This is a genomic window from Roseburia sp. MSJ-14, assembly GCF_018918225.1.
In the GTDB taxonomy this organism is placed as follows: Bacteria; Bacillota; Clostridia; order Lachnospirales; family Lachnospiraceae; genus Petralouisia.
Map to the genome: position 1 here is coordinate 1 of NZ_JAHLQD010000052.1, position 41,475 is coordinate 41,475.

Annotated in this window: 35 protein-coding genes, 1 tRNA gene, 1 pseudogene and 1 CRISPR repeat array; of the genes and pseudogenes, 9 read left to right on the forward strand and 28 right to left on the reverse strand. The window is 37.2% G+C overall.

Going from position 1 to position 41,475, the window contains the following annotated elements; translation table 11 throughout:
• The first annotated feature begins 191 nt into the window (after window positions 1–191).
• Window positions 192–1,811: direct repeats of the CRISPR family, unit length 36 nt; unit sequence GTTTTACTACCATATGAAATTACACTACTCTCAAAC.
• A gap of 65 nt (window positions 1,812–1,876) precedes the next feature.
• The 10 genes from csn2 to KQI83_RS15355 form a co-directional block, all read right to left on the reverse strand.
• The gene (csn2, locus tag KQI83_RS15310) at window positions 1,877–2,563 is read right to left on the reverse strand and encodes a type II-A CRISPR-associated protein Csn2 (RefSeq protein WP_216559842.1); all 687 of its coding nucleotides are present in this window, start codon (window positions 2,561–2,563) and stop codon (window positions 1,877–1,879) included.
• A complete protein-coding gene (gene cas2 / locus KQI83_RS15315) occupies window positions 2,560–2,865 on the reverse strand; it encodes a CRISPR-associated endonuclease Cas2 (RefSeq protein ID WP_216559845.1) in 306 nt (101 codons plus the stop codon). Before cas2 ends, csn2 begins: the two co-directional genes overlap by 4 nt.
• Window positions 2,866–2,869: 4 nt before the next feature.
• Window positions 2,870–3,742 (reverse strand): type II CRISPR-associated endonuclease Cas1, encoded by an 873-nt coding sequence (cas1, locus tag KQI83_RS15320; protein WP_216559849.1) that lies wholly within the window; start codon window positions 3,740–3,742, stop codon window positions 2,870–2,872.
• Window positions 3,739–7,782, reverse strand: coding sequence for a type II CRISPR RNA-guided endonuclease Cas9 (gene cas9 / locus KQI83_RS15325; RefSeq protein ID WP_216559851.1), 4,044 nt, complete (start codon window positions 7,780–7,782; stop codon window positions 3,739–3,741). Before cas9 ends, cas1 begins: the two co-directional genes overlap by 4 nt.
• Before the next feature lie 307 nt (window positions 7,783–8,089).
• On the reverse strand, window positions 8,090–9,985 hold the full coding sequence (locus KQI83_RS15330) for a DUF262 domain-containing protein (protein WP_216559853.1): 1,896 nt from the start codon (window positions 9,983–9,985) through the stop codon (window positions 8,090–8,092).
• Between the two features lie 15 nt (window positions 9,986–10,000).
• On the reverse strand, window positions 10,001–11,311 hold the full coding sequence (locus KQI83_RS16900) for an aminotransferase class V-fold PLP-dependent enzyme (protein ID WP_253295669.1): 1,311 nt from the start codon (window positions 11,309–11,311) through the stop codon (window positions 10,001–10,003).
• 11 nt (window positions 11,312–11,322) lie between these two features.
• Window positions 11,323–14,880 carry a hypothetical protein gene (locus tag KQI83_RS15340; protein ID WP_216559855.1) on the reverse strand — a complete coding sequence of 1,186 codons (3,558 nt, stop codon included), beginning with the start codon at window positions 14,878–14,880 and terminating at the stop codon, window positions 11,323–11,325.
• A gap of 18 nt (window positions 14,881–14,898) precedes the next feature.
• Window positions 14,899–15,759 carry a DUF4007 family protein gene (locus KQI83_RS15345; protein WP_216559857.1) on the reverse strand — a complete coding sequence of 287 codons (861 nt, stop codon included), beginning with the start codon at window positions 15,757–15,759 and terminating at the stop codon, window positions 14,899–14,901.
• A gap of 14 nt (window positions 15,760–15,773) precedes the next feature.
• Window positions 15,774–17,516, reverse strand: coding sequence for a phosphoadenosine phosphosulfate reductase domain-containing protein (locus KQI83_RS15350; protein WP_216559860.1), 1,743 nt, complete (start codon window positions 17,514–17,516; stop codon window positions 15,774–15,776).
• A 3-nt stretch (window positions 17,517–17,519) separates the two neighbouring features.
• The gene (locus tag KQI83_RS15355) at window positions 17,520–17,720 is read right to left on the reverse strand and encodes a helix-turn-helix domain-containing protein (protein ID WP_216559862.1); all 201 of its coding nucleotides are present in this window, start codon (window positions 17,718–17,720) and stop codon (window positions 17,520–17,522) included.
• Window positions 17,721–17,886: 166 nt separating this feature from the next.
• On the opposite strand from KQI83_RS15355, the gene KQI83_RS15360 reads away from it, so the two are divergent.
• Window positions 17,887–18,219, forward strand: coding sequence for a helix-turn-helix domain-containing protein (locus KQI83_RS15360; protein WP_216559864.1), 333 nt, complete (start codon window positions 17,887–17,889; stop codon window positions 18,217–18,219).
• A 153-nt stretch (window positions 18,220–18,372) separates the two neighbouring features.
• Window positions 18,373–18,852 carry a hypothetical protein gene (locus KQI83_RS15365; protein WP_216559866.1) on the forward strand — a complete coding sequence of 160 codons (480 nt, stop codon included), beginning with the start codon at window positions 18,373–18,375 and terminating at the stop codon, window positions 18,850–18,852.
• Between the two features lie 49 nt (window positions 18,853–18,901).
• On the opposite strand, the gene KQI83_RS15370 is transcribed toward KQI83_RS15365, so the two are convergent.
• The 8 genes from KQI83_RS15370 to KQI83_RS15405 all read right to left on the reverse strand — a co-directional run bounded on the left by KQI83_RS15370 (window position 18,902) and on the right by KQI83_RS15405 (window position 22,783).
• Window positions 18,902–19,447, reverse strand: coding sequence for a hypothetical protein (locus KQI83_RS15370; protein WP_216559868.1), 546 nt, complete (start codon window positions 19,445–19,447; stop codon window positions 18,902–18,904).
• A 10-nt stretch (window positions 19,448–19,457) separates the two neighbouring features.
• Window positions 19,458–19,982 (reverse strand): hypothetical protein, encoded by a 525-nt coding sequence (locus KQI83_RS15375; RefSeq protein WP_216559870.1) that lies wholly within the window; start codon window positions 19,980–19,982, stop codon window positions 19,458–19,460.
• A gap of 12 nt (window positions 19,983–19,994) precedes the next feature.
• Window positions 19,995–20,510 carry a hypothetical protein gene (locus tag KQI83_RS15380; protein ID WP_216559872.1) on the reverse strand — a complete coding sequence of 172 codons (516 nt, stop codon included), beginning with the start codon at window positions 20,508–20,510 and terminating at the stop codon, window positions 19,995–19,997.
• 17 nt (window positions 20,511–20,527) lie between these two features.
• Entirely contained in the window at window positions 20,528–20,902 is a 375-nt protein-coding gene (locus KQI83_RS15385) for a hypothetical protein (protein ID WP_216559874.1), read from the reverse strand.
• Between the two features lie 10 nt (window positions 20,903–20,912).
• Window positions 20,913–21,221 (reverse strand): TIGR04197 family type VII secretion effector, encoded by a 309-nt coding sequence (locus KQI83_RS15390; RefSeq protein ID WP_216559876.1) that lies wholly within the window; start codon window positions 21,219–21,221, stop codon window positions 20,913–20,915.
• A 27-nt stretch (window positions 21,222–21,248) separates the two neighbouring features.
• The gene (locus KQI83_RS15395) at window positions 21,249–21,509 is read right to left on the reverse strand and encodes a hypothetical protein (RefSeq protein WP_216559878.1); all 261 of its coding nucleotides are present in this window, start codon (window positions 21,507–21,509) and stop codon (window positions 21,249–21,251) included.
• Between the two features lie 80 nt (window positions 21,510–21,589).
• A tRNA-Pro gene (locus KQI83_RS15400) sits at window positions 21,590–21,663 on the reverse strand.
• A gap of 175 nt (window positions 21,664–21,838) precedes the next feature.
• Window positions 21,839–22,783 (reverse strand): ROK family glucokinase, encoded by a 945-nt coding sequence (locus KQI83_RS15405; RefSeq protein ID WP_216559880.1) that lies wholly within the window; start codon window positions 22,781–22,783, stop codon window positions 21,839–21,841.
• Between the two features lie 157 nt (window positions 22,784–22,940).
• Between KQI83_RS15405 and KQI83_RS15410 the strand changes: the two genes are divergently transcribed.
• The 4 genes from KQI83_RS15410 to KQI83_RS15425 all read left to right on the forward strand — a co-directional run bounded on the left by KQI83_RS15410 (window position 22,941) and on the right by KQI83_RS15425 (window position 28,191).
• Window positions 22,941–23,618, forward strand: coding sequence for a response regulator transcription factor (locus KQI83_RS15410; protein WP_216559883.1), 678 nt, complete (start codon window positions 22,941–22,943; stop codon window positions 23,616–23,618).
• Between the two features lie 2 nt (window positions 23,619–23,620).
• A complete protein-coding gene (locus KQI83_RS15415) occupies window positions 23,621–24,625 on the forward strand; it encodes a sensor histidine kinase (protein ID WP_253295670.1) in 1,005 nt (334 codons plus the stop codon).
• 135 nt (window positions 24,626–24,760) lie between these two features.
• Window positions 24,761–25,444, forward strand: a complete 684-nt coding sequence (locus KQI83_RS15420) for an ABC transporter ATP-binding protein (protein ID WP_216559885.1) — start codon at window positions 24,761–24,763, stop codon at window positions 25,442–25,444.
• Window positions 25,441–28,191 carry an ABC transporter permease gene (locus KQI83_RS15425; RefSeq protein WP_216559887.1) on the forward strand — a complete coding sequence of 917 codons (2,751 nt, stop codon included), beginning with the start codon at window positions 25,441–25,443 and terminating at the stop codon, window positions 28,189–28,191. The genes KQI83_RS15420 and KQI83_RS15425 overlap by 4 nt, the downstream gene beginning before the upstream one ends.
• Before the next feature lie 55 nt (window positions 28,192–28,246).
• On the opposite strand, the gene KQI83_RS15430 is transcribed toward KQI83_RS15425, so the two are convergent.
• The 3 genes from KQI83_RS15430 to KQI83_RS15440 are packed head-to-tail and all read right to left on the reverse strand — an operon-like array spanning window position 28,247 to window position 33,021.
• A complete protein-coding gene (locus KQI83_RS15430; RefSeq protein WP_216559889.1) occupies window positions 28,247–30,304 on the reverse strand; it encodes a transglycosylase domain-containing protein in 2,058 nt (685 codons plus the stop codon).
• Between the two features lie 14 nt (window positions 30,305–30,318).
• A complete protein-coding gene (locus tag KQI83_RS15435) occupies window positions 30,319–31,953 on the reverse strand; it encodes an ATP-binding protein (protein WP_216559891.1) in 1,635 nt (544 codons plus the stop codon).
• Window positions 31,954–31,974: 21 nt separating this feature from the next.
• Window positions 31,975–33,021, reverse strand: a complete 1,047-nt coding sequence (locus KQI83_RS15440; protein WP_216559893.1) for a metallophosphoesterase family protein — start codon at window positions 33,019–33,021, stop codon at window positions 31,975–31,977.
• Between the two features lie 132 nt (window positions 33,022–33,153).
• On the opposite strand from KQI83_RS15440, the gene KQI83_RS15445 reads away from it, so the two are divergent.
• The gene (locus KQI83_RS15445; RefSeq protein ID WP_216559895.1) at window positions 33,154–34,122 is read left to right on the forward strand and encodes a polysaccharide deacetylase family protein; all 969 of its coding nucleotides are present in this window, start codon (window positions 33,154–33,156) and stop codon (window positions 34,120–34,122) included.
• 44 nt (window positions 34,123–34,166) lie between these two features.
• On the forward strand, window positions 34,167–34,400 hold the full coding sequence (locus tag KQI83_RS15450) for a hypothetical protein (protein ID WP_330622459.1): 234 nt from the start codon (window positions 34,167–34,169) through the stop codon (window positions 34,398–34,400).
• On the opposite strand, the gene KQI83_RS16905 is transcribed toward KQI83_RS15450, so the two are convergent.
• The 4 genes from KQI83_RS16905 to gdhA all read right to left on the reverse strand — a co-directional run bounded on the left by KQI83_RS16905 (window position 34,397) and on the right by gdhA (window position 39,286).
• Complete coding sequence (locus KQI83_RS16905) at window positions 34,397–35,335, reverse strand: hypothetical protein (RefSeq protein WP_253295671.1); 939 nt, start codon at window positions 35,333–35,335, stop codon at window positions 34,397–34,399. The two genes, KQI83_RS15450 and KQI83_RS16905, sit on opposite strands and share 4 nt — an antisense overlap.
• A 6-nt stretch (window positions 35,336–35,341) precedes the next feature.
• Window positions 35,342–36,748, reverse strand: coding sequence for a sugar-binding domain-containing protein (locus KQI83_RS16910; protein WP_253295672.1), 1,407 nt, complete (start codon window positions 36,746–36,748; stop codon window positions 35,342–35,344).
• Between the two features lie 111 nt (window positions 36,749–36,859).
• The gene (locus KQI83_RS15460) at window positions 36,860–37,798 is read right to left on the reverse strand and encodes a DMT family transporter (RefSeq protein WP_216559898.1); all 939 of its coding nucleotides are present in this window, start codon (window positions 37,796–37,798) and stop codon (window positions 36,860–36,862) included.
• 153 nt (window positions 37,799–37,951) lie between these two features.
• Window positions 37,952–39,286 carry an NADP-specific glutamate dehydrogenase gene (gene gdhA, locus KQI83_RS15465; RefSeq protein ID WP_216559901.1) on the reverse strand — a complete coding sequence of 445 codons (1,335 nt, stop codon included), beginning with the start codon at window positions 39,284–39,286 and terminating at the stop codon, window positions 37,952–37,954.
• Window positions 39,287–39,470: 184 nt separating this feature from the next.
• On the opposite strand from gdhA, the gene KQI83_RS15470 reads away from it, so the two are divergent.
• Complete coding sequence (locus tag KQI83_RS15470; protein WP_216559903.1) at window positions 39,471–40,025, forward strand: energy-coupled thiamine transporter ThiT; 555 nt, start codon at window positions 39,471–39,473, stop codon at window positions 40,023–40,025.
• A 235-nt stretch (window positions 40,026–40,260) separates the two neighbouring features.
• Here the strand turns inward: KQI83_RS15470 and KQI83_RS15475 are convergent, their stop codons facing one another.
• The 3 genes and pseudogenes from KQI83_RS15475 to KQI83_RS15485 all read right to left on the reverse strand — a co-directional run.
• Window positions 40,261–40,695 (reverse strand): Hsp20/alpha crystallin family protein, encoded by a 435-nt coding sequence (locus tag KQI83_RS15475; RefSeq protein ID WP_216559905.1) that lies wholly within the window; start codon window positions 40,693–40,695, stop codon window positions 40,261–40,263.
• A 205-nt stretch (window positions 40,696–40,900) separates the two neighbouring features.
• Window positions 40,901–41,233 carry an FtsX-like permease family protein gene (locus tag KQI83_RS15480; protein ID WP_216559907.1) on the reverse strand — a complete coding sequence of 111 codons (333 nt, stop codon included), beginning with the start codon at window positions 41,231–41,233 and terminating at the stop codon, window positions 40,901–40,903.
• A 26-nt stretch (window positions 41,234–41,259) separates the two neighbouring features.
• Window positions 41,260–41,475 (reverse strand): annotated as a pseudogene (locus tag KQI83_RS15485) (hypothetical protein); the annotation flags it as partial.

Below are 41,475 nucleotides of genomic sequence, written 5' to 3' on the forward strand. Positions count from 1 at the left end.
TCCACGTACTCCGAGATCTTTGTGATCCTGATAGTACTGGATTGCATCAAGTTTAAATTGTTTGTCATGTTGCTTTGCCATATGAGATCCTCCTTCAGCATGTTTCTATTGTAACATGCCTATGTGTATTTGGAATTTCTCATTTTGGCTTGTACTATTTATATTCTAGCACCAATTCGCAAAGGATTTAAGTTTTACTACCATATGAAATTACACTACTCTCAAACATGTCGCAGTCCTGTGCATTTACAATAACAGTTTTACTACCATATGAAATTACACTACTCTCAAACCTTATCCTGTGTTAATAAATATGCTACATAGTTTTACTACCATATGAAATTACACTACTCTCAAACACTAGGAAAAGCGTCTAATGATAATTGTGGGTTTTACTACCATATGAAATTACACTACTCTCAAACATAACCATTTCTTTATCTGATAATTACACTGTTTTACTACCATATGAAATTACACTACTCTCAAACATAACCACGGTTGTTTTATAAAGAACGGTCGTTTTACTACCATATGAAATTACACTACTCTCAAACTGTTCTTCCGAGACGGCATATGTTTTATTTGTTTTACTACCATATGAAATTACACTACTCTCAAACCGGACATTGAACTACGATATTTCTCAGGCTGTTTTACTACCATATGAAATTACACTACTCTCAAACTAACATTATCCAAAATTGTGCAGAATTGGAGTTTTACTACCATATGAAATTACACTACTCTCAAACCCACTTGTAAGAGGTGTGCTAAGTGTGCTAGTTTTACTACCATATGAAATTACACTACTCTCAAACTCCAATAACGCCCAAAAACAACGGTATCATGTTTTACTACCATATGAAATTACACTACTCTCAAACCCCGTAGTATAGTTAAGCGTTTTCTGTATTGTTTTACTACCATATGAAATTACACTACTCTCAAACTGCTTGAATTGATTTGTAATATAATCATAAGTTTTACTACCATATGAAATTACACTACTCTCAAACCTATCTATACTCCTTTCCTGTATCTTTATCGTTTTACTACCATATGAAATTACACTACTCTCAAACCTAATAAAGAATGTTGATAAGATAATACCAGTTTTACTACCATATGAAATTACACTACTCTCAAACTATTTGGATAATGGCTATGCGGATATGCATGTTTTACTACCATATGAAATTACACTACTCTCAAACTTTACCTACAAAATCACTTAATTTTTTAGTGTTTTACTACCATATGAAATTACACTACTCTCAAACCTGCCTTCAGTTGTTTTATAGAGAACCGTTGTTTTACTACCATATGAAATTACACTACTCTCAAACAATATGAATAGTTTCCTATTTCTAATACTTGTTTTACTACCATATGAAATTACACTACTCTCAAACGTCTATCGTACAAAGCGGAGTTCAAGCAATGTTTTACTACCATATGAAATTACACTACTCTCAAACAGTCATACCAAATCCTATCAACATATGCATGTTTTACTACCATATGAAATTACACTACTCTCAAACATTCAGTCTGAAGGAGAGATGCAAAAGTTTGTTTTACTACCATATGAAATTACACTACTCTCAAACACAGAGATAGGTAGACCGTAAAGCGGTTTCGTTTTACTACCATATGAAATTACACTACTCTCAAACTTCTTGTGTCCGTGAGGAATATCATTTATAGTTTTACTACCATATGAAATTACACTACTCTCAAACGTGCTCACCTACTTTCTATTGGGAGGAACGGTTTTACTACCATATGAAATTACACTACTCTCAAACCTCAAATTCTAAATTATGGAGTATTTATGCCACTACAACACTGTAATTCCACATGATATTGTATATTATCTCATATCTATATCAATTTCACAACCATCCTTATCTATAATAACTACTGGTGAAAATTCCTTAACATTCGATGGTTCCTCGCTCTCCAATAGCAGTATATTTACCTTTTGATACTCTGCAAACTCGTATAATTTCTTTACTTCATATCCATTTAAATATGCCAATAAATGAACAAATACAAAACATTTTATTCCTAATAATTCATTTGCGCCCTTTATATAATCTACTATTTTCTCTATTAACTCTGTCTGATTCTCAGAAAATCTTATATCTAAAAACTTTAACAGATTAGATATTTCCGTTTTTTCAGAATATATAAGTTCCCAATCTGCCACTTGGATAACTTTCAATGCATACTGTTCAAGTTCTGCATATACTTGATTATTTTCCAATAATAACTCAGATACTCCAATTTCCTTCTTCAAGTACTCATACAACTTATTTAATATCTTTTTCTCATTCAAAGATATGTTAAATGGATTTATGACACAACACATCTTTTCCTTCAACTTCAAAGGTTGATTATCCTCTGACAATATAAATTTTCCATCTTCTATTTCCTCTTCACACACCAGCTCTTTAACCATTTCTCGAAATAATTTTGGTTGTTCTACCACCAGTAATGCTCTACTATTTTCTGACAACTCAAACATAAACTGATATTCCTTATGTAAAAATCTCATAAAATAATCAACCTTTCATCACTATCTAACACGTTTGAATTATATTCTCCCGTAATTAATTCCATTTTCGAAAACTGTTTTTCTGTTAATGTTAATATTTGAACCAATCCTTCCAATGGCTTGTTTTTTCGTATGCCCTGAGCAATTGCCTCTGAAACAGTTTGATTCAATGCCAATTTACAATATACCGACTCTTGTAGCATAATAAAGCCACTTTTCACAAGATACTTACGAAATTGTGCATAATCCCTTCTATTTGCTGACGTTACTGTTGGTAAGTCAAAAAATACCATTACTCTCATATATCTATAACTCATCCCTATAAAACCTTATCAAAGAAATATCCTGTTGGTTAATAGCTTCAAAAACACTTCTGCAATATATCTTTATTGCATTATTCAAATAATTTTGTTTTCCATCGATTACAACCTCTTGATTTAACATGTTTACCATTTGCATTTTTTCATCATGTTCAAATTTATCCGGTTGCAAACCGTTTACTTTTTTATCTACTAAAATTCTAAATGGTTCCATCAAATCTGACCCCAAATTAAATTGATTAAACATATTATCATGGAACAATCCTAATTGCGTAATATATCCGTTTGCCACAATTTCTCTGTTGCATGCTGATAACAATAAGCCATATCCATAATTTAGTGCAGCATTTATAGGACTATCTTCTGTTCTTGTAAATTTCGTTCCAAATAGTGCATTAAAATACACTTTAGCAGCATGCCCTTCGCGATTTGTAATGTCTCCCGGCTCAATTTGCTGCACATATTCCTCTAATAATTGATATTCCTCCTTTCCTAGACTTTTCAAAAAATCTCTTTGCTTTCTTATTTTTTCAGTTACAATTTCTGTCCAGACCATTGTTTTTGTCTCTTTTGACCATTCTACTTGTTTTCTTACTTTCGCACTTGTATCGTGACTTCCATAATATGAAATTAATTCTGATGACGGATTTCTCTTTTCATCACAAAAAATAACTTTTATTTTTCGCTTCATTAGTTCATTTAATAACGCGGCAGTCAGAGATACTGCTGTAGACTCCACCATCAAAACAGATATTTCGCTTAGATGTATCTTTGTTATCTCTGCCTGCCTTATTACCATATAATCTAATTTATAGTCCAACTTCGCACTATTAGAAATCACTACAATTCGCCAACTCATACTTTTTGCAGGTCTATTACCCGCTCAAACATGCCTGTTGGAGATTGCGAAATTAATTTTATACTCTTACACTTACTTATTTCTTTTCCTATTTGTACCTTTCCCATAGCTGCTGGTGCCCCTATTAGTGATAAATTTGCTGTTACAGGTTTACACTGAAACAAATGTAATATTTCTGCTAAAACAATGCACTGTTCTTCTATCGTAATTTCCGCAAATTTCTCTTTTCTTTCTATTAGTTTTTCTTTCGGATTTGCAGGACGATACTGATAAATGCTATTTGAAAATTTCCCTATGAACACATCATAAAGCTCAATATTTTCTTCTCTTGTAATTCCCATATAGTCATTTACTTGTAATAACTTACTTTTGTCCTTTCTCTGCGCATTCTCATTGATATACTTTTCTATCCTTTTCATATATGCCATCCGCATATCATCAAGACAAAGTTGTACCGCTCCTTGTAAAATCAACTGCTTCCCTGTACTTCCCTTTAAATGCATTGGAAACCCATTAATGACTAACTTTGCATTCTTCTTAATACATGGTATTACAATTCTCGGTTCTACCAATCCATAAAATTCTTTGCAATATTCAATCAATAACTTTTCATTTTTTCTAAATTCCCTGATTTTATACAAAGGCACTGTTTCTATTGTTCTAATGAAATTTCCTTTTTTATCCTTTGATTCCACCAACATAAAATACGAAGGAGTTATTGAATTATATCCCCCATATTTCCATGCTTCCATTCCTTGTTTAATTGGTATTAATATTTTTGCCTTTTCCTTATCTTTTGGTGCTTTTACAATATTCTGATCAAATAATCCACCTTTATTACAATATGCATATCTCGTAAAGAGAATATCATTTCTGCTAAGAGTCTGATTAACTATCTTTCTGGTTCCGTCTTTTCCTCTAATCCAAACATTCTCCTCACCATTTTTCAAGTCAAAATTATACATTTGATTTAGACTATATTTTGCATTGGGATTTTCTCTTATCCAACGCAACGGATTACTAGTAAACTTGGTATGGAATACATTTCCTACCACAATATTAAGATATGCATCCTTGGCATGATGGTAATCATTTACTTCTCTTACCTTAACACCGTCCACATACTCTTTTCTATAATCTGAGACTGCGCCAGCCTTTACATATACAATCTCAGATGTATCATAAATTCGCTTCAACAGTGTTGCTACTATTTTAGAAGATTGTCTGGTTTCTACCAGTTGTCGATTAATGAATCCTGCAAGCTCTTCATCCGTCAATGGTGTTTTTCGTGTCAATCGCTCATATTTTTTCTCAGAAATTAATCCCTTTTCTTTCAGATACTTCCATGTATTATGCATTTTACTTTGTATCTGTGGCGAAATCATTCCATCACTTTTTTTGGCATTAATATCTCTTTTTACCAAAACCAGATTATCTAAACTATCATCCTTTGTTTTAGACTGCGGGTAAATATGGTCTCTATCCCATATGGTAGCGTCATTTAACTGTGATAAATCAATTTTTTCACCCGAATACATACATTGTCCCATTTGCGTATAATACAAAAATAGTTTTATACTCTTAAAATCACTTTCCGCTTTTCCCTCTAATTCTTTACTCCACCCCATTTTCATTTCTTTATCTATTGCCGCGTATGCTTCCAATAACTTATCTTTACGGGAAACCGTTCTCTTCTTTTCCTCTTCCCCGCGCGCCATCTCTACAAAGATTTTTTGCGGTTCTCCCCCCATTACCTTTTTAATTTCTTCAACAATTTGTACTGTTTGCCATACTGCTCTTTTAACTGACGGAGAACCCACAACATCTTTCACTAATTCTTCATAGCTAACTTTTCCGTTCAAATGAAATCCTGCATTCTCCTCTTCTATAACACTAGTAAATGTATACTCTTGACTCAGTAACTGCATTAAGTTATTTTGAGTATTTCTTAACCCCTGAATAATCGTCATGCATTCTCCTGTCTGACAGTCTGCTCCTTCTATCTCACTCAAAAAACGCTTTGACAATCTTCCCCAACCTTGAAACTTAATTCGTGATATATCTCTTAATTGTATATCACTTAATTTATTGCCATATTGGTTCTTTATGACTCTTCTTAGCATCTTTTGATCGTCACCATATATTGTAATCCACAGAATAATATCCTCCGCCATTTTCCTTACCGAATATTTATCTATATCATCCTGAAAGATTTTTTTCAATGTACAATACGCATTTAATGAAGATTTAAAATTGCCATCAAATCCTGTCAAATCTTCTCTTTTCAAATCATACCCATATGCATTTAAGCAATCTAAAAGCATTTTTCCTGTCACTCGTTTATTCTTCTTAAACAACTCATCAAATATTTTATTTTTTAGTTCAACAGGCAGTTTTTCATTATGTATTCTTACATTATTAAGTTCATTTAGTACCATGTATTCCGCATATAATAAGGAGTTTTTAGGTAATACTGTTTCGTTTTGAAGATATGTACATTGATTCGTCATTCGTTTGATAAACTTTTCTGCCGAAGCATCCCTATCAACTTTCTCATCAAAATTCCACGGTCTTATTTCGCCCTCTTCTTTCCGTATCATCCAACAGTTTTCTCCTGCCACTGTATTCAACGGACCTACATAATACGGAATTCTAAATTCAAACAATGAAATAATTTTTTCACTTACTGTCTTTCCGCAATTTGTATCTACTTCTTTTAAAAATGGCATATATCTTTCTGCATTTTTCAATATATATTCCATTTCCATTTTATTTACCTGATAAGGAATTACACCATTATCTTTGCATACCTGCAATGGTAAAAATTCTTTACATTCTATATCTTTATAAATATCCTGTACTTTTTCCTCTTCTTGTGGCATTTTATCCAGCAATTTTTTAACAGCTTTATAAAACTCTTCTTGTGAACATCTTCCCACACTATATTTTTTACCATTTTTTCTGTACATTCCTACATAAGCACAGTAATTATTTTTTTGATTTGTTGCAAAAAAAGTATTGTATTCCTCTTGGCAATACAGCTTCATCAATTCTTTTAATACTTTTAAATCTTTCTGATGCTTTTCATACTTCTTTACTTTTGCAACTGAAAGAAAGGACTTTCCGTTATACTCCCCACCCTCTAAAATGTCTGCTAATATTACCCAATTATAAAGGCTTCTAAATATATCAACGATTTCTACTTTCTCTTGAATTTCATCTTCTAATACCAAACGAACATCTTCAAAATTACTGTCTGAAAAACATATTTTGTTATGCTCAATTTCTTTTAATGATTCTTCCTGAAATATAACATCTAAGTTTCCTTTTAATCCCACTATTACTTTAACTATTTCTTTTAATTGCTTGTTTGTTTTATCAATATGGCATAATTTTTCTAGTTGGGCACATTTTTTTGTTTTACTGCTTTGCTTATCCTTTAATATTTTTTCAAATTCACTCTTTGAATCACACACCAGTGATATACCTAATTCCTCTGCTAAACACTCCTCAAAAACCGCAAACGTATTTTCAAAAGAAGTGGCATTATCTACACTTCCACCAAACAAAAAATGCCCTCTATGTTTCATCATATGATGCAGTGCTAAATACAACAACCTTACATCAAACTCTTTTTCTTCATCCAATAATGCCATTCTCAAGTGATAAATTGTTTTAAACTCTTTATTATAATCACTATCTGTATAACTACTATCATTAAATAGAGAATATATTTGATGTTCTTCTTTATCTTCTACCCAAAATGCACTATCCTTTAATCTTTGAAAAAATTTAGGATCAACCTTGTCTATCTCTTTTGCAAATAACTCCTGCAATAACACAATTCTTTGTCTACGTCTTTGCAATCGTCTACGATTTGTACGAAATGTTCGTCTCTCTTCTGCGGTATGTGCTGTATCAAACAATCTAATGCCCCATAAAGATTTTCCTTTTTTACGAACAATCTTATAATTCTTATCTGTTACTGCCCAACCTACTGATTCTGTTCCAATATCTAGTCCCAAATAATAATTTTCCATCTCATACCTCCACCATATTTTTATTATTTTCTTCTTGACAGTTATCTAAATAATGAGTATATTATAAATATCTCAAATGATTTACTACCATATGAGATTACACTACAAGTTCAAATAAAAATTTATTCAAATCCTTTTGCTGCATTGTGCAGAACCTTAAAGACTTGGTAACAGGTCTTTTTTATTTTTTCTTGTATTAACCATATTTTACCATATATCTATTTTCTTTCAAACAAATTTTCCTCTAACAATATTAAAATATAAGAAGCATCCATCCCCGAATGCCTCTTAATATTATTTCCCTTATTTAACTATATTTAATCTGTCTTGCATTCCAATGTTTCAAAATATCTTTTCCTATTTTCTCAGTTCTCTTTTGAATATGCTCTTCATCCCACACCTTGTCCCCTGCATCATATTTATCAATAATTTCTTTTGTCAATTTCAACTGTGTTCTGGCACGATATCCTTCTCTTTTACTTTTTCTTCCCCCTTTTCCTATTTTTTCTTCTCCTTCTACTTTAACTACAAATTCACGATTTTGTATTTGACCATTTAACTTTTGTGATAAAAGTAACATATTTCCTATTTCATAAATTGCATTTTTTCTTTTTTCCTTATTTTCAAACGTATTTTCTTCTGCCTTTAAACTCCAATGTTCCTCCCACTTCTGCGGCATAATATGCTCAAGCTGATAACCATATTGAAGTTGTCCTATGTCATCATTTTCATTCCATTTTGTTAACTCTATACAAAACAATACCATTTTGGGTACTTCACTTTGCTTCAAACACTTAATTTGCTGCAATATTTTCTTATCTTCCTCTTCAATCTCTTCATCCGACATACTTGCAATAAGTGTTTTTACATCTCTTTTCAAAATCTGACTGCATTCTTTAGAATATGTAGAGGTTCCCACTCCACATATCCTTCGACGCATTAGATAAGTCTCTAAGGTAAAACATTTTTCTTTTAATTCTACATCGTCTATATCACATTCCATCTCCTGCTTCATAACATCACATTTATTTACTTTGTCATACAATAATTTTAATACATATGGATAGAACATCTGGATTTTAAACTTATCCATTACTAGTAATAATCTTTTGACAACATCTTCATTTGAAAAACACTCTTCTTCAATATCTTTTCCAAAATCCATAATATATTTTTTATAAATCAATGCCAATACTGCTATTTTTTTTACAAGTTTTCTCATTTCATCCATTGAATAATTAGCTGTCTGTTCCATATAGACTTGTTCCAAACGTTCGTTTATCTTTTTCACCTCAACCTCTGTCCATTCAATGCATGCAACACAATACAATAAAAAGTCTAAATGACTTTTTCTAATATTTCCAAACTGTCTTTGTTGATCCCATATATTTTCTTCTTCATTATTTGTCCAAAAAATCCCATCCCAATATTTATCACATAATTTTTCTACTTCATTTGCTTCCATTTTTAAATCCATCATTTTTTTGAACAAATTGTTTTTTATAATATCCGATGAAAATAATTTTTGTCCTGCCCGATTTATAGAATCAAAAATAACTTGCTCATTTATATCATTTTCATCTAGCAAAATATATACAAATACTTTTTCATCACCATACAAAGAATTATTCATTTGTAATAATTCTTCATTAGATATTCCCATTAACTTCTTTCTAAAATATGCATAACATTTTTGTATCTGTCCACCAGGCATATCTTCTCGATACTCAATATCTAATGTTTTTTCTCCACAGAGTCCCGCTTTCATTATTGTTTCAAATTCTTCTTTATCTACTCTGGAATGCTCTATAATAAGTTCATATTCTCCTTTTTCAAATAATGCTGATGAAACAGGAGGAAAAAATATATAATTCTCGATAACTCTTTCAGCTCTTTTTTTCCCATTTTCGTCATCAGTCAATGTATCATAAATTGCTTTTGTCAACAATGCTATTGTTGTAAGTCTTTGCTGTCCATCAATAATATATCCTCTACTATATGTATCTGTTAAATTCATTTCAGAAATTTTCTTGATAATAATGGAACCCCAAAATACCTTTTCTTCTTTAAAGTTACTAAGAGCCTCCAATAATTCCTGCCAGTTTTCTTCCTTCCATACATATTTTCGTTGAAAAAATGGCACCTCCAAACGATGTGGCTCTCCTTCGATAATTCCCTTTAATGATGATTCTATTGCTTTCATATTCCTTCTTCCTCCTTACCATCCCATCGCAATTTCTTCCACTGCTTTTACGAGATAATCAATTTCTTCTTTTGTATTAAATTTTCCAAGGCTTATCCGAACCACGCCGGCATAGTCCTCATCTTTTAAGTATTTATGTATCAACGGTGCACAGTGATATCCCGTGCGAACTGCAATGTTGTAATCTTCGTCTAAAACCATTCCCACGTCTGCTGCCTTATAACCTTCTATATTCATAGGAACGATTCCGGTTCTTTCCTCGACTGCACGTTCTTTTACGATACTTTCTTTTTCTTGTTCACATTTTCCCAAATACAGGATAACACCCGGTATTTTACTAAGTTTTTCTTCTAAGTATTGGCGCAGTTCCTGTTCTCGCCTTAAATCCTGTTGGAACTTTTTCTGCCACAATTCTTGTAATTGCAGCTTGTCTTTCTTCATTTTTTCTTGCTGCAACTTCTCTTTGTTTAATTCTCCCTGCTGCAACAACTCCTCTTTCACAGATGTTTCTTTTTCTAATATCTCCCTCGTTGCCTCTAACAGCCCTGCAATGGCAACAATGTTGTGACTTCCCGGTTCATATCCTGCTGTATCTTTTGACATTTCTAAATTCAAGGAATCACTTCCTGTTCCGCCTGCCAGTAGATGTTTTAAGTGCTTTCCCCGGTTATTGATGTAACCACCAACTCCCAAGGGTCCATACAAAGTTTTATGTCCGGCAAAAATATAAAAGTCTACCGGTGTATTTTTTAACTGTACCGGAACTAGTCCAAAGCCTTGGGAACCATCCATTATAACAACCGGCTCATACTTTTGGGCTTCTCTTGCTATTTCTTCCCACGGAACAATATATCCGGTAACATTACTTACCTGACTCATAACCACCACATTTGGCGGTCTTTTGCCGAACTGATACTTTATTTTTTCCATATCTAATTGCAATGTCTCCGGTGCAATGGCAAGTTCTTCTATCTGAAATCCATACTGTTGCTGCAATAAATGCAATACCCGCATCACTGCATTGTGCTCATAGGGTGTCACATATACTGTGTTTTCTTTTTTCCAAAAAAGCCCCCCTAAAACCTGATTACATGCAAGAGTAGCAGAGGGTGTAAACACAACCTCTGCCACTTCTTCTGCCTTTGCAAGTTTCAAAATATTTTTTCTGGTTTCTTCTATAACACTAGCGGCTTTTTTAGCCAGACGATAGGAACCTCTCCCAGCGTTTACTGCGAGATGCCTGTTTGCTTCTTCTATTGCTCTGTATACACGTTCCGATTTTGGATATGTAGTTGCTGCATTATCAAAATAAATAAACTCTTTCATCTATTAACCTCTTACTGCAATAATTCTTTCAATGCATTTACTAAAACTGCTACTTTTTGGTTGGTTTCCAAGGTACTTCCGAATTCCTCCAATGCCTCATCAATCATATTTTTCAGGTAATTGCTGGTACTGTCCTCTTCTACCTCTGTGTCAAAACTCTTTTGTATCTCTTTTCCTGTTCCATCTCTTAGAATAATGACTTTTTCGCCTTCTTCGCCGGAACTTTGCCCTGCCTTTTCTACTTTTTCCTTAATTTCCCGAAGTTCCTTTTGAAAGTCTTCCAGTGTTTCGTCCTTCCAGTCTTCTATATAAATATCCAATATTTTTTTCGCTATCTGGGAAACAATCTCCTGTTCATCGTTGGTGGATAACTGCTCTACATATCCTAAAAAGTTCATAGCCGATGTATGAAAAATACGATTTTTTACCTTTGTTCCCCACTGCTGATACCAATCCACCAGGCTTGCCTTCAGACTGGTTTCTTCCTGCACACCGTATATTTCTCGAATATAGTCTGCCACCTGCTTTTGAAGCCTTGGCAATGCCCCGTCCAACTCCTGCTTTACCGTAGCCAATACCTTTGTCACTTCTGCAAAATCGGTTTTCCCTGTAATTTCCGGGATTTTTTCAAACAATGCCTCACGGGGATTTACCTCTACCCGCTTCCATAAGTTGCGAAGTGGCACTATGTATTGCAACTGTTCCATTGGAAAATGCTTTGTTGTCATGGTGTACTGCGGAAGTGCCCGATACCACTTTTGCATTTCTGCTAAAATTCCAGACCAGCGGGCAGACTTTCTAAAATGTACGTTATCCCCTATATGCCAAATCTTTTCTAATTCTTTCAAATACCGGTCTTTTTTTGCTCCCTCTTTTTCCACATACAGCTCATATTCTTCCGGGAATTCATTGACACGATTTAACGTTTCTTCGTTAATTTCCAGTTCTTTATTCTTCACATAAATGACCGGAGTACCTTCCATCATCGTCAACTGTTGCGCAATAAATAATGGAAGGATTCCCTTTCGCACACCAAATTCTTCCCCTTGAAGCAACCGGTATAACTCTGAGAATTTTCGTCGTTCTCCACTGCATTTGGCAAAAAAGTTTTCTATTTCTCCCAGAACTCTGTCACAGCCCTTATCCAATGGATTTTGCTTTCCCATAATTCCTGTTCGTACAAAGGCTGCCCGATAGACCATGCATTCCGGAGCCGTTCCTTCTGCAAACTGCTCTGCCTTTTCTTCTAAAATAGCCGCAACCACTTTATTTCTTGCCCGCAAGTATTGTCCTGCCACATGCTGAATATTCAACAATTCATGATTTACCTTAGGTGAAAATCGATAATAATTGTCACAAATATCACTCAGACAGCGGTTAAACTTTACACTGCTCTTGAAGCGTTCTACCGTTCCGCCTTCATACACCACCTGACACATCCCGTTTCCCGGCACAAAATCCTCTTCTAATACGGCATTAATTTCAAATGCAACATCCTCGGTATACAACTCAAGTTCCTGCTGTAACACCACATTTTCTTCTATAAAATCAGGCTGATTCTTTAAGGCTTCAATTGCCGCAAGCCGTCTTAAATTGGGCAGTTGGGAAAACTCTGCGTCCGGTATCACTACCACGATTCTGTTATCAAATTGCTTACATTTTTCTATAATCTCTTTTTCCCGTATTTCTTTCAGGCAAACCAATGCTAATATCTTTCCGTCTGAAAACTGTTCTTCAAACAAATAGTCTGTGGTCTGCATTTCTAAAAATGTTTCCTGCAGCATATATTCATAACGAAAATATCGTGTCATACACTGTTGCTGGTTATATTGTTTTGGCAACACATATTCCAGCTCCGACACTTTCTTAAGAAACTCACAGATTGGAAAATAATCCGGCTGTTTCTTGATTTCCTTTTTTATTTCTTTTTCGATATCTATTCCTACATTATTTTTAAATGCATATACGCCTCGGCTGCTACGGTATATCACAATCTGTTGCTTGCACAACTGCTGCATAGCCTTTTTATATACATTCTCTTCCATGCCAAGTGCTGCCTGTATTGCCTCGTCTGTTACCGGAAGTTCTTCTTCCCGACGAAGCATCTGAATCATGGAAATCGCCTTGATTATCTGTTTTTCTGCGGGTTCTGTTACTTTATGTAATGCATAGTCTGCCTTTAACCATTCATTATGTATCTGTGGTTGATCATTACTCTCCTTAAATAACGGCTTAAAATAGTCATAAATTGCATCTATTCCTACAAATATTTGTTTCGCTTTTCCCATCACTCTGGAAAGGCTTCCCTGCTCTTTACTGGTTAAAAAAGTAAAAATAGAGCGTTCATTCTGGGCAATTTTTTCACTGATATGAAGCAACGCATAGGCACATAAAGGTGTCAACGGAAAACAGCCTTTTACCACTACTTTTTCGTACTCTTCCTTCTTCGGAAAAAGGTAAGTAAAACAGGGCATTCCATAGGAAATATCTATCATTTCCTGTACCACGCTGTCTCGTTTTAGAGCTTTAAATGCTTCTGTAAATGCCGGTTCTCGTTTTTGTATACTGTCTGCAATCAACTCATAACTGTTTTGGGCTGTTACTACAAAAGGAACTTCTTTTAATCTTCCTTCCACTCCACGAAATGCATTTTTTACAGACTTGTCGATTCCTTTTTCGTATTCATGGATACTTTTGTGGGCAACTAAAATCACGGAAATCCTTGGATTATCTGCATGATTGGCAAGCTCGCACATATCCTGCAATGTTTTCATATCACCGGAAAAATTCTCTTTCTCATGCCCCTCCATATATTTGCTGAATTCATCAAATACGATTATGATTCCGGCATATCCGTATTTTTCTGATAGTTGCTGATTAATCTCTTGATAAACCTGCAATGCATCCCTCTGTACCATGGGCGCAAATACACTTCCGGCTGTAAGCTTTGGATAATATGTTTCAAACAGTTTCAATGCCTGCTCGTCCATATTTTTCAACTGTCTCTTCATGTCTGCTACGGTCTGCTTCTTTTCCTGCACCAATTGCTTAAGTTCCTCGTAGACAGCCGGATATTCCTTCTGCCACTTTTCTATAATTTTTACTGCTTCACTGTAATGACTCTTGGGAACAAGCTCCGTCAGATTTTTTCGTTTCAACGTTTCTTGCAGTGCAAATAAAAAGGTCTGATTTAAGTCTCTTCTTCCTGCCGATACCAGTACAGGCAAATATGGCTTCTTTTTCTTCCATACTTCTTTTATTAGCATTCCGGTATTCTCATCAACTTTGACAATTCGCTCTACCACTCGTTCCAGTCCTTTGGACTTTCCTTCTAACAATGCTAATAATACCAGCAACAGATGGGACTTTCCCTTTCCATAAGGTCCGATTAAAATGGTGGCGTTCTCGCCGTTATTCACTTGTAAATTTTCCAGATAACGTTTTAAAATCACCAGTGATGATCTGGTAGGAATGTAGCTTTCTACCTTTTTCATATCTCCAATATCTAATTGCAGATTCACTGACTTTTGAAAACGATTATCTATTTTTACTAACTCTTTTACCTGCATTTTTTGTTCCTCTGTCGCTTACTTATAACAATCTTCTATTACACTTTTTTTATCTAATGTATCTTTCAAATACACCATATCCAATCCGGCAGTACGGTTCATGGTAATTTTTCCTGCTGCCTCTAGCTTTTCCAAAAGTTCTACCAGTCCTGTCCGTTTCAGATTCAAAACCTTTCCCGGTCCTTTTTCCATCCGCAACAATTCATCAATATTTATTCCATTTCCAATTCCCACACAGCCACACATGAGATATAATACGATTTCCGGTGGAATTCGATTCAAGTCCGGCTGCACTTTGCTGTATACTCCATTGGAGCACTTCAACAAACCTAATGCCCCAAAGGGGCTTACATTTTTTTCTTCCGGATTGGTTACTGCAACCTCTTTTTTACAATACATACGCAAAATTGCATCGCAGTCATCCTGAAGAGATTTTTCTGCAAACTTTTTTCCATCTGCCTTTCGCATTGCCAGTGTAAATAGTTCTTTTTCCATCTCTTCTCTGGTAAATTCTTCATAGTCAAAGGTGTTAAAAAAGATTTCCCAGGCTGTTGCCTGTTCTGTATTTGTTGCAATGTTACAATGCACAATCCACAGGGAAATGAGGCTTTCAAAATATTCGTCTTTCTCTAACAGCAATTTTCCCAAAGAACTTAATTCTATTTGTGTTTTCTTTGTTTCATCCAGCAATTTGCTACAACGCATCCAATAACGGATTGCCTTTGCCATATTGGGTCCTACTCCCAAATCGTCTGCGCCGTAATTATGAAAAAATAGTTTTGGATTCTGACTTACTTCCCACAAGCCTTTATTTAACCAACCTTCCCGGATAATAAAACTCTCATGCCCCCGGAAACGCACTGTATTCTTACCTGCCACTGTTCCTCACTCCGTTAATTTCTCTTAATTGTTAATACTTTTCGCATATAGCATCCTGCCGAAAAATGGTTGACACATTCTCCGCAGCGCATACATTTATCATCTAAAATACGATAATCAATTACGCCTTCCTTACCCTCTTTAATAGTAAGTGCATTGTATTTACACACACTTTCACAGGCAAGGCATCCCATACACATCTGATACTTTGTAATCTGGCACTTAATACGCTCTTCTGCGGTTTTTAAGTCTTTTGCACCTGCAATGTGTGGATTTACAATGGTTACTTTTAATTCTTTTGCACCGATACGCCCCTGGAGCTTTAACACCACTTCGCCCTTGCGATTTAGCACATATACTTCTCCCAGGCGACTGTTTCCCATATCAAAGTTCAAATAGCCAAAGGGCTTAAATAGCTCATACAATTCCTTGGAAATAGCACGTTGCAATTCATAGTTAAATGCATTTTCTTCCAATGCACAGGGCTTAAATGCCACCACTGACTTCTGTGCATATGCCACACCATTTCCACCCTGACGTGCTTTCCATCCCCCTTCGTCCACATAGTCCTCCGGGTCTTCTTTTCCAATGCTTTTCGCAAAGTCTACCAACATCTGTCGGAAGCGTTTGGACTGTTCATGCATATGGATTCTGGATAGAAATTCCGACCATCCACTGTTATTGGGACAACACCAGCATCCCACTCTGGCATATCCCAGCCGATATGCCTCATTAAAATCAATTCCGGATGTTAGGAGGTATAGCCAAACATCAAAGTCCATCCAGTCAATAATCGGAGAAACGATTCGCTGTTTGGTAATTTTCGGACTATCGGATTCCCGTTCATATTTACTTCTGCTGGCGGATTCACTTCTGCGAATTCCATAAAAGGTCAAAATATGGCTTTTGTCCCGATATAAAGACTTAATCCTTTTTTGAATGGTTCCTGTTTTAAAAACGGTGCAACACCAGCGCATGACTCGGCTTGGTGGCCCAATGAGCTGACACAATTCTTCGAAATCTTTGTCTTTATTTCTTGCTGATATCAGGGGGGTCTTGGGATGTTCTTTTTTAAAACGTGCCACATATTCATAGGTAAATGGAAATTCCAGTGTGGTATCTCCGAAAATATGCATAATCTTGGGATTGCTCAGGGCTCTTGTGACTAAATCCGCTGTTACCGTAGAATCTTTTCCACCACTAAAGGAAATGAACATATCCATTTCCTGAAATTTCTCGGCACTACTGCGAATAAAAGAGTTAGCCTCTTCTACCATTTTCTCGTAACGTGCTCCATTTGCTTTGATAAAACGCTGCTTGTATTCTTCAAAATACTGATAGGTATTTTTCTCCTTTAATTCCTGATATTTACTGCGTACACTATCGCTATCAACCTTTTTCAAATCTCCGATAGAAAATGGAATCTTCTTTCCATTAACATAATAGCGATTACCTGTTCCATTCCATACAGAATCCTTTTGAAATGCAAAGGGTTTTCCCAATACAATTTCTATCAGCAAACGTTCTTCGGGGAAAACAGGACGTATGTCTGTGCACAATTTTTTTGCCTTTTTCCCACATATTCCACAATGTTCTTCGTACAATGGTGTTTTACAATCTTCACACCAATATATTTGTGAACTTGCGTCTGCACGACCTCCGCAAACCGGACAGGTACTTGTTTCACATATATTGTTAGTACAAGGCAATGCTTCCCCTGTTTCTTTATTTTTATTTCTACATATATAAGTAATCATCTATCATTTCCAATCCATTGGAATCTCTTCCGGTCTTATTCGGAGGTATACACACAATTCCAAAAGTTCTTCACCACTTAAGGTCTGTTCTGTACCTATTGTTAGCTTTTCTCTTGAAATATGCAGTTTCTGTTCTATTTCCTCTATGGAAATATGATTTTTTTCTATATATTCTGCCACCCACCTGGTTGCTTGGTTTTGCATACTTTTCCCTCCGTTTTTTCTCTTCTTCCAAGAATTTCCAATATATGACACATTATATTCTTTTATCGCAAGAATTTCAATAAATCTTTGTGCCGATTCGCGAGAATAATATTGAATTTATTGACGTTGAATTTAGATTAAGATATGATAACAAAGAGGTGAACACATGAAAAATCCAAACATTTCTAAAGTTTTGAAAACCTATCGCAAGCTAAATCATTACTCTGTAAATGATTTGGTATTAAAATTAGAAGACAACAACCTTCCGGTTGCTCCAAAAACCGTATATGGATGGGAAAGTGGACAGACACAGCCAGACGCTGATACACTTCTGGTTCTTTGTAAAATATACAAAATTGATAATATTTTAAACACATTTGGTTATGAACATAACTCTGATGACTTATTTCTTTCAGAAGAAGAACGCAATTTGATTTTGCAATATCGCAATCATAAAGAAATGCAGCCTGCTGTAAAAAGGCTGCTCAATATGGAATAAAAAATACCGTTGTACCTACGATTTGATTCGTTGATACAACGGTATTTTAATCTCTGCATTTTTCCTAGTTCCTCTTTTTTCCTTTCTACATATTATATAGAAATAATATTACTCCTCTGAACAGATTAGATTCAGCGGATATGAGGATATCATATGAATTATGAAAATTTAGCTCCCGTTACCGGAATTATTCAAAGCATTTCTCAAACTCCTAATGACTGCTGCACTCAGCAGATTTCTCTCCTTACCAATGACGGACCGGTAAATATTATTATTTCTGCAAATACTTTTATCATTGACAGCAGACGTTTGCGCCCGGGAATGATGATTGCTGCTTTCTATGATGCCACTCGCCCAATGCCCCTCATTTTTCCACCACAATATCAGGCAGAACTTATCACTGTGATACAAAGCAATGAAATGGTGATGTTAAACTTCTTCAACCGTAACTTAGTAGCTTCTGATAATTCTCTTAGAATTACTTTGCATCGTAGTATTGATGTTTCTACCATGAACGGACAGCGTTTTAACTGTTCCCCCGGTGGAAACTTCTTGCTGGTGTACTACTCTGTGACTACCAGAAGTATTCCACCTCAGACAACACCAAGAAGAATTGTGGTATTGTGCCAATAAACGGTTTCTATTAGAGCAAAGAGTCCGCTCATCGGACTCTTTCGCTAACTTATGGTTGATACTTTTCCATAGGTATTCCTGTAATTTCTTCATATATCGGATATATTCTCTTTTTTAAATATCGAAAAGTATCTCCATTATTTACCATAGAGTCCATAATTTCCGCTGCTTTTCGTGGGTTTTTCATTACCCAGTCTACTGTCAGACGATTATCTGTGGTAATTCCATATTCCTCCGCCTTTTCCCACGCTGCTTGATTGAACTCTATCCTCTCATCAAACAACCAATAATTTAATACAGTCACTACTATTTCTGTTCCTTCAGTTGCATCTATCTTATAGTAACTATAATCTGGCCAATCATCCTTTTTTAGCGGTTCGCGCCAACTTGGTGTCACTTCTACATGATACTCCGCAGTCAATATATTCATTTCTGATTCATTTAACTTATCTTTTGTAAAATAGGGGGCCTGCGCTAATCTCTTTTTTTCACTTTGATAATCATGGTAAATCAAAACTCCCTTTACTGCTGCCATTAACAATACTATCCCTATTACTATTTCAATAATATGCTTTTTCTTCATATCACTTTTCACTGTTAACCTTTTATTCTCCTGGATTAATGCCTGTTATTTCTTCATACACTGGATATATTCTCTTTTTTAAATATCGAAAAATGTCTCCATTGTTCGCCATGGAGTCCATGATTTCCGCTGCTTTTCGTGGGTTTTTCATTACCCACTCTACTGTCAGACGATTATCTGTGGTAATTCCATATTCCTCTGCTTTTTCCCAACCTGCTTGATCCATTTCTATCCTATCGTCAAACATCCAATAATTCATCACAGTTACTACTACTTCCGTGTCTTTTGTTGCCTCTATGGTATAATAGCTGTAGTCTGGCCAATCATCTTTTTTTAGCGATTCGCGCCAACTTGGTGTCACTTCTACATGATACTCCGCAGCCAATATAATCATTTCTGATTCATTTAACTTATCTTTTGTAAAATAGGGGGCCTGCGCTAATCTCTTTTTTTCACTTTGATAATCATGGTAAATCAAAACTCCCTTTACTGCTACTATTAACAATACTATCCCTATTACTATTTCAATAATATGCTTTTTCTTCATATCTGCCTCCTCTTATTTATTATTAATTGCCTCTTCATACCTATCTTCATTATCTGGGTTTTCTTTTTCCAGTTGTCCAATTAAGCTATCTACATCATTTGGACTCGTTACAACTTCATCTTCTGTTATTTCTATTCCTAACTTTTCATTTACCCTTGCAATAATATCAGCAGTATTCTCACCTGTTTGAGCATATATCGTAATCTTGGAATCATCCGCCATATCACATTGAACAAAATTAACACTACAATCAAAATTACTATATATTAATGCACTTTCCATCCCATTAAACTGCCCAGTAATAAACTGGCAGTTTTCCTCAGCTTCTGCCTGACTTACTGCCATGTAATCACTCATCTGCTGTCTAAGTGATGCAAATGCTTCACTTTGAATTTCATTATCATTAAAAAAAGTATTCAGACTGCTTTCTGCTATTCGAATGGCTTCATTATCTTTTTCTAATTTACTTATTGCGCTATTACTTTCTTCTTGTATATTGGTTGGATTTAAATAAGAATTTTCGTTCATGAATTGTGTCCCTCCTATTAATTATTCTTCTCCTGATCCTTTCCTCGTTTCAACTTCTGGTATGTTTCTTCCCGCTCTTTCTCAATTCTCTGAGATTCTTTACGCATTTCCTCTCTAAATTCTTCTTCGCATTTTTTATCCTCTTTTTTGATGGAATCCAAAAGACTCTGCTTTTCATCTAACAAACGCATGATTTTACTATCGTATGGACCACAGGCCGCTCGCATTCTTTCTACCGATTGATATGAGCGCATCATATCCAGCTCCTGCTCCTTTTGACTTTCATAAAACCGCTTTTTTTCTATTTCTAACGCATCTTTTTCTTTATCCAGCTTATTTAAATGCTTTTTTAATCTCTCTTCTTCTTTTTCTTTTTTTCTTACTTCTTCCATGACAAACCTCCTATTCCGCAGCAGATATTGTCTGATATCTGCAACCGTTTTCCCATAATTGGCTCATCATTGTATCATACTCCTGGAAAGATGCCCCAATACTTCTAATATTAGCAACATCCTGCTCCATGGTTTTCCCGAATGAAGCGATTATCTGTTGTGATTGTTCAAATACTTCCTGCCCGTTTTTATTCGCTGTAAGTGTTGTTTTTCCATCTGCCGGAATCAATGCTACTTCTTGAAAATACGCAGAAGCGCCAGAAAGTGTCATTGCATCATTTTCCAGCGCTACTTGATTAATCTTTATTTTTTCTGCCATAATACTCTCCTCCTCCTAAAATCATATCTATTCTATAGTACAAAACCTTGCTTTTGCTGTCAAGTTTTTCATAAACTCCCTTATCTTTTCCTTCTGTTTATCGCTTAATTTTCCACCTTCCATTCCTAACCCGGCATGCCCTTTTAACAACATTACCAACAGCAACTGTCCATCGCTTACCGGAATTTCCTTTTTCTCTCCGTATTCCTTGATTCTTTTTAATGTAACGTCCATTGCTCCTGTAGTAGAAAAACTTACTATTTTTCCTATCAGCGGAGCGTTTTTCATGTAATATGCCGTAATTTCCTATTACATGAAAAAGACCGCCACCCCTGAAATATCAAGGATGGCGGTGCCCCTGCCAAGAGTCGATGCGACAGGATTTGAACCTGCGACCTCTGCGTCCCGAACGCAGCGCTCTACCAAGCTGAGCCACGCATCGTTATGAAATTAGCTTATATAGCGTATCATGTTTTTTTATTTTTGTCAACAATTAACACAATTTAAAATTATTTAAAATTCACCTGGCATTCATTTTTAAAAGGAAGAAACTGTGCGCTTTCCGCACTGTTTCTTCCCTTTTCTTTTCGTACTCTTTTCGTAATACCTATGTATTCTTATTCACCTAAAATCAACTTCACACATCCGTACATACCTGCATCATTTCCAAGAGATGCTAATGCGAATCTGGTATCTTCACATGGTGCAAAAGCTGCTTCACGATAATATTTTTTCACTACATCGATTAAAGTCTCACCAGCCTTAGATACACCGCCACCGATTACAAATATCTCAGGGTCTACAACACATGCAATATTACTTAATGCTCTTCCCAGAATACGTCCAAACTTCTCTACGATTTCTTCTGCTGTCTTGTCTCCTTCTTTGTATGCATCAAATACTGTTTTTGCACTGATTTCTGCTGCGGTATCTAATGGAGAACTTGCATGCTCACTTGCAAGACGTTCTTTGGCAAGACGGGTAATTCCTGTTGCAGATGCATACTGCTCTAAGCAGCCCTTTCTTCCGCAATTACATGCAATGGAGTCATGTGGATTTACTGTGATGTGACCGATTTCTCCACCTGCTCCGTTACTTCCTGCAACCATTTTACCACCAACGATAATTCCACCGCCGACTCCGGTTCCAAGAGTTACCATTACTACATCTTCATGGCCTTTTCCGCCACCCTGCCACATCTCACCGAGAGCTGCTACATTGGCATCGTTTCCTGCCATGACTTTGATTCCTTCCATCATGTCCTCTAATTCCTTTGGTACATGAACGTTTTTCCATCCAAGGTTTACACACACAGATACACTTCCGTCACAACGCACCGGTCCCGGAATTCCTACTCCGATACCTTCTACGTCATCCTTTGTAATTCCTTCTTCTGCCATTTTGGTCTTTAATGATGCTGCTATATTAGGCAAAATATTTTTTCCTTCTTCTGCCTTGTCTGTTGGTATTTCCCATTTATCAATAATCTGACCGGTTGTTTCAAACAAACCAATTTTACAAGTAGTTCCGCCAATATCTACGCCAAATCCATATTTTTTCATTTTATTGTACGCTCCTTTATCTTCGTCTTTCAAAAATCTTCATAGTTTAAATGGTATCATATTCCGCTTCCATTCTCAACCATAAAAATCCGTGTTTTATTGAAAATTTTAGGGGTAAATGCTAAAATAGCAATAGTAAATTTTAGGGAGGCTTTTTATGACCGAAATTTTATTAGTAGAGGATGATAAGAGTATTATCACCAACCTGACCTCTTTTTTAAAACAAGAAGACTTTGGTGTTACCGCTGTTACCGGACAGACCAAAGCACTGGAATTATTAGAAACAAATGCACAAAACTTCGACCTTCTGCTTTTGGATATTTCTTTAGCAGATGGAAATGGTTTTTCCGTCTGTGGTGCAGCAAAATCTATGACAGACCTCCCGGTAATTTTTTTGACTGCTTCCGGAGATGAATACAGTGTTGTAACCGGATTGGATCTTGGCGCAGACGATTATATTTCCAAGCCTTTTCGCCCCAGAGAGCTTATCTCTCGTATCAATAGTGTTTTACGCCGTTACGGAAACAGTTCTTCCTTATTAGAATACCAAGGACTTTCCACCGATACTACCAAGGGCACCGTTTCTAAAAACGGAACAGAAATCATTCTCTCTGCACTGGAATATCGCCTGTTACTTTTATTTTTAAATAATCAGGGAATTATCCTTTCCCGCAGTCGCTTATTAGATGAGCTTTGGGACATTGCTGGAGAATTTGTCAATGACAACACCTTAACGGTATATATCAAACGTCTGCGTGAAAAAATCGAAGATGATCCGCAAAATCCAATCTACATAAAAACCATTCGTGGAATGGGCTATAAAATGGGAGTTTAATTATGATGCATTTTTTTCGTAATCCTGAAATCAAACATATGTTAATTCTTGATCTTATTGCACTTTTGGCTTTTTCTGTTCTCGGTTTTCAATTAGGACAAAACTGTGGTTTTCTGGTATTAGGGTGTGGAGCTTTTTTTCTTGTTTCCCATCTTTTCATTACGCTGAAACGCTATCATAAGTTAGAAACACTCAGCCAGGAGTTAGACCAGATGCTCCATCATCAAACACCTATTCATTTTAAAAATTATCAGGAGGGAGAACTGTCTATTCTGCAAAACGAATTGTCAAAGATGACCTTACGTCTGACAGAGCAGGCGGATGCTCTTATCCGTGATAAAAAATATTTATCCGATGCCATGGCAGATATTTCTCACCAGCTACGTTCTCCCCTTACTTCCATGCACCTGATTCTATCCTTATTAAAAAAGCCTGACCTTTCACAGGAACGGGAACGCTCTTTATTAATGGAATTAACACAGCTTCTTTCTCAAATGGATTGGTTAGTGGAAGCTCTGCTTAAAATGTCTAAAATGGATGCCGGTACTGCATACTTAAAACATGTTTCCGTACCACTTACATTGCTTTTAGAACAGGCAAGCGAGCCTTTTTTAATTCCTTTTGAACTACGAGAACAAACCTTTCAGGTAAAGTTTGGAACAGGACGGGAGCAGTTTATCGGAGACTTATCCTGGTCTGTGGAAGCAATTTCCAATATTTTAAAAAACTGTATGGAACACACACCAACAGGGGGCACCATTACTGCTACCTGTCGGGAAAATACGATTTTTACGGAAATTATTATCGAAGATAATGGACCGGGATTTTCCCCTCAGGATTTACCACATTTATTTGAACGTTTCTATAAAGGAGAAAACTCCAGTGACCAAAGTGTGGGTATCGGCCTTGCCCTCGCCCGCATGATTGTTTCCCAACAAAACGGTACCTTAAAAGCGGAAAACCGTTTGGAAGGCGGTGCGCGCTTTATTTTAAAGTTTTATAAATAATCTCCTATGTTTAAATCGTAATTTCTTCATTATGTATAACACTAAGTGACGATATTGTCACTTTACAGTCACCGGTATGTCACTCCCATTGGATATACTGTTTCTATCAAATAAAAGAAAGAGGAGAATTCTGTTATGGAAGTTTTAAAAGTTGAAGACCTCACCAAGGTCTATGGTACCGGTGAAAATCAGGTTACCGCTCTGAATCATGTTTCCTTTTCCGTAGAAAAAGGTGAATTTCTTGCCATTATCGGACCTTCCGGTTCCGGTAAATCTACCTTGCTTCATATTTTAGGTGGTGTAGATACCCCTACCTCCGGCAAGGTATTTATGGAAGGTACAGATGTTTATGCACAAAATGAAAAACAGCTGGCTATCTTCCGCCGCCGTCAAGTAGGGCTCATTTACCAATTTTATAATTTAATTCCCGTTTTAAATGTAACGGAAAATATCACACTTCCTGTCTTAATGGATGGCAGAAAGGTAAACGATGAACGCTTGAAGGAGTTACTGCACATCCTGTCTCTGGAGGGCAGAGAAGGACATTTGCCTAATCAGCTTTCCGGCGGACAACAGCAACGTGTCTCCATCGGAAGAGCTCTGATGAATGCACCGTCTGTTATGCTGGCAGACGAACCTACCGGTAACTTGGATTCTAAAAATAGTCAGGAAATTATTGAGCTCTTGAAATATTCCAATGAAAAATATAAACAAACCCTGATTATGATTACCCATGATGAAAATATTGCATTACAGGCAAATCGTATTATTGCCATTGAAGACGGAAACATCACCAGAGATGAGGTGATTCGCCCATGAATATTTTCCAAAGGGTCACACTGAAAAACTTAAAGGAAAATCGTACCCGTACCCTGGTCACCATTATTGGGATTCTTTTATCGGCAGCCATGTTTACGGCTGTTACGGTTAGCATTTCTTCCTTACACCAATTTTTGATTTCTCATACCACTTATACTGATGGCAGTTGGTATGATGCAGTTTACAATCTAACTTCTAAGCAAACTACCGAAATCACAACAGACAAAAAGGTATCTGACAGTACACTTATGAATCGCATTGGTTTTGCCTTTTTAGAGGAATCTGAAAATCCTGCTAAGCCGTATCTGTGTGTGTATGGTGTCACAGATAACTTTACCAAACTTATGCCTGTGCACATCACCTCCGGACGAATGCCGGAAAACAGCAGTGAAATCCTGCTTCCTGACCATTTAAAGACCAATGGTAGTGTTTCCTATGAATTAAATGACACCCTCTCACTGGCACTTGGAAAACGTGTAGACTCTACCGGATATGAACTGGATAATCACACCCAATATGCATCTTCCGATACAGATACCGCAACTAACGAATCTATCATAGATACTATGGAGCACACATATACAGTGGTTGGCTTCTACGAACGTCCTTCCTTTGAAGATTATTCGGCTCCCGGCTATACTGCCCTCACCCTTTCGGATGAGAATGCCGGTGGATTTTATGATATATATTTTTGTACGCAGGATATTTCTACCGCTTCTTCTTATCTGGATAACATTTTGACCCATTTTGATAACGTAAGCGGTACCGTTAATTATTCCTTGCTACGTCTGTACGGAAGTTCGGGTGAAAGCACCTATAATGCCGTATTGTATAACCTTGCTACTATTTTAATCTGTATTATTGCTTTTGGTTCTATTTCTCTGATTTACAATGCGTTTTCTATTTCCGTCAGTGAACGAACCAAACAGTTTGGTTTACTCCGTTCCATTGGTGCTACCAGACAGCAGCTTACCTCCAGTGTCTTGTTTGAAGCCTTCTTTTTAAGCATTATCGGTATTCCTCTTGGTATTTTATGCGGAATCATCGGTATTGGCATTACTTTTCATTTTACCGGAGGAATTATTGCAAAATACCTTTATTCTGACAGTGGTGTAACGCTTTCCTTACATGTATCTGTCTGGGCACTTTTGATTGCTGTTTTCGTTTCATTGGTTACTATTTTAATTTCTGCATGGCTTCCTGCAAGACGCGCCATAAAAACTTCCGCCATCGAAGCAATTCGTCAAAACAGGGATATTTCCATCCGTCCCGGAAAGGTAAAGACCTCACGTCTTACCAGTAAGCTCTTTGGATTTGAAGGTATGCTTGCTACCAAAAATTACAAACGAAATCGCAAAAAATACCGCGCTACTGTAATTTCTTTGTTTTTAAGTATTGTACTGTTTATCTCTGCCAGCAGTTTTTGTGCTTATCTTACAGGCTCAACCGGCAGCGTTATGGGGGATTCCGGATATGATATTTCCTATTCCTTCTCAGACGAAAACAGTTATTCCTTAGAGGCATTGATGACAGAACTTAAGAATATTCCAAATATTACCTCCAGTTCCTTTGATAGCTCTCTTTGGGCTGACGGTACGGTAGATGTAAATGCCTTATCCACCGATTACAAAAACTACCAGGCAAAAATATATGGCGAAAGTGAGATTCAAACAGATGCAAACAACCTGTCTTTGCAGGGCTTTTATCTTCACTTTGTACAAGATGATACTTTTCGTTCCTACTTAGGTGACCACAATCTTTCGGAAAAAGACTACTTTAATACCCAGCAGCCAACTGCCATTGTACTTAACACCCTGACTGCATATATGGATTCTAAATACCATACACTTTCCATATTTTCTGATATAGAAAATGCAAATGTTACTGTCTCTTTTCAGAAAAATAAAGAGGGATACAGTGCCGGCGGGCTTACCCAAAATGAGACAGGAAACATTGTGGCACAATATACCACAGGCGATTCCAATGAAGATACTCTGGAACTTCCTTTAGAAGAATGCAGTCAACAGATTCCTATACACATTGGTGCTGCACTTACAGATGCACCGGCTATGACTTCCACAAACAATGGGTATATCAATCTGTTTTATCCTTATAGTATGCTAGATACTGTACTTTCTTCTTTGGAAGATAATGTATCCTATGTTTCACTTCCGGATGAACGACCACTAAGCCAGTCTCTTCCGGCTGTGCTTACCTTTCAATGCAAAGATCATACACAGGCAATGACGGAAATTCAAAGCGTTCTTTCCAGCCACAACCTCTCTTCCGGTTATTTGTATGACTATGCAGCCTCTCGGGAACAGGAACGTGCAGTTTTTACGGTTATTAATGTTTTTTCCTATGGATTTATCATTTTAATTTCTTTGATTGCCATAGCAAATGTGTTTAATACCATTTCCACCAACATTAACCTGCGGAAACGAGAATTTGCCATGTTAAAATCTATTGGACTGACTCCTGGCGAATTCCAGAAAATGATGAACTTTGAATGTTTGCTTTATGGATTCAAAGGATTATTATATGGTCTTCCGGTTTCCATTTTAGTTACCTGGTGGATTTACCTTTCCGTTTCCAATGGACTTGAAATGCATTTCTTTATTCCATGGTACAGTCTTGTGATTGCAATCGGAAGTGTATTTCTGGTTGTATTTGCTACTATGCTGTATTCTATGAATAAGATAAAAAAAGAAAATATCATGGAAACGTTAAAAGACGAAAACATCTAATACACAAAGGGCTGTGACTTACCACGATTATCGTAAAGTCACAGCCTTGTCTTTTCTAAGGAGTATCTTCTTCTCCTTCTTCTTCTTGAACACCGTCTAAATATTCCTGATTGTTCAAACTTTGTTTATTTTCATCAATATATGGATTAAAGTTTACCGGTGCCAATCCCTGATGTATCTGTTCCATAAATGTCTTCCAGATAGCCCCCGGATAACTTGCGCCGGACAATCCCGGCAATTCTTTTGGCATATCATATCCTACCCATACACAGGTTGTATAGTAATTGGTATATCCTGCAAACCAACCGTCCTTATTGTCATTGGTAGTTCCTGTTTTTCCGGCACATGGCATATTGTCTAATGCCAATCCCTTTCCGGTTCCTTCCTGCATAACGCTCACCAGCATATCTGTCATCATACGAGAAGCATTTACCTTATATACCTGTTTTTCTTCCATTTGATTCTCATACAAGGTAACTCCATCTGCATCTGTAATTTTAACAATACATGTAGGCTCTCGATATTTTCCTTCATTTTCCAGCGTTGCATAAGCTGCCGTCATTTCAATAGGAGAAACACCGTTCGTCAACCCTCCCAAAGCACTGGTAAGATTTTCATCCTTCGCATCTAACTTAGAAAAATTCATTTCTTTTAAGTAAGATAATCCAACCTTTGGTGTTAATTCCTGTAACAAATTCCATGCCACGGTATTTTTAGACTTTTCTACTGCACGTCTAAGTGTAATATCTCCCTCATAACTTCCCCCTGCATTAGACGGACCATCTTCTATCTTGGTATCTGATACAATGGTATCCGGTGTATATTGTCTCTCTAATGCCGGTGTATACACAATTAATGGCTTAATGGCACTACCCGGCTGACGGAAACTTTGGTATCCACGGTTTAGCGTATAGCCGGCTAAGTTTTGATTTCTTCCTCCTACGATTGCCTTCACATATCCGGTATGATTATCAATACATACTGCTGCGCCCTGCAATGTATAGACCCCATCCTCTGTCTGCTCTGTAAACTCTGCCAGATTTGAATCTACCGCATCCTGAAGCTGCTGCTGCATGGTTAAGTCAATCGATGTATAAATCCGGTAACCTTTTGTATACAAACTCTTCTGACAGTCTTCATATGCTATTTTATAATTAGCCTCGTAGTTTTGTCTTTCCTCTTCATTGGAAAACTCTGTCTGAAACTGAAATCCCTCCTGCGCCATAATTGCCCGTACGGCACAGTTATATGTATAAGTCTCCACATAGTCATTCTTCGTCTTTTGTGGACGGTTTAGCGTAATGGTTTCTGCCACTGCCTCATCATGGGTTTTCTGACTGATTTTTCCATCCTCCAGCATATTGTCGAGGATTCGGTCACGCCGCTTTATGGTATTATCCGAATGTTGGATTGGATCATACAGGCTTGGATTGTTAGGAATTGCACATAAAAACGCAATCTGAGAAAGAGATAAATTCTTCACTTCTGTATTAAAATATCCAATACTTGCTGCCTGAATTCCGTAATATCCATTTCCGAAATATATGTTATTCATATAGAATTCCATAATTTTGTCTTTGCTGTATATTTTCTCCAAATCTACCGCAATGAACATTTCTTCTACCTTACGTTCCCATTTCACATCCTGATTCAAAAAGACATTTCGCGCTAACTGCTGGGTAATGGTACTTCCTCCCTGGGTTACCTCGCCGTTTTCTATCATTGCCTTTGCCGCACGAATAATCGCCTTTACATCAATTCCGTTATGGCGGTAAAACTTTTTGTCTTCGATACTTACCATTGCTGCTGTTGCATATGCCGGTATTTGATCATATTCCAGATAGTAAACATCTTTTTCTCCTTTTAAGGTAGAAATCTGCTGACCATTAGCATCATAAACAATACTGGTCTGCACCGAACGAAACGTGCTTTCACTCGACTGACTTACCAACCGCTTGGCATCTGCCTGTAACTCACTTACTTTCTGGGCATATCCGCCAAAATAATATACACCAAGGGCAATTGCAATTATTAACAGCAATAGTATCTGTACTCTGGCAAAAAACCAAAATACACGATATTTCTTCTTCCGTTTCTTCTTTTTCTTACTCATACTTTGCCTCATTCCTATATGTTTTGCAGCCAAATCTTTCCATAAGGTATTGCATTTCTATCTAATAATTCCACTTCCCGCTTTTGACAGGTAAAAAGGAATATCTGCTCCGGCTGCGCCGCTAACCACTTCAACGCACTTTCTAAACGTTTTTCATCAAAGGACGCAAATGCTTCATCCAGCAATACCGGCAATGGTTCTTCCTGTGTAAAGAATCTTCCAGCACCTAAACGCAATGCCAGATACATCTGTTCCATAGTTCCTCGACTTAACTGCCATGGATAAAGTGTTCTTCCTTCCTGACATACTACCAGATTCATATCATCATCTAACGTGATTCGGTCATACTTTCCTCCTGTGAGTGAATACAATATACCGGATATCTCACCTTCTAACTGTTCTCTGGTATCTTCATATACATTTTCGGATATTTTCTGCAACATCTGAAGTGCTAATTGGCAGGCTGCAATCTGTCGTTCTAACTCTTGTTCTTTTTCACTTTTCTTTCCTGTCTCTTCTATTTCTTCTGTAAGATTGGAAAGCAACGAGCTCTTTTCTATTTTCTGCTGGTTCAGCATTTGCACAACTGCCTGCTTCTTTGTCCACTCTTTTTCTTCTATTTCTTCTTTTTGTCCACGCAATCCACGGTTTGCTTCTTCTTTTGCTTTCCTCTCTCTGCGCAGATGTTCTTCTTGCTTTTGAAAATAAATAACACCTATAACCCCTGCAATAAGCAATAATATTTCAATGAAAAATATTGGAGATATGGCAGCAGCTAATCCTTTTCCAACCAATCGGCTTCCTGCCAATATAGCTGATACAAGTGTCACACCACCGAAAATTCCTTTGCCTCTCTTGCAACGTCTTTCCTGACGTTCTCCCTGCTCCTGCTGTAAAAACTCTGCCATAGGATTCGTCTCATTTTCCATTGGAATCCCTTCCGGATTCTGCCATAGAATCTGTGTCTGGTATCCCTCTGCCTTTAGCTGTTCCAGTTGCTGTTCTAACTGCTTTAAATCCTTTTTCGCAATCTCTCCAGCCAATTGCAGCTTTTCACAGGCACTTTTTCGCTCTTCCCATTCCTTGCGATAACTCTGCTCCAGTTCCCTTTGCTTTGTTTTTAACTTCTTCTGTGCCCCGGTCAAGTTCACATCACTGTCTCCGGTATGGGATGCATTTACAAAGTAATTCTGTAAGATACCGGAAAACTCTTTTCCAGTCTCTACCGCTGCCTGTCGAATACAATAGGTATTCTCATAAGTACTTTTTTTCATTCCTCCCAGTAACATTTCCATATCACCATGGGTAACGGAAAGTTCTTCTCCATCCAACTCATTTTTTAAGGTGGCTGTCTTTTCCTTATGATAAAAATTACGCTCTATGCGAAAGCTTTTCCCATCTACCTGAAAACGCATCGCTCCTGCATAATAAGAGCTACTATTCCAAGGTTCGTATTGCTGATATGCATCATTTTTTCCCGCTCTTCCACGCTGTTTTTCCATACCGAATAACATTCCGGTAATAAACTGATGCAAGGTGGATTTTCCTGTCTCATTATCACCATAAATTACATTGAGTCCCGGATGGACTGCTATTTTCTTCTGGTGAAACTTTCCAAAATTATTTATCTGAAGTTCTGTAATCTTCATAACAAGTTCCTCTTATTTCTATTAACTATCCATTAAAGCTTCTACGCCATAATATAACGCCAGTTTCGCCACTTCGTCCTGCGGCAGTCGTTCCATGGCACTGATATATTTTCCGATAAGTTGCTGACTGTATTGCTGTTTTAACCGCTCGAAGTCATAATCCGGCTGACATTGGTTCACCACCTGAATCACTCGTTCTAACTTTTCCAAACGCTCTGTCTCAATGGGGGCACTTCCGTCGTAAAATCCGCTCAACATCACTTTGAAAATCATATATTCCGGTGCCTGTTCCAATCTTTTCTTCACAAACTCTTCCAATGCTCCATTGGTAATATCACTGGTTACTTTCAAATTCATCACCGCATATTCACAGTAGGTCAATGGATGAAATTCCACCTGGCATCTTTCCTTGGTTAGATTTCCCATGAAAAATCCATGTGCTCCGATATCATTGCAATCTACCGGCTGTAATGCTCCTGCCATAACTACGCGATTTTCGATATACTGCATGGGCTTATGAATATGTCCACATGCTACATAGTCAAATCCCATTCGTTGAAACTTTTCTGACTGAAACGGAATGTGCTTTTCGTCTCCTCCATGCGCCAAAAGGATATTTAAAAAGCTTCCCTCTTCTACTTTAATGTTGTCATACAATGCCTCCGGCAATTCACGGTGCCAATAACTTAAGCCATACACTCTGGTTCGAAGCATTGGCAGTTCCACATACTCTACACTCTCTTTTTTCAAAAAGTGAACATTTTTTTCCCACGGAAAGGTACGATAGTAAGATTCCGGGTTAATAAAATCATGGTTTCCTGCTATCAATACTACTTGTGTATGGGATAACTTGGAAAACTGATAATTAACCTCTTTTAATTCCCGTTGCAAAGGCTGACGATGAAATAAATCTCCTGCTATCAACAGTAAGTCTACCTGTTCTTCTTCGGCTATATTTATTACCTGTTCAAATGCCTTCCGGCTATGATTTTTTCTTTCCTGCGCCCACGGTGTATTCTTATCCGGTGCGGCTCCCAAATGTACATCTGCTATATGAATGAATTTCATATCCTTCTCCTATTTCTTTTTTTGCTTCTTCTATTTTACACTGTCCTGGAATAATATACAAGAACGCCTTGCAAAACTCCCTGCCATCCGATATACTAAACTGGTTGTGATTAGCATATAAAGGAGATTTTTATGAAGAAAAAATTACCAGTTATTATATTATCATTGTTACTTGTCAGCCTGCTTATTTTGGGTGGACTTTTATTTTTTACTTACCATCAAAAAGTTACAAAGACCAAATCCGAAAACAAAACACTGCACTCCAATGTTTCTGACCTAAACACCCAGTTACAGGAAAAAGAGGACTTTATTTCGGGACAAACAGAATATATCAATGAACTGACAACCCAGCTTGCCGATTGCCAAAATACGGTAAATTCTGAAGATGAAGATTCTGATAATAAAAAGAACGATACCACCTCAAGCTATGAGAAAAAGTATCCGGACCTTTATGCAGGTGCTACTTTTCCAGGTGATAACACCTCTGATTTGAAGGTTTATCTGACGTTTGATGATGGTCCTTCTGACTTAACACCGCAAGTATTAGACTTACTTGACAAATACAATGCAAAGGCGACCTTTTTCGTGGTACATACCGACAACGAAGAATACACTTCCTATTTGAAGGAAATCGTAGACCGCGGACATACCCTTGCCCTTCATTCCTACAGCCATGATTACAATAAAATTTACAAGTCTGTGGATGCCTTTTTAGAAGATTTTAATCAAGTGTATAACTGGGTATATGAAGAAACCGGTGTACGTCCTACCTTATTCCGTTTTCCGGGAGGCAGCACCAATGGAAAAACTGCTGTTGTAAATGATATTATTGCAGAAATGGAACGTCGTGGATTTATCTACTATGACTGGAATGTAAGCTCCGGAGACGGCAGCAATCTTACTACAACCGAAAATATTTTGGAAAATGTATGCACCAATGTTGGAAACTTCGACCAGCCGGTGGTACTAATGCATGACGGTGCAGGCAAAAATGCCACCTTTAAGGCACTTCCAACTATTTTAAAAACACTGGCAGATGAAGGTTATGAGTTCTGTTCCCTGGACGAACATTTGACCCCCGTTCAGTATAAACGTAAATAAATACAAACTTACTTTATTATTTTATTAGAAAGGATTATGAAATTATGGGAATGAATCCAGCTCAACTTTTTCAATTCATGAATGCATGGAAGAAATTTACTTCCAATCACCCAAAGTCTCCAAAATTCCTTCGTGCAATTACCAATGATGGCATAACAGAAGGTACGATTATTGAAATCAACGTAACTACCCCGGAAGGAAAGAATTATTGCTCTAATCTGAAAATAACTTCATCCGATTTAGAGTTATTACAACAAATAAAAAAGAGTGTTTCTTAATATTTTTGAAACACTTCATACAGAATCGGAAGAGAACACACGGCAGTTCGTGCCATACCGGTTTCTCTTCCGATTTTCTTTTTTCTTACTTTTATAAATGTTTTTTCTAATTTTTCCATATCTAACACTTGTTCCGGCGAAAATTCTTCTGATGTCATATAGGAAATCAGGGATTTGGTAAACTGTTTTACTTCGCTACGTTCCTGAATCTCACTTAATCGCATGGTGCATACCATAAGTGTTCCTGTTCCCACTTTTCCTTCAAACAAGAGCCATAACTTGTGATTCCGCTCAAAGTTATCTACCATCTGCACAATGGGACGATAGGACTTTTCTGTTGCATCGTCTAAGATTGCACAATTACTGTGTGATACCAGCTGATACCACTGTGGTGTGGCATATTTATGGGACTGAAATTCTCGTAATGCCGGATGATTCTTTTGAATCAGTAATCCCATGGTTCCTACTGCCACCGGCTTTTTCATCCAGTTACAGATATCACGAAACATCGGATAACACCAGAAATCTGTACAATAAAATCCCTCCAGGCTTTCTGCCACTTCTTCCGGCAGATACAAAACATGTTTTCCCTGTGCTAACAGTTCTTTTGCCTCATAAAAGTCTTTGGTCAGACACACCAGATGTTCTCCTTCACCTATGGTTGGAACTGACAAATTCTGTACGTTATCTTGTGGATATACATATAACTCATAGGTATTTTTCATGGTACTTCCATCTACCGAAAGGGTTAATTTACAGGTATATGCCTTCCCTCTATCAGGCAATGTAACCTTCATTGCTCCGAGTTTTTGCAATCCATGAGTATTGTCCGGAATCGCTACACTTCTCTCTGCAAATACCTCTTCCTGCCAAGTCAGTGTCCAGTGAAGGTTTTGTCCCACTAACGCTTTGGGCTGATAATACCGTATTGCCAAATCTGCCTAATCACTCATGCCATAAGAACCACGAAACAGTCTGTTTTTGCTGAATCGTACTCCCACAAAAAAATCTTCCTCCGGCAAAATGACAGGCGTATGCTGAAAATTATTAGAACCTTGCGTATACAAATGTCGGCGGTCTACTGCCTTGTAGTCTGAAAGTATCTGTGAAAGTTTTTCCTTACTGCCCCACAACTCATTTCCTAAAGACATCATACAATAAGATGCATGATTTCCGAACGTTTCCATCATTCGATAACCTTCTGCAATTAAATATTGCTGTTCTGCCTCGTTGTGATTTTCATCCTCAGGTGTGGTAATGGTTCCCCAAAACGGAAGTTGTGGTTCCATATAAATTCCCAATAAATCTGCTGCAACAAAGGCTGCGTCCGGTGGGCGGCAGGTGTGGAAACAATAATGATTGATTCCATAGCTTTTAGATATCCTCATTACTCGAATCCATTCTTCCACGGTTGTGGGTACTGCTCCTGTTAACAGGAAAATCAAAACGTCATGCTTTCCTCGTAAGAACGTAGAGGTTCCATTAATTAAAAATTCCGTTTCATTCGTAGAAAACTTACGCAATCCAAAGGTTGTAACCGCTTTCTCCTTCGTTTTTGAAATTGCAACGGTCAACTGATAAATAACCGGAGAATACTCACTCCAAAGGACTGCATCTTCTCCTAGTACATAGGTAACTGTGGTCTTTGCAGTCCCCACTTTAAACGTAACGGAAACTTCTGCCTCCGGAGCATTTTTTCCGGTTGTTCCATGAACATCCGTTAACTCTGCACTGATATGAAGTGGCAATGTTTTTTCTGTATCCGTTGTATTTACCGTGGTAAGTTCCAGTGTGGCTTCCTTTTTCTCTATATCCGTAAATACCCGAATTCCGGATATATACACCGGTTCATAAATATGTAACGCAATCTCTCCAATGATTCCATTCCAGTTTGTCTGGGTATCCGGAGAGGTAAGATGTCCGCCTTTGGTTGGATAATCCACATTTGACACTAATATTGTTAAATGAAAGTTTTTTTCTGTAATATATTTTGTCAGGTTGTACTGATGAGGCGTATTTAAACTGTCTGCTTCTCCCACAAGCACATCGTTTACCCATACTTTTGTCATTCGGGTACGCTCTAAATACAGTACAATCTCTCCTTGTAAATCCTCTTCCTCTAACGTAATATCCTTGGCATACCAGGCATATCCTTCAAACAGATATGGGTCTGTTAAACATCCGATTTCTCTTTTTTCACTGTAAGTTCCCTTTTTTGCCATGGAAGTAGTTCCCGGCAGAGAAATGGTATCTGCCAGTTTTCTATGAAAAACCTGTTTTTCTATCCCCTTTTTGTCACCGTCTAACTCAAACTGCCAGACTCCCTGTAACTCTATTGCTTTTCGCATCTTAACACCTTCCTCTTATTCCTATCTCTTTTTTCTATCTCTTTCTAAAATTATATAATGATGAAATAGAGGAAACAATGTATTTTCTCTTGCTCATTTTTTATAACATGTCTAATTTTTACATGATTTCTGCGGTTTGTTCACAATATAAATCCCAAGGCATACCAAAATCAACGCCGCAATACTTTCTATTCCCATCTGTTGTGACTCTTTTAATAAAATTGCAGACAAAATCACGCCGCATACCGGATTCATAAATCCAAATACGGCAACCTTGGAAATGGGATTGTATTTCAACAAAATTCCCCACAGGGAATATGCTACTGCGGAAATCAGTGCCAGATATATCAGCATTGTCACCGAAGTTACATGAAAACCACTTACTTTTCCACCTGCCATGGTACCACAAATGCTCATGATTATGCCGCCTAGTAAAAACTGCCAGCCACTTAGTACTACGGGATTTTCTTTCTGGGAATACCGCTTCATATATACAGAAGAAAAGGCATAGGAAACTGTGGAAATAAAAATAAATCCCTCTCCCTTTAGATGAAAACTCATATCTAAGCCACTTCCGGTAAGATTAATAAGTACTACTCCTGCAAACCCAAGTACGCACCCCAGTATTTTTCTTCCTGTAAGCATCTCCTGGCGAAAAATAAGACTTGCCACAAGGATTGCCACAAATACATTTAGTCCTTCAATGATAGATGCTTTCACACCGGTTGTATTTGCAAGACCTATATAGAAAAACAAATACTGTACGACCGTCTGAAGCATACTTAACCAGCATATCTTTCCAAGGCTTTCTTTCTTGGGCAATAAGACTTTTCGCTCTAATATACTTCCGATAAGCAGCGTTAATATTCCGGCTAAAGTAAAACGATACCCTGCAAACAATATCTGAGATGCCGTGCTATCTGCTGAAATATGAAACAATTCATATCCGATTTTTACACAGGGAAATGCACTGCCCCACAAGGCGCAACAAATGAGGGCACCCAGCCACACTACCCATGTTTTTTGCATAAAATTTTCTTTTTCTTTCATGTGATTGTTCTCTTTTCTTTGTTTTCCCTATTATAACACAAAAGTTCCGTAAACAGACTCTCCATTTCTGTCTACGGAACTCTTGGCATTACTATTTATTTAAACCTTCTCCATAACCCTTCTGGGAAAACCCACTTAGCTCTTATATGTTAATTAGCAAACACCCTGAGCCATCATAGCGTTTGCAACTTTTTCAAATCCTGCGATATTAGCACCTGCTACATAGTCGCCTTCTTTGCCGTAACGTTTTGCAGCATCATCCAAATTGTGGAAGATATTTACCATGATGTTCTTTAACTTGCTGTCAACTTCCTCGAATGTCCAGCTCAATCTTTCAGAGTTCTGGCTCATTTCTAATGCAGATGTAGCAACACCGCCTGCGTTTGCAGCTTTTCCTGGTGCAAATAATACTTTGTTCTGCTGTAAGTATTCTGTTGCTTCCAAAGTAGTAGGCATGTTAGCACCTTCTGCAACTGCCATACAACCATTTGCTACTAATGCTTTTGCATCTTCTAATAATAACTCGTTCTGAGTTGCGCATGGAAGTGCAATATCACACTTAATTGTCCATACACCACGTCCTTCATGATACTGTGCACTTGGTCTTGCTGCTGCATACTCTGTTAAACGAGCACGTTTTACTTCTTTTACTTCTTTTAATAATGCAACATCGATTCCTTCTGGATCATATACCCATCCGGTAGAATCACTTACAGTTACAACTTTTGCGCCTAACTGCTGTGCTTTTTCTGTTGCGTAAATTGCAACGTTACCAGAACCGGATACACATACTGTCTTACCTTTGATGTCGCTTCCGTTGCTCTTTAACATTTCTTCTGTAAAGTATAATAAACCATATCCGGTTGCTTCTGTACGAGCTAAAGATCCACCATATGTAAGTCCTTTTCCTGTTAATACACCTTCATATGTACCACGGATTCTCTTGAACTGTCCGAACATGTAACCGATTTCTCTTGCACCTGTTCCGATATCACCTGCTGGTACGTCAGTGTCAGCACCGATATATTTGCAAAGTTCAGTCATAAAGCTCTGGCAGAACGCCATGATTTCACGGTCTGATTTTCCCTTAGGATCAAAATCAGAACCACCCTTACCGCCACCGATTGGAAGTCCGGTTAAGGAGTTTTTGAAAATCTGTTCAAAACCTAAGAATTTGATGATTCCAAGGTTTACAGAAGGATGTAATCTTAATCCTCCCTTGTATGGTCCAATGCTGTTGTTGAACTGTACACGGTAACCTGTGTTTACCTGTACCTGTCCCTTATCGTCTACCCAAGGTACACGGAACTTAAACTGTCTGTCCGGCTCGGTTAAACGCTCTAACAACGCTTCCTTACGATATACTTCTTCATTTGCTTCAATTACTGGTCTTAAAGAATTTAAAACCTCTTTTACTGCCTGATGAAATTCAGGTTCTGCTGGATTTTTTGCAATTACACGTTCCAGCACTTCATCAACATAGCTCATAGATATTCTCCTTTATAATTAGTATATTTATCATCAACACTCTTATTTTAGTATGATTTTACTCATTTTGCAATATTTTTCTTTCAATGCTTTAATGTTTTATTACATAAAAGTGCTATTTTTCGCGATTTCTTTCCCTTTTTGAGAATTAATGTTATAGTATAGGGAAAAAGGAGGCATTATTATGAGTCAATCATCTGGTAAATTTCACACAAAACAATTAGTATTTTCGGCAGTTGCTCTGGCATTAGCATCGGTTGCTTCTATTATAAAGCCGTTTTCTTTGCCAATGGGAGGTTCCGTTACCCTGTTTAGTATGTTGTTTGTAGTATTGATTGGGTATTGGTATGGACCATATATTGGAATTACAGCCGCTGTTGCCTATGGATTACTTCAGTTCGTCATGGGACCGTATTTTTATTCCATCCCTCAGTTTTTCACGGATTATCCTCTCGCTTTTGGCTCTCTTGGAATTTCCGGTTTCTTCTGGAAAAAGAAAAACGGATTAATCAAAGGCTACATTGCAGGAGTCCTTGGTCGATATTTCTTTGCATTTTTATCCGGTCTTTTATTCTTTGCTTCTTATGCAAAGGGCAGTGGTATGAGTGCACCGATTTATTCTTTGGTATACAACGGTTCTTACCTTCTTACCGAAGGTGTTATTACATTAATTATTATTGCACTGCCACCGGTTGCTAATGCATTAAATAAAATGAAAGCATTGGCACAGGAAGTATAACTTGAGCACAATTTCCTATTGCATAAAAAAAGTTCGGAAACAACTCTTTCGAGAAATTTCCGAACTTTTTTAATTTTAGTAATTAGTGATGTTTCTTCGCACTGTGAGCTTCTCTTGCTTCTGCTACAGCTTCATGGTCTGCCATATTAAGCTTGGCTGTTACCTTTTTCTTCTTCAATGGATGCTTTGGATTCTTATCCATGCGAAATCGCCTCTTTTCTAATCTACGCTGTTTTTACCCTTCAATAGCAATGTAATGTTTGCTTTCTACAGCTTTCGTATCTTCTTTCGGGATATCCAATGTCAAAATACCATCTTCGTATTTTGCATGAATGTCATTTTCTGAAATATCACCAACATAGAAGCTTCTGCTCATGCTGCCTGCATAACGCTCTTTCCTGATGTATTTATCCTTTTTATCTTTCTCATCCTTATCAAGTCCCTTAGCGGCACTGATATTCAAGTAGCCATCCTTCAACTGAATCGTAACTTCGTCTTTCTTAAATCCCGGCAAATCTATGGCAACCTCGTAGCCCTTATCGGTTTCCTTGACATCGGTCTTCATCATGTTCTTTGCATGTTTTCCATACAAAACTTTGTCTACATCCGGGAACGAAAGGTCCATCCAATCATCAAATAAATTTTCTCCAAAAATACTAGGCATCAACATAAGTCATTCCTCCTTCGTCATATACGACAATGTGTGCCGTGATTTTTAAATTTATCATTTTCAATGGAACTTGGGATTTTGGTATTTCTTTTATTTTTCCTCTTCCTTTGTTCTAGGTGTACTATAACACTTATTATTAGCACTGTCAAGTGTTGAGTGCTAATTTCACAAAAACTTCACATTTTTTGCTAAATATCACATCTTATTACTCTCTATTGTCCTTCAGACTTTCAACCATGTCCATGCTTCTCACCTTACGCCCCAGAAGCCACAGGGAAATCACATAACTGACAATGACCCACACTGCATACTTCACGAACCCCAGAGAACCGTAGACCGTCTCGATATAAGTGTTATATGCGGACACGCTGGCCTCAAAGTTTGCTTTGCAAAGCACAACACCCAAAACTGAGCCAATCACTAGTCCCACCGGCACAAGGAAGTGGTACACATTTATCACCATTCTGTTTATCTGCCTGTTCTCATAACCAAGAACCTTAAGCATGGATATGGAGGAAGCATTTTCGCTTATCAGCATATTTACCATCAGATACACGCATATAACTATGATGAATCCATCGCTTCTTTCAGTGGATTTTCCCGATTCTTTCCACAATTGTCAGTAAAACATCTGTGATATTCTGCCATCAGTTTAAAATAGGTCAAAAAAGTGTCTCGTTCTTTTCCTTCCCAATCTCCCTGATTTTCTATTCTCTCTTTCAACTGCTTTACTTTTTGATAGGAAGATTCCATCTTCTCCTGTATACTCTGCAAATCTCC

Coding starts and splice junctions, on each gene's coding strand:
- KQI83_RS15365 (WP_216559866.1), top strand. CDS start 18,373: ATGAATTATGAAAATTTAGCTCCCGTTACCGGAATTATTCAAAGCATT.
- KQI83_RS15410 (WP_216559883.1), top strand. CDS start 22,941: ATGACCGAAATTTTATTAGTAGAGGATGATAAGAGTATTATCACCAAC.
- KQI83_RS15350 (WP_216559860.1), bottom strand. CDS start 17,516: ATGATTACTTATATATGTAGAAATAAAAATAAAGAAACAGGGGAAGCA.
- KQI83_RS15440 (WP_216559893.1), bottom strand. CDS start 33,021: ATGAAATTCATTCATATAGCAGATGTACATTTGGGAGCCGCACCGGAT.
- KQI83_RS15445 (WP_216559895.1), top strand. CDS start 33,154: ATGAAGAAAAAATTACCAGTTATTATATTATCATTGTTACTTGTCAGC.
- KQI83_RS15385 (WP_216559874.1), bottom strand. CDS start 20,902: ATGGAAGAAGTAAGAAAAAAAGAAAAAGAAGAAGAGAGATTAAAAAAG.
- KQI83_RS15480 (WP_216559907.1), bottom strand. CDS start 41,233: ATGCTGATAAGCGAAAATGCTTCCTCCATATCCATGCTTAAGGTTCTT.
- KQI83_RS15415 (WP_253295670.1), top strand. CDS start 23,621: ATGATGCATTTTTTTCGTAATCCTGAAATCAAACATATGTTAATTCTT.
- KQI83_RS16900 (WP_253295669.1), bottom strand. CDS start 11,311: ATGAAAGAGTTTATTTATTTTGATAATGCAGCAACTACATATCCAAAA.
- KQI83_RS15450 (WP_330622459.1), top strand. CDS start 34,167: ATGGGAATGAATCCAGCTCAACTTTTTCAATTCATGAATGCATGGAAG.
- KQI83_RS15425 (WP_216559887.1), top strand. CDS start 25,441: ATGAATATTTTCCAAAGGGTCACACTGAAAAACTTAAAGGAAAATCGT.
- KQI83_RS15475 (WP_216559905.1), bottom strand. CDS start 40,695: ATGTTGATGCCTAGTATTTTTGGAGAAAATTTATTTGATGATTGGATG.
- KQI83_RS15435 (WP_216559891.1), bottom strand. CDS start 31,953: ATGAAGATTACAGAACTTCAGATAAATAATTTTGGAAAGTTTCACCAG.
- KQI83_RS15405 (WP_216559880.1), bottom strand. CDS start 22,783: ATGAAAAAATATGGATTTGGCGTAGATATTGGCGGAACTACTTGTAAA.
- KQI83_RS15470 (WP_216559903.1), top strand. CDS start 39,471: ATGAGTCAATCATCTGGTAAATTTCACACAAAACAATTAGTATTTTCG.
- KQI83_RS15360 (WP_216559864.1), top strand. CDS start 17,887: ATGAAAAATCCAAACATTTCTAAAGTTTTGAAAACCTATCGCAAGCTA.
- KQI83_RS15460 (WP_216559898.1), bottom strand. CDS start 37,798: ATGAAAGAAAAAGAAAATTTTATGCAAAAAACATGGGTAGTGTGGCTG.
- gdhA (WP_216559901.1), bottom strand. CDS start 39,286: ATGAGCTATGTTGATGAAGTGCTGGAACGTGTAATTGCAAAAAATCCA.
- cas2 (WP_216559845.1), bottom strand. CDS start 2,865: ATGAGAGTAATGGTATTTTTTGACTTACCAACAGTAACGTCAGCAAAT.
- KQI83_RS15390 (WP_216559876.1), bottom strand. CDS start 21,221: ATGGCAGAAAAAATAAAGATTAATCAAGTAGCGCTGGAAAATGATGCA.
- KQI83_RS15420 (WP_216559885.1), top strand. CDS start 24,761: ATGGAAGTTTTAAAAGTTGAAGACCTCACCAAGGTCTATGGTACCGGT.
- KQI83_RS15380 (WP_216559872.1), bottom strand. CDS start 20,510: ATGAACGAAAATTCTTATTTAAATCCAACCAATATACAAGAAGAAAGT.
- KQI83_RS15355 (WP_216559862.1), bottom strand. CDS start 17,720: ATGCAAAACCAAGCAACCAGGTGGGTGGCAGAATATATAGAAAAAAAT.
- KQI83_RS15330 (WP_216559853.1), bottom strand. CDS start 9,985: ATGAAAGCAATAGAATCATCATTAAAGGGAATTATCGAAGGAGAGCCA.
- KQI83_RS16910 (WP_253295672.1), bottom strand. CDS start 36,748: ATGCGAAAAGCAATAGAGTTACAGGGAGTCTGGCAGTTTGAGTTAGAC.
- KQI83_RS15375 (WP_216559870.1), bottom strand. CDS start 19,982: ATGAAGAAAAAGCATATTATTGAAATAGTAATAGGGATAGTATTGTTA.
- cas9 (WP_216559851.1), bottom strand. CDS start 7,782: ATGGAAAATTATTATTTGGGACTAGATATTGGAACAGAATCAGTAGGT.
- KQI83_RS15430 (WP_216559889.1), bottom strand. CDS start 30,304: ATGAGTAAGAAAAAGAAGAAACGGAAGAAGAAATATCGTGTATTTTGG.
- KQI83_RS15395 (WP_216559878.1), bottom strand. CDS start 21,509: ATGAAAAACGCTCCGCTGATAGGAAAAATAGTAAGTTTTTCTACTACA.
- KQI83_RS15340 (WP_216559855.1), bottom strand. CDS start 14,880: ATGCAGGTAAAAGAGTTAGTAAAAATAGATAATCGTTTTCAAAAGTCA.
- csn2 (WP_216559842.1), bottom strand. CDS start 2,563: ATGAGATTTTTACATAAGGAATATCAGTTTATGTTTGAGTTGTCAGAA.
- cas1 (WP_216559849.1), bottom strand. CDS start 3,742: ATGAGTTGGCGAATTGTAGTGATTTCTAATAGTGCGAAGTTGGACTAT.